Source organism: Streptomyces sp. NPDC044719 (assembly GCF_056433405.1).
This window is the reverse complement of sequence record NZ_JBWKHE010000005.1, coordinates 112,248-167,812: the sequence shown is the minus strand read 5'-3', so window position 1 is coordinate 167,812 and position 55,565 is coordinate 112,248. Positions and strand designations below refer to the sequence as shown.

The following is a 55,565-nucleotide window of genomic DNA, read 5'->3' as shown; positions in this document are numbered from 1 at the left end:
GTCTGTGGTGGTCGGCTTGGTGCTCACCCTGGGTCAGGGCTCCTCTCCACATGTCGGATGCCGGTGTATCGGGGCGCCCACCGGCCGCAGTCGAGCCTACCCCCGTGGGACGTGCGTTTTTTCGAGTCACTCCAGAGTGCCGGGGCTCATCACGATCCGCCTCCTGACTGGGCCGTACCGCATTCGACAGGTGAATACGGAGCCGCTCATCCGGGTGCTCAATCGAGCTTGGACGCGCCCGTCGGAACCCTCCCCTCAACACGACCCGACCCCCGCGAATGTCCGACTCTGGGCAACGTCTAAAGTGGCGTGGTACGCGCGAGCCTTTACCGGGACTTCACACGGCTGAGGCTTGCTGGGATGTCTCTGTAGGGGTGTGCGTGACGGCCGTTGAATCCCGTCCAGCGGGGATGACCGGGACGGACCAGAGCCCGGCCCACCGGCCGCTCGGGGCCCGTGTCATGGCGTTCGTGGCTCTCACCAAGCCGCGGATCATCGAGCTTCTGCTGATCACCACGGTTCCGGTGATGTTCCTGGCGCAGCAGGGTGTGCCCGACCTGACGCTGGTGCTGCTGACCTGTGTCGGCGGTTACCTGTCGGCGGGCGGTGCCAACGCGCTCAACATGTACATCGACCGCGACATCGACGCGCTGATGGACCGCACCTCGCAGCGCCCGCTGGTCACCGGGATGGTCAGCCCGCGCGAGTGCCTGGCCTTCGGCATCACCCTGGCCGTCGTCTCGACGCTGCTGTTCGGCCTCGCGGTCAACTGGCTCTCGGCCTGGCTCTCCCTCGGCGCGCTCCTCTTCTACGTCGTCGTCTACACGATGATCCTCAAGCGCCGTACCTCGCAGAACATCGTGTGGGGCGGCATCGCCGGCTGTCTGCCCGTGCTGATCGGCTGGTCCTCGGTCACGAACTCCATGTCGTGGGCGCCGGTCATCCTGTTCCTCGTCATGTTCTTCTGGACGCCGCCGCACTACTGGCCGCTGTCGATGAAGGTGAAAGAGGACTACGCGCGCGTGGGCGTGCCGATGCTGCCCGTGGTCGCCTCCAACAAGGTGGTCGCCAAGCAGATCGTGATCTACAGCTGGGTCATGGTCGCCGTCTCGCTCCTGCTGACCCCGCTCGGCTACACGGGCTGGTTCTACACGGCGGTCGCCCTGCTGGCCGGAGGTTTCTGGCTGTGGGAGGCACACGGCCTGCAGAACCGCGCCAAGGCAGAGGTGACGGGCGCCAAGCTCAAGGAGATGCGCCTCTTCCACTGGTCGATCACCTATGTGTCGATCCTTTTCGTGGCCGTCGCGGTCGACCCGTTCCTGCGCTGATGTACGTCACAGGGCCCAGCCCTCGCCAGTCGATCTACTCGTGAGTAGCATCCTGACCATGGCAGACACGCAGCAGGTTGACCCGAAGGCCGAGCGCAAGGTCGCCCGGCTCGCCAAGCAGATCACCACCTTCTCCAAGACCCACGGCGGCGCCGAGGGCCAGATCGCCTACCTCGGCGAACGCGGCGCCCGCATCGTCCTGGTCGGCGAGGACGGCGGCTGGGGCGACCTGGTGGCGCCCTCGTTCGAGATCGCCGAGCAGGCGGTGGAGAAGTCGGGCATCACCCGCCACGAGTCCTTCGACGGCGAATTCGCGGCGAAGGTGACGACGGGCCGCTACGAGTGGTCCCGCATGGCCGGTATCCAGGTGGGCGGTCCAAAGAACGGCTGAGCAGCCGACCTTCTTGTTTGGGGGCGCGGGGAACTGCGCGAGCAACCACAACGGACCCGCACCCGCCGACACACATCACCTCCCGCCCCGGGACCGCGACCTCAAACCCGGTTCACCCGTTAGGACCCTTGAGAGCAACAGGGTCCACCCCGGGAGCCCGGATGATCGAAACGCCGTCCCTAGTGGACCAGTACTGCCACGGAGTACTCCGCACAGAGCTGGGCCTCGGCACCTTCGAGGCCCACCTCTCCCGCACCGAGGGCCCACCCGCCCCCGGCACCACCCTCTTCGACACCCAGACCGGCTTCGCCGTACGGCGCTGGTGCCCGCCCCTGCTCGGCCTGGAACCCCACTGCGCCCCCGCCCGCTATCTGGCCCGCCGCCGCGAACTCGGCGTCCTGGAGTCCGGCCGCCGGCTCCTGCGCGGCAGCGGCATCACGACGTACCTCGTCGACACCGGCCTCCCCGGCGACCTCACCGAACCCGGCGAGCTGGCCTCCGCGGGCGCCGCCGAGGCCCATGAGATCGTGCGCCTGGAACTGCTCGCCGAACAGGTCGCCGACACCTCCGGAACCGTCGAGTCCTTCCTCGCCAACCTCGCCGAGTCCGTGCACGCCGCCGCCGCGAACGCCGTCGCCTTCACCTCGGTCGCGGGTGTCCGGCACGGCCTCGCGCTCGCGCCCGAGCCGCCCGGGCCGGGAGAGGTGCGGGGAGCCGTCGGCCGCTGGCTCGCGGGGCGCGGGGTCGGCGGGGAGCTGAGCGACCCCGTGCTGTTGCGGCATCTGCTGTGGAGCGCCGTCGCCTCGGGGCTGCCGCTCCAGCTGCACGCGGGGCTCGGGGCGCCGGGCCTGCGCGTCGACCGTACGGACCCGGTGCTGCTGACGGACTTCGTGCGGGCCACGGCCGGGCTCGGCACCGACCTCGTCCTGCTGCACGGCTACCCGTACCACCGGCACGCCGCCCATCTGGCCGGCGTCTTCCCGCACGTCCACGTCGACTGCGGTGCCGCCCTGGTCCGCACCGGCGCCCGGGCCGCTACCGTGCTCGCGGAGATCCTGGAGCTGGCCCCGTTCGGAAAGGTCCTCTTCTCCAGCGGCGCCCAGGGGCTGCCCGAGCTGCACGTGGTGGCCGCCCGGTTGTTCCGGGAGGCGCTCGGCCGGGTGCTCGGCACCTGGGTCGCCGAGGGCGCGTGGTCACTCACCGACGCGCAGCGGGTGGCGGGGATGCTGGCGTCGGGGAACGCGCACCGGGTGTACGCGCTCGACTAGGCCTTGGTCAGCGTGGCCTCGGCGGCGGGACCCGGCAGGTCCACCGCCTCCTCGGGGCGTTCACGCAGTGACAGCGCCACCCGCAGCACCCAGATCCACATCACGGCCGAGCCGAACATGTGCAGGCCGACCAGGACCTCGGGCAGGTCCGTGAAGTACTGGACGTATCCGATGACGCCCTGCGCGAGCAGGATCAGGAACAGTTCGCGGGTGCGGTTCAGGGGGTCCTTCGGCGCGTCGACCGCCTTGAGAACGAACCACAGGGCGAACGTCAGCGTCACCACGATCCACGCCAGCACGGCGTGCAGCTTGCTCACCGTCTCCCAGTCGACCGGCATCCGCTCGACCTCGCTGGAGTCGCCCGCGTGCGGGCCCGCGCCGGTGACAACCGTGCCCACCAGGATGAGCAGGACAGCCGCCGCCGTCAGGAACCACACCAGCTGCCGCACGGCCTTGCCGACCAGCGGCCGCGGTGCGGTGTCGCCCTCTCGGGTGCGCTGCCACATCACCGTGGCCACCGCGATGAGCGCGGACGTCGCCACGAAGTGGGCCGCGACCGTGTACGGGTTGAGACCGACCAGCACCACGATGCCGCCGAGCACCGCGTTGCTCATCACGATCCAGAACTGCGCCCAGCCCAGCCGGACCAGGCCCCGCCGGTACGGCTTCTGCGAGCGCGCGGCGATGATCGCCCAGCCGACGGCCGCGCACAGCACGTACGTCAGCATGCGGTTGCCGAACTCGATGACGCCGTGGACGCCCATCTCGCTGGTGGCGGTGAGCGAGGTGTCGGTGCACTTGGGCCAGGTCGGGCAGCCCAGGCCCGAGCCGGTCAGCCGCACGGCACCGCCGGTGACCACGATGAGCACCGACATCACGATGGCGGACATGGCGGCGCGCTGGACGGTCCGGGGTTCCGGGGTCCAGCGTGCGGCGATGAAGGCGAGCGGGTTGCGCAGGGCGGCCATGGCGTCGGCGCGGGTCACTTTTGGCACGCGACCCATCGTAGGGCGCCGCTTGTGCACGCTTTCACGAGGGTCCCTCATGGCCTACTCCCAGCGGAAGAACCGTCCGGCCGCTGCCAGCCCCGCCACGGCCCAGACCGCCAGGATCCCCAGGTCGGCCCAGGGCATCCCGGCCCCGTGCTGGAGCACGTCCCGCAGCCCGTCGGACAGCGCCGAGATGGGCAGCAGACCGAGCACGTCCTGCGCGGCGGAGGGGAACTTGTCCAGCGGGACGACGACCCCCCCGCCGACGAGCAGCAGCAGGAACACCAGGTTGGCGGCGGCCAGGGTCGCCTCGGCCTTCAGCGTCCCGGCCATCAGCAGGCCGAGGCCCGAGAAGGCCGCCGTACCGAGGACCAGAAGCAGCAGGACGGCGAACGGGTTGCCGTGCGGCGACCAGCCGAGCGCGAAGGCGATCACCGTCAGCAGGATCACCTGGAGCACCTCGGTGACCAGCACCGACACCGTCTTCGCCGTCATCAGCCCCCAGCGCGGCAGGGGCGAGGAGGCGAGCCGCTTCAGCACGCCGTAGCGGCGCTCGAAGCCGGTCGCGATCGCCTGGCCGGTGAACGCCGTGGACATCACCGCGAGCGCGAGAATGCCGGGAGCGAGGAAGTCGACCGCCTCACCGGCTCCCGTGTCGACGATGTCCACGGTGCTGAAGAGGACGAGCAGCAGGGTCGGGATCACGACCGTCAGCAGCAGCTGCTCGCCGTTGCGCAGCAGCATCTTCGTCTCGAGCGCGGCCTGGGCCGCGATCATGCGGGGGAGCGGAGCCGCGCCGGGCTTCGGCGTGTACATCCCGGTGCCGGTGGCGGTCACGATCGCAGCTCCTTGCCGGTGAGCTCCAAGAACACGTCTTCCAGGGAGTGCCGCTCCACCGAGATCTTCTCCGGCATCACGCCGTGCTGGGCGCACCAGGAGGTGACCGTCGCGAGCAGCTGCGGGTCGATCTTGCCGACGACCCGGTAGGAACCCGGCGTCAGCTCGGCGGCCGAGGAGTCGGCGGGCAGGGCCTTGAGCAGCGAGCCCACGTCCAGGCCAGGACGGCCGGTGAAGCGGAGGGTGTTCTCCGCGCCGCCCTTGCACAGCTCCTCCGGGGAGCCCTGCGCGATGACCCGGCCCGCGTCGATGATCGCCACGTCGTCGGCGAGCTGCTCGGCCTCGTCCATGTAGTGGGTGGTGAGGATCACCGAGACGCCGTCGGCGCGCAGGTCCCGGACCAGGTCCCAGGTCGCGCGCCGGGCCTGCGGGTCGAGTCCGGCGGTCGGCTCGTCCAGGAACACCAGCTCGGGGCGCCCGACCACGGCCATCGCCAGCGCGAGCCGCTGCTGCTGCCCGCCCGAAAGCCGCCGGTACGTCGTACGTCCGCAGGAGCCGAGCCCGAGGCGCTCGACGAGCGCGTCCACGTCCAGCGGATGAGCGTGCAGCCTGGCGACATGGCGGAGCATCTCGTCGGCCCTGGAGCCCGAGTGCACGCCGCCGGACTGGAGCATCACGCCGATGCGGGGCCGCAGCCGCCCGGACTGTCTCACCGGGTCGAGGCCCAGGACGCGCACCGTGCCGGCATCCGGCTTCCGGTACCCCTCGCAGGTCTCGACCGTCGTCGTCTTGCCCGCCCCGTTGGGGCCGAGCACGGCGGTCACACCCTCCCGGGCCACCAGGTCGAGCCCGTCCACCGCGGTCTTCGGGCCGTACCGCTTCACCAGGGCCTGGACCTGGAGCACGGGCTCACATCGCATGGGTCCAGAGTCTAGGTACGTGGGGCCGGGCTCAGACCGGGGGGTGCGGGAACTCCTCCTCGCGTGGCCGGTGCACCGCCAGCCACCGTTCGGCGTAGGCCACCGCGTCCGCCACCGGGAACAGCCGGGCCTCGGCCGCACCCACCTTCCCGCGTACGACGGGACGGTCCCGTTCGAAGTCGTAGCCCAGCTCGTCGAAGCGGTCCGAGCTGATCGACACCTCGGTCACGGTCTCCCAGCCTTCCGGACCCGGTCTGCCCACGGCGACGCGCGGGGACGGTATCCGGTACTCGGCGAGGTGGAAGCTGGTGCAGGAGGCGTAGCCGGCGCCGAGCAGCAGGACCCGGGCGCCTGTCGCCTCCAGCTTCGCGAGCGGGCTCCGCTCGCCGAGCCTGCAGTCGGTCGCGTGCCCCTCGGTCACCTCTGCCGCGCGCGGCCCGACCGCCGCGAACGAGGTCTGCGGGTGGGCGCTGCGCAGGGCACCGGGCCAGGTCCGTACGGTCTCCGGGACGACGCCGACCCCGCGGCTGGGCGTGATCCGGGGATCGTAGGCGGGCATCGTGGCCCGGATGGCCGCCCACCATTCCGGGGGAACGGGCGGAGCGCGCCACAGGACCGGGTCGGAGAGCTCGCCCGTCTGCGTGGGAACCACCAGGGTGCCCTCCGGGCCCAGCGCGTCGAGCAGTCCCTGCACCACCGCTACGGCGCCGCCGTTGACCCAGCCGAGGGAGCTGAGCGAGGAGTGCACGAGGAGGGTCTCACCGGGCCGCACGCCCAGTTCGCCCAACTGCGTCCGCAGTGTGTCCCGGGTGACAAGAGGGCCGGTCGGAGGGGGTGTGGACATGGTTCGCGAGTGTCCCCGAAGGGGCTGCGGGATGCCAGCGGTTTGATCGATCAAAGATCGTTTCCGCAGGTCAGGTTAGCTTTACCTAAGTGACGCAAGGCACCGTCGGGTGAGCCGGACGCGGCTTGCCCGGTCCTGACGAATTACGCAACAATGGCGTTGTGAAAAACGTCGGCGAGGCTCGGGAGGCCCCCATGGCTGCCCCGCAGGAGGAGCTCGCGACCGGTGAGCGGTCCACCCGCAACCGCGTCGCGCGATCCATCCTGGACCACGGCCCGTCGACCGTCGCCGAGCTCGCCGAGCGGCTCCGCCTCACCCAGGCGGCCGTGCGCCGGCACCTCGACGCCCTCGCGGGCGACGGTGTCGTGGAAGCGCGCGAGCAGCGGGTCTACGGCGCGCGCACCCGCGGTCGCCCCGCCAAGGCGTTCGCCCTGACGGACTGCGGCCGGGACGCCTTCGACCAGTCGTACGACAAGCTCGCGGCGGACGCGCTGCGCTGGATCGCCGACCGCGAGGGCGGCAACGAGGCGATCGTCGCCTTCGCCCGCGCCAGGATCGCCGCGCAGGCGGGCGTCTACCGCGAAGCGGTGGAGGCCGCGCCGTCCGAGAAGCGGACCGAAGCGCTGGCCAAGGCCCTGAGCGCGGACGGGTACGCTGCTACGGCGCGCAGCGCGCCCCACCCGCAGAAGGGTGAGCAGCTCTGCCAGCACCACTGCCCGGTCGCCCACGTCGCCGAGCAGTTCCCCCAGTTGTGCGAGGCGGAGACGGAATTTTTCGCCGAGCTGCTCGGTACGCATGTACAGCGGCTCGCCACCATCGCGCACGGCGACGGCGTCTGCACGACGTTCATCCCCAAGATTTCCCACACCACTGATAACGCATCTGCAAGCACGGCCGGGAGGAACCCCGCATGACTCTCCCCACGGAGACTGCCCACCCTGAGCTCGAGGGCCTGGGCAAGTACGAATACGGCTGGGCCGACTCCGACACGGCCGGCGCCTCTGCCAAGCGCGGCATCAACGAGGACGTCGTCCGCGACATCTCCGACAAGAAGAACGAGCCGGAGTGGATGACCAAGCTCCGTCTCAAGGGCCTGCGCCTGTTCGAGAAGAAGCCCATGCCGAACTGGGGCTCGGACCTGTCGGGCATCGACTTCGACAACATCAAGTACTTCGTGCGCTCCACGGAGAAGCAGGCGGAGTCCTGGGAGGACCTGCCCGAGGACATCAAGAACACGTACGACAAGCTCGGCATCCCCGAGGCGGAGAAGCAGCGCCTCGTCGCCGGTGTCGCCGCGCAGTACGAGTCCGAGGTCGTCTACCACCAGATCCGCGAGGACCTGGAGGAGCAGGGCGTCATCTTCCTGGACACCGACACGGCCCTGAAGGAGCACCCGGAGCTCTTCAAGGAGTACTTCGGGACCGTCATCCCCGTCGGTGACAACAAGTTCGCGTCGCTGAACTCCGCCGTGTGGTCGGGCGGCTCCTTCATCTACGTGCCGCCGGGCGTCCACGTGGAGATCCCGCTCCAGGCCTACTTCCGTATCAACACGGAGAACATGGGCCAGTTCGAGCGGACCCTGATCATCGTCGACGAGGGTGCCTACGTGCACTACGTCGAGGGCTGCACCGCCCCGATCTACAAGTCGGACTCGCTGCACTCCGCGGTCGTCGAGATCATCGTCAAGAAGAACGCCCGCTGCCGCTACACGACCATCCAGAACTGGTCGAACAACGTCTACAACCTGGTCACCAAGCGTGCCGTGGCCTACGAGGGCGCGACCATGGAGTGGGTCGACGGCAACATCGGCTCCAAGGTGACGATGAAGTACCCGGCCGTCTACCTGATGGGCGAGCACGCCAAGGGCGAGACCCTGTCCATCGCCTTCGCCGGCGAGGGGCAGCACCAGGACGCGGGCGCCAAGATGGTCCACATGGCACCGAACACGTCCTCCAACATCGTCTCGAAGTCCGTCGCGCGCGGCGGTGGCCGCACCTCCTACCGCGGTCTCATCGAGATCGGCGAGGGCGCCCCGGGCTCGAAGTCGAACGTGCTCTGTGACGCGCTGCTGGTCGACACGATCTCCCGCTCGGACACCTATCCCTACGTGGACGTCCGCGAGGACGACGTGTCCATGGGCCACGAGGCGACCGTCTCCAAGGTCTCCGAGGACCAGCTCTTCTACCTGATGAGCCGCGGCCTGTCGGAGGACGAGGCCATGGCCATGATCGTGCGCGGCTTCGTCGAGCCCATCGCCAAGGAGCTCCCCATGGAGTACGCGCTGGAGCTCAACCGGCTGATCGAGCTGCAGATGGAAGGCGCGGTCGGCTAAACCCACCGCAGTCCATCAAGCCCTTACGTAACGGAAAGCGAGCACTACGACAGCCATGGCTGAGGCCCAGAACATCCCGGTGGGTTCTACCACCACCGGCTCGATCGCCGTCGCGGCCGAGTCGACCGTCGCCACGCGCATGAGCGCGCCGCCGTCCTTCGACGTCGCGGACTTCCCCGTTCCGCACGGCCGGGAGGAGGAGTGGCGGTTCACCCCGCTGGAGCGCCTGCGCGGTCTGCACGACGGCACGGCCGTGGCGAACGGCAACGGCGTGAAGGTCGATGTCCAGGCCCCCGAGGGCGTCACCGTCGAGGCCGTCGGCCGCGACGACGCGCGGCTCGGCAAGGCGGGCATCCCGGTGGACCGCGTCGCCGCCCAGGCCTACTCCGTCTTCGAGAAGGCCTCGGTCGTGAGCGTGCCGAAGGAGACCGTCCTCACCGAGCCGATCCGCATCGCGGTGCACGGCGAGGGCGGGACCGCCTTCGGGCACCAGGTGATCGAGCTGGGCGCCTTCGCCGAGGCCGTCGTGGTCATCGACCACACCGGTGACGCGGTGCTCGCCGCCAACGTCGACTACCTCCTGGGCGACGGCGCCAAGCTGACCGTCGTCTCCGTCCAGGACTGGGACGAGAAGGCCGTCCACGTCGCCCAGCACAACGCGCTCGTCGGCCGCGACGCCTCCTTCAAGTCGGTCGTCGTCACCTTCGGCGGCGACGTCGTCCGGCTGCACCCGCGCGTGCAGTACGCCGGCCCCGGCGGCGAGGCCGAGCTCTTCGGCCTCTACTTCACCGACCAGGGCCAGCACCAGGAGCACCGCCTCCTGGTCGACCACAACGTCCCGCACTGCAAGTCGAACGTCGTCTACAAGGGCGCGCTCCAGGGCGAGGACGCGCACGCGGTGTGGATCGGCGATGTGCTCATCGAGGCCAAGGCCGAGGGCACCGACACGTACGAGATGAACCGCAACCTGGTCCTCACGGACGGGGCGCGCGTGGACTCCGTACCCAACCTCGAGATCGAGACCGGCGAGATCGTCGGCGCCGGCCACGCCTCGGCGACCGGCCGCTTCGACGACGAGCAGCTCTTCTACCTCATGGCCCGCGGCATCCCGGAGCACGAGGCCCGTCGTCTCGTGGTCCGCGGCTTCTTCGCCGAGCTGGTCCAGCAGATCGGCCTCCCGGACATCGAGGAGCGCCTGATCGCCAAGATCGAGGAAGAGCTGGAGGCGTCGGTGGCATGAGCCTCGCATTCGTACGCGTCTGTGGCCTGAGCGAGCTGGAGGACGACACCCCGAAGCGGGTGGAACTCGACGGCACGCCCATGTCCATCGTGCAGACCGAGGGGGAGGTGTTCGCGGTGTACGACATCTGCTCGCACGCGAACGTCTCCCTGTCGGAGGGCGAGGTCGACGACTGCCACATCGAGTGCTGGCTGCACGGCTCGCGCTTCGACCTCCGTTCCGGCAAGCCCGACGCCCTTCCGGCGACGCGCCCCGTCCCCGTATACCCCGTAAAGATCGAAGGGGACGACGTGCTCGTCTCCCTCACCCAGGAGTCCTGAGGCACCCATGGCAACGCTTGAAATCCGAGACCTGCACGTCACCGTCGAGGCCGACAACGCCACGAAGGAGATCCTCAAGGGCGTCGACCTCACCGTGAAGCAGGGCGAGACGCACGCCATCATGGGCCCGAACGGCTCCGGCAAGTCGACCCTCGCCTACTCCCTCGCGGGTCACCCGAAGTACACGATCACCGGCGGCACCGTCACCCTCGACGGCGAGGACGTCCTGGAGATGTCCGTCGACGAGCGGGCCCGCGCCGGCCTGTTCCTCGCCATGCAGTACCCGGTCGAGGTCCCGGGTGTCTCCGTGTCGAACTTCCTGCGCACCTCCGCCACCGCCATCCGCGGCGAGGCCCCCAAGCTGCGCACCTGGGTGAAGGAGGTCAAGGAGGCCATGCAGCGCCTCAACATCGACCCGTCCTTCGCCGAGCGCAACGTCAACGAGGGCTTCTCCGGCGGTGAGAAGAAGCGCCACGAGATCCTCCAGCTGGAGCTGCTCAAGCCGAAGGTCGCGGTCCTCGACGAGACCGACTCCGGCCTGGACGTCGACGCCCTGCGCGTCGTGTCCGAGGGCGTGAACCGGGTCCGCGAGACGGGCGAGGTCGGCACCCTGCTGATCACCCACTACACCCGCATCCTGCGCTACATCAAGCCCGACCACGTGCACGTCTTCTCCGGCGGCCGGATCGTCGAGTCCGGCGGTGCCGAGCTCGCCGACAAGCTGGAGGACGAGGGCTACGAGGCATACACGAAGGGTGGCGCATCCGCGTGACACAGCTGCCGGGCCTCCTCGACACTGAGGCGCTCCGCAAGGACTTCCCGATCCTGGACCGCCAGGTCCATGACGGAAAGAAGCTCGTCTACCTCGACAACGCGGCGACCTCGCAGACTCCGCGCCAGGTCATCGACGTTCTCGACGAGTACTACGAGCAGCACAACGCCAACGTCCACCGTGGCGTGCATGTCCTCGCCGAGGAGGCCACGGCGCTGTACGAGGGCGCGCGCGACAAGGTCGCGGAGTTCATCAACGCGCCCTCGCGCAACGAGGTGATCTTCACCAAGAACGCCTCGGAGTCGCTCAACCTCGTCGCGAACATGCTGGGCTGGGCCGACGAGCCCTACCGCGTGGACTCCGAGACCGAGATCGTCATCACGGAGATGGAGCACCACTCCAACATCGTGCCGTGGCAGCTGCTCGCGCAGCGCACGGGCGCGAAGCTGAAGTGGTTCGGCCTCACCGACGACGGCCGCCTGGACCTGTCGAACATCGACCAGGTCATCACGGAGAAGACGAAGATCGTCTCCTTCGTGCTGGTCTCCAACATCCTGGGCACCCAGAACCCGGTCGAGGCCATAGTGCGCCGCGCCCAGGAGGTCGGTGCGCTGGTGTGCGTCGACGCCTCGCAGGCCGCGCCGCACATGCCGCTGGACGTACAGGCCCTGCAGGCCGACTTCGTGGCCTTCACCGGCCACAAGATGTGCGGTCCGACCGGCATCGGCGTCCTGTGGGGACGGCAGGAACTCCTGGAGGACCTGCCTCCGTTCCTCGGCGGCGGCGAGATGATCGAGACGGTGTCGATGCACTCCTCGACCTACGCCCCGGCGCCTCACAAGTTCGAGGCGGGCACGCCCCCGATCGCCCAGGCGGTCGGGCTCGGCGCGGCGATCGACTACCTCAACTCGATCGGCATGGACAAGATCTTCGCCCACGAGCACGCGCTCACCGAGTACGCGGTGAAGCGGCTCCTGGAGGTCCCCGACCTCCGGATCATCGGCCCCACCACGGCCGAGGAGCGGGGCGCGGCGATCTCCTTCGCCCTCGGGGACATCCACCCGCACGACGTGGGCCAGGTCCTCGACGAGCAGGGCATCGCGGTCCGGGTCGGCCACCACTGCGCGCGGCCGGTCTGCCTGCGATACGGAATTCCCGCGACCACGCGAGCGTCGTTCTATCTGTACTCCACGCCGGCCGAGATCGACGCACTGATCGACGGCCTGGAGCACGTACGGAACTTCTTCGGCTGAGAGGCGTGCGGAAACCGTGAAGCTGGATTCGATGTACCAGGAAGTCATCCTGGACCACTACAAGAACCCGCACGGGCGGGGCTTGCGGGACGGCGACGCCGAGGTGCACCACGTCAACCCGACGTGCGGTGACGAGATCACACTGCGCGTGAAGTACGACGGCACGACGATCGAGGACGTCTCGTACGAGGGCCAGGGCTGTTCCATCAGCCAGGCGAGCGCGTCCGTACTGAACGAACTCCTCGTCGGCAAGGACCTCTCCGACGCGCGGAAGATCCAGGAGACCTTCCTGGAGCTGATGCAGTCCAAGGGGAAGCTCGAGCCCGACGACGCCATGGAGGACGTCCTGGAGGACGCGGTCGCGTTCGCCGGGGTGTCCAAGTACCCGGCCCGGGTCAAGTGCGCCCTGTTGAGCTGGATGGCCTGGAAGGACGCGACGGCCCAGGCCCTGGGCGAGGCCGACGCCGAAAGGAAGACGACGGCATGAGCGAGACCATCGAGATGAAGCCGGCCTCGGAGGACGAGGTCCGCGAGGCCCTGTACGACGTCGTCGACCCCGAACTGGGCATCGACGTCGTCAACCTCGGGCTGATCTACGGCATTCACATCGACGACGCGAACATCGCGACGATCGACATGACCCTGACGTCGGCGGCCTGCCCGCTCACCGACGTCATCGAGGACCAGGCGAAGTCCGCCACGGACGGCATCGTGAACGAACTGCGCATCAACTGGGTCTGGATGCCCCCGTGGGGCCCCGACAAGATCACGGACGACGGCCGGGAGCAGCTTCGGGCTCTCGGGTTCAACGTCTGAGACGTCTGAGACGCCTGAGACGCACTGAGATCCACGCATGACGAAGGGGCGGCACCCTCCCGGGTGCCGCCCCTTCGTCATGCTCAGTCCAGCCCGGCGACCAGCCGGAACGACGCGTCCGCGCGGTACTGCCCGTGGTGCTGGTACGGGTCGAGGCGGAGCTGGAAGTTGCGGTGGCGCAGGAAGCGGCCCGGGTAGTTCACCGACTCCAGCATGACCGTGCCCGAGGGGTACGCGGGCCGGGGGCAGAAGGTGGCGTCCTTGCGGAAGAGGGCCGAGCCGTCGTCGGCGTCCTTGACGAGGACGAAGCTGCGGTGGCGCAGGTAGCGGCCGTCCGCGGTGGTGAAGGAGTAGCAGGAGGAGTCGGCGAGTCCGGCGACGCGCCGGAAGGTGGCGTCCTCACGCTGTTCGGGGCCGGAGCCGATCGAGTCCAGGCGCACATAGCCGTCGCGCACACGCCAGTAGCGGTCCGGGTAGTTGACCGAGCGTATGGATATCCCGTTGGACTTGGGGGGCTTCGGTGCCGGTGAAGTCCCTTGGGACGCCGGGGGCTTCGGTGCCTTCGAGTGCGGCTTCTCGGATGCGGCCGGGCTGGTGGGTGCGCTCGTCGTGGGGGTGGGGGACGGGCGTCCGCGTTCCTTGCCGGGCGTCTGCGTGGCGCTCCCGGAGGGCGTCGCGAAGGAGATCAGGCCGCCCGGGGCCGAGCTGCTGAGCGTCGTCGGCTCCGCCGACTCGGGTGCCTGTTCGCCGGCCTGACTGTCCATCACGGCGATCGCCGTCACGCACGCGGTGACCGTGGCCAGGGCGAGGGCGCCCGCCAGCCAGAGTCGTCGCGTTCCTGGTGCCCGGGTGGTGTCCGGGGCCCAGCCGCTCTCCCACGGACGGTCCTGTGGCGGCCGGGACTTGTCTTCTGTCATGCGCTGGTTCCTCCATCGGGCACCCTTGACGGCGGCGCAGTTGTGGTGGCCCGGTGTGTGATCGGTGACACCGTAGTGGACGTGTGGGATCACTGGGGGCGTTTGGTGAGAGCGGTTTCCGTCCTGTGATGTGTACGGGTGTACAGATGGTGTGTACGCTTGTACATATGGGATATCTGCTGCTGGCTACGGCCATAGCCGCCGAAGTGGGCGCGACGACTGCCATGAAGTACAGCGACGGCTTCAGCAGGCTCGGGCCCTCGCTGCTCACGCTCGTCGGCTATCTCGTCTCCTTCGCGCTGCTCGCGCAGACGCTGAAGACCGTCTCCGTCGGCACGGCCTATGCCATCTGGGCCGGTGTCGGCACCGCCGCCATCGCCACCATCGGTGTCCTGTTCCTCGGGGAGGGCGTGACCGCCGCGAAGGCCGCCGGTATCGCGCTGATCATCGTCGGGGTCGTGGTGCTGAACCTGGGAGGCGGTCACTGATGCCCCGGCGCTACGACCCCGAGCGGCGGCAGCGGATCATCGACGCGGCGATCCGTGTCGTGGGGGAGAAGGGCATCGCCGGACTGAGCCACCGCAGTGCCGCCGCCGAGGCCGATGTGCCGCTCGGTTCCACGACGTATCACTTCAGAACCCTCGACGAGCTGCTCGTCGCCGCGCTGCGGCAGGCCAACGAGGGGTTCGCCAAGGTGATCGCCGGGCGCGGCGGACTGACGGACCCCCGGACCGATCTGGCGGCGGAGCTGGCGGCATGGGTGGGGGAGTGGCTCGCGGGCGACCGTACCGGCGTCGAGCTGGAGTACGAGCTGTATCTGGCCGCCCTGCGCCGGCCCGCCCTGCGGCCCGTCGCCGCGGAGTGGGCCGAGGGGGTCGCCGAGTTGCTGTCCCGGCGCACGGATCCCGTCACGGCGCGGGCGCTGGTGGCGGTGGTCGACGGGATCTGTCTTCAGGTGCTGCTGACGGGGGTGGCGTATGACGAGGAGTATGCGCGGGGGGTGCTGGGGCGGGTTGTGGCGGGGGCCGGTGGTTGTGGGACAGGGGTGTGAGGTCGGTGGTTGTGGGGTGGGGGTGTGAGGCCGGTGGTCGTGGGGTGAGTTGTGAGGTGGGTGGCTGGTCGTCTTGGGCTCGGGCTCGGGGCTGGGGCGAGCTCGGGGTGAGGGTGGTGGCGGCAACGCCGCAGCGTGTAGCCGACCAGCACGGGAGACGTACCGCCCGGCACGTGAGACGGCCCCGTACCGGTTCGCATCGACCGCCGTCCGCCGGTTAGGTTGCCCTCATGACCGACACGACTGCTCCTCGCACCACCGGCGCCGTGGCCGCCGGCCTCGCCACGATCGCCGCCGACGGCACTGTCCTCGACACCTGGTTCCCCGCGCCCGAGCTGTCCGACGAGCCCGGCCCGTCCGGCACCGAGCGGCTGTCCGCCGAGCGTGCCGCGGAGCTGCTCGGCGGCGGCGCGACCGCTGCGGTCGGCCCTGACGCCCGCCGGGGTGTCGAGGTGGTCGCGGTCCGCACGGTCATCGCCTCGCTCGACGAGAAGCCGGTCGACGCGCACGACGTCTACCTGCGTCTGCACCTTCTCTCGCATCGTCTGGTGAAGCCGCACGGCCAGAGCCTCGACGGCATCTTCGGCCACCTCGCGAACGTCGCCTGGACCTCGCTGGGCCCGGTCGCCGTCGACGACCTGGAGAAGGTCCGTCTGAACGCGCGCGCCGAGGGCCTGCATCTCCAGGTGACGAGCGTCGACAAGTTCCCGCGCATGACGGACTACGTGGCCCCCAAGGGCGTCCGCATCGCCGACGCCGACCGGGTCCGCCTCGGTGCGCACCTCTCCGAGGGCACCACCGTCATGCACGAGGGCTTCGTCAACTTCAACGCCGGCACGCTCGGCACGTCGATGGTCGAGGGCCGTATCTCCGCGGGCGTCCTGATCGGCGACGGCTCGGACATCGGCGGCGGCGCCTCCACCATGGGCACGCTCTCCGGCGGCGGCAACGTCATCATCTCCATCGGTGAGCGCTGCCTGATCGGCGCCGAGGCGGGCGTGGGCATCGCCCTCGGCGACGAGTGCGTCGTCGAGGCCGGCCTCTACGTCACCGCCGGCACCCGCGTCACCATGCCCGACGGCCAGATCGTCAAGGCCCGCGAGCTGTCCGGCGCCTCCAACATCCTGTTCCGCCGCAACTCGGTCACCGGCACGGTCGAGGCCCGGCCGAACAACGCGGTGTGGGGCGGGCTGAACGAGATCCTGCACAGCCACAACTGATCGCGTCGGTCATCGCCGAGCGCCCTCCCGGGTCCGAGGACGACCGGGAGGGCGCTCGTGCGTGCGGGCGCTTGGGTGTGCGCTGTCGTTTCGCCGCGGTGGGCCGTGTGCGTACGGATTATCGGGCGTGACCTCGTGACGGGCCAGGCAGATGAACCGGTGGACGCAGGGTCCGATCTGACGCCGAACCGATGAAACGAGGACCGGGCATGAGGAACGACCGGGGCATGAGGAACGAGCGGGAGCGGGTTGTGGCGCGTTGTGTGGCCGGGGCGGCGGCGGTACTGGCGGTGTGCTGGCTTCCGGCCGGGGCCGCTCACGCCGACGAGACCAACACGAATTCGCACAACGGCCACCGGTTCGGTCTGGTGAACGTCAGCACCGGCCAGGTCGACGATCCGGCGGAGGACGTGCTGGAGCACACGCTGTTGTTCGGTGACGGGTACGGCTGGAACTGAGCCGGGCCGGCGGGACAGCTGCGGGCCCGGGCCCGCAGCTGGGGCTGGTCAGGTGGTGGCCAGGGCCCTGTGGAGCGACAGCAAGCCGTCGGTCGTGGCGCGGTCGGCGGGGCGCAGGGGGGCGCGGACCGGGCCTGCGGGGAGGCTCAGGGCGGTGAGGAGCGCCTTTGACGTGACGGTGCCCGGCAGGCCTGCCGACATGATCGCCTCGATGAGGGGGGTGGCCCGCTGCTGGAGGTGGGCCGCCTGTGTGGTGTCGCCCGCGTCGAACGCGTCCAGGACCGCGCGGAGGTGGCTCGGGATCACGTTCGCGACCGTGCTGACGTAGCCCGTGCCGCCTACGGCGTACAGCGCGAGATTGTGCTCGTCGCAGCCCGCGTAGTACGCCAGGTCCGTGCGGGCCAGGACCTTCTGGGCGCCCAGGAAGTCGTACGAGCAGTCCTTGACCGCGACGATCCGGGGGTGTTCGGCGAGGCGGAGGATCGTCTCGGGTTCGACGCGGGTGCCGGTGCGGATCGGGATGTCGTAGAGCATGAGAGGCAGTTCCGTGGTGTCCGCGATCTCGCGGAAGTGGGCCTCGATCGCGTCCTGCGGGGGTCTGCTGTAGTACGGGGGGATCACCAACAGGCCGTCCGCGCCCGCCTTTTCGGCCTCCCGGGCCAGGTCGGCGGTGTGCCTCGTGTCGGCGGTGCCGATGCCCGCGACGATCGACGCCGTGTCGGTCACGGCCTCGCGGACGGCGGCGATCAGGGCCGACTTCTCGGCGTCCGTGGTGGTCGGGGATTCGCCTGTCGTGCCGGAGAGTACGAGGCCGTCGCAGCCGTTTGCGATCAGGTGGGTGGCGAGGTGCTGGGCGCCGTCGAGGTCCAGGGTTCCGGTCTCGGTGAGCGGGGTGATCATGGCGCAGAGGGTGCGGCCGAAGGGTGTCGCCGACGAGGTCGGCATCGGCTTCGTCATCGTCGTCATAGGCAGTAGTGTCGGCGGCACGATTGTGTAGCTCCACTTAAATTTGCTACCAAGTGTTGGTTAGATTTACTTCGAGGTTGTGTGAGGGTGGTGCGGGTACTCGGGGGTTCCTACTTCGAGAGGAGGCGGAACACTGTGACCGGGACCATGGAACATCGGGTCGTGCGCGACGAGCACCACTCCGTGGGCGAGCTCGTCGGACAGGCCGCGGAGCAGCTCTCTCTGCTCGTGCGGCAGGAAGTGGCTCTCGCCAAGGAGGAGCTGGCCGAGAAGGGGCGGCGTGCGGGGCGTGGCGGTGGGCTGCTCGGTGCGGCGGGTGCGGTCGCCTATGCCGGGTTTCTCGCGCTGGCGGGTACGGGGGTCGCCGCTCTCTCGCTGGTGCTGTCGGTGTGGGCCGCGGCGCTCATCGTGACCGGGGTGCTGTTCGTCATCGCGGCGGTGCTGGGTGTGGTCGGGCGGGGGCAGCTGCGTCGGGCCACGCCTCCGACGCCTGAGGAGGCCCTTGGCAGCGTGAAGGCGGACGTGGAGGAGATCAGGGAAAGGGCGCATCGATGACGGACGCGACGGGTGGGGCCAAGGGGCCCGATGAGCTGCGGCGGCAGATCGAGCGGACTCGGACTGAACTCGGCAATACGGTGGAGGAGTTGGCGGGGAAGGCGGATGTGAAGGGGCGTGCGCGGGCGCGGGCGGCTGATCTCCGGGACAAGGCCGGGGCGATGACGGTGCAGTTGCGCAGCAGTGCGGTGGAGGCTGGGCATACGGTGCAGGACAGGGCGACGCATGCGGGGCCTCGGCCGGTGCGGAGTGCTGTTCAGGCCGGGTTGCGGCATCCGCGGCCGGTGTTGGTCGTGGGGGCGGCTGCGGGGGCGGTGGTGGCTGTCGGAGTGTTGCGGCGGAGGCATCATCACGGGCATCGGTGAGGGGCGGGTGCCTGCGGCGGCCTGCGGGGGTGGGTGGGGGTGCGCGTAGCGCCTACTCGCCGGGTGGTGGGTCGGGGCCGCGCCGGGGGGTGTCCGTCCTCGGAACGTCGCGATGGGGTCTCACGCCGACTGGCTGTTCGTTGACGCGACAACCGCTGCGGGCGGACACCCCCCCGACACGTCCCCTTCCGTGAGCCGGCGGCTGCGGGAGCGTTCGGCTCCCGCTACACCACCCGGCTCCAGCACCGACGCCGCGCACCTGGAAACCCCCGCTTGACCTCAAGCTTGGTTGAGATTGAAAGGTGGTGTGCACGCAAACGGCGAACCGTGACTGGAGTGTTCAATGAGCCGACGGAGCGAGCAGCACCCCGATCTCACCGACCCGCGGATCGGTGCTCCCCTCTTCAGTACCTGGCGCGTGGGGACGCCCGAGCGGCAGGAGCGGACTGTGGAGGCGATCGGGAGTACGTGGGAGCGGCGGCCCTGGCCCGCTGATGGTCTGCTGGGATATCACGTGTACGTGGGGCATGACGGGTCCACGTTGATGCACCACTCGCAGTGGAGCGGTGAGCAGGCCTTCGAGGCGTTTGTGAAGACCCATCGGCAGGAGCGGGTCGACGAGATCGACACCGCCGTGCCGGGGATCGAGCGCGTGGGGCTCGGGAGGTACCGGCGGTATCGCAGCCTGGAGAGGGCCGTCGGGGACGTGCGGGTGCCGGGGGTGATCGTCACCGTGCGGATCGACTTCGAGGAGGGGGCCGAGGGGCGGCGGGAGGATTGGGTCGATCTGGTGGTGAAGGCAGTGGGGGACGATCCGGAGGGGCACGCCGGGCTGATCTCCGCTCACTTCCATCTGAGTGCCGATGGCGGGCATGTGCTGAACTACGCTGAGTGGGAGAGTGGCCAGGCCTACGACGATGCCTTGGCTGCGCCAGGGAGTGATGGTGCGTGGGAGCGGGTGCGGACGTATCCGGGAGTGCAGGGCGTGAGTGGGAGCCGGTATCGGCATGCTCTGGGGCTTGTGCCCGGGTGAGTGGTGTGAGGTGGGCCGGCTGAAGCGGTTGCTCAGCCGGCCCTTGTGGGTTACGGGCGGAAGCGCAGGACCTGGGGGTCGTGGTCGCTGATCTGGTCGTTGAACTCCGCGTTGATGTGCACGCTGTCGTACTCGAAGTCGCAGTCGCGGCGGACCGACGGGCTGATCAGGATCTGGTCGAGGACCTGGCTGTTGCCCTGGTAGACGTACGAGTAACGCTCGTTGCGGGGGAGGGACTTGATCGCCGACCAGAGTTCGCCGCGGCCCTCCAGGAGCTGCGCGGTCTTGGAGAACTCGAAGTCGTTGATGTCGCCCAGCGTGATGACGTCCGCGTTCTTCTGGGTGTCGAGGATGTCCTTGACGAAGCCGTTCACCAGGGTGGCCTGCTGGTGGCGCTGCGTCTCGGAGCTGCGGGACGGCGGCTGGTACTGGGAGGTCAGGCCCTGGTCGCCGCCCTTGGAGTTGAAGTGGTTGGCGATCACGAAGACCGTGCGGCCGCGGAAGGCGAACTCGCCGGCCAGCGGCTTGCGGCTGTTCTTCCAGGCCTCGTCGGCAGGCGCGATGCGGCCGGGGCTGAGCGTGAGGTGGGCCTTGCCGCGGATCTTCGTCACGTCGGTGGCCGTGGTGGCGTCGCCGCCCGCGCGGTCGGCGAAGGAGACCCGCTCCGGGTTGAACAGGAAGGCCTGACGGATGTTGCCGCCGGGCTCGCCGCCGTCGGTGTTGTTCGCCGGGTCGATCGAGCGCCAGTCGTACTTCGGGCCGCCTGCCGCGACGATCGCGTCGATCAGCTTGGTCATCGTCCGGTCGGCGGCGACCGTGCCGTCGTTCGTGGCGCCGTTGTTGTCCTGGATCTCCTCCAGGGACAGGATGTCCGGCGACTTCAGGTTGTTCACGATCGCGGAGGCGTGGGCGGCGAACGTGTCGTCGGACGGGTCGAGGTTCTCGACGTTGTATGTCGCTACCGCGAGTTCGCCGCTCTGCTGTTTGCCGGTTGTCTCGCGCTTCAGGTTTCCGGTCTTGAGCGTGCCGAGTTCGCTCGCCACCAGGGTGTAGCCGCCGAACTGGTTGTAGTCGAGCGGGCCCGCCGTCGTGCCGGTGAGGGTGTCGCCCACGTTCGCCTTAGGGAAGTCGGCCGTCGACCCGAGGGACTGGACCTGGAGGCGGCCGGTGTTCTGGGCGTCGTAGGAGCCGTAGACCGTGCCGCCGTGGCGGTTGCGGTTCTCGTGCGGCTTCACCGTCACCCAGAGTTCGGTGTACGGGTCGGTGGCGCCGACGACACGGGTGTCGGAGACGCTGACGGTCATGCCCTCCAGCGCCTCGTAGTAATCCAGGGCGTACTTCGAGGGCTTGAGGGGCAGGGCGTTGATCGAGCCGTTCGCCGTGCTGTCGCCGGTCGGCGCGTAGGTGGCGGGCACCGACCGCGAGGTGATGGTGGCGGCGGCGGGGAGCTTGTTGCCGCTGGAGAGGACCGTGAACGTCGGCTTGGTGATCTCCGTCAGCGACTGGTTGCCGGAGGTGGCGCCGCCAGGGACGTACTCCGCGACCGTGCCGCTGACCGTGACGGAGTCACCGACGGCGACCCCCTTCGGCGTCGAGCTGGTGAAGACGAAGACACCCTCGCTGGTCGCCGGGTCGGCGTCCGGGTTCGGGTCCTGGATCCAGAAGCCGCGGGAGGAACCGTACGTCCGGATGCCGGTGACGATTCCGGTCACGTCCGTGACCTGCTTCCCGGTGTACGGGGAGGTCCGGGTGCTGCCCTGGACGTCGTGGACGCGGACCGAGTCCGCGTGCGCGGGGGTGGTGAGGACGATCGTGGATGCCGCGGAGCACACGGCGGCGACGGTGAGCGCGGCGAGACGCGCGGACGACTTGCTCGGCAACGGGATTCCCTCCGGGGACATGACAGGTGCCGGGACGAGGGTGGTGCGTGGACTGTCTGCCGCTACCTGTGGGGCGGGCGGTGTGACGCGCGTAGCGGACGGTGGACGGGCGGGCAGGGTGGGGCTGACCCGGTGAACAACTGTCCGCCGACTTCTACGCGCGTCAATCTCCAGCCTGGTCATGTCACTTGTCAAGGTTTCGGCCATGTACGGCGGCTGACGGGGAGATGAAGTGGGCGGCATGGGTGGAAATCCGTCTAGGCTGAGCGGTTGAGTCACCTGAGGCGCCTTAGGAGAAACAGCCGATGTCAGACAGCTCCCCCCTGCCGCCGGTGCGGCTGACTTCCGAAGCGGAGCTGGCACGTGCCGCACTGTCCACGCCGCTGCTGTCCCGGGCCGCCCGGCTCGCCCGCTGGGCCGGGCCGGACACCCGCGTCGACGCCGGGGGAGGGCTCGTCGACGAGCAGTTGCCCGCGGCGGCCGAGACGCTCGGGCTGAGCGGGGACGATGCCGCCGCCGACGCCAGTGAGGCGTGGCGGGTGGCCGTGGACGCCGGGCTCGTCGAGGTCGTCGACGAGGAGGAGGGCACCGTCCGGGCGGGCGAGGACCTGGCCCTGCTCACCGGTGGCTCGCCGCAGGACGTGCTCGCCCTGTGGCTCGCGGCCCTGGAGACGGTGCTCGCCGACGCGAGCGTGCCCGATCTGGAGGGGATCGCGGATCTCGTGGACAAGGACGGCGAGATCGATCTCTCCGCCCTCGACTGGGACCCGGAGGCCGAGGCCGAGTTCCTCGACGGTGTGCTCGGCAACCTCTATCTGCTGACCGTCGGCGAGGACACTCCCGGCGAGGCGCCGGTGCCGCTGCCCGCGCTGGCCGCGTCGGTGATCGTGCCCAGCGACATGGGCGAGCCCACCAACGACGTCCTGGAGCAGGTGTCCGACGCGATGATGCGGCTGGACGACCAGTTCCGGACGCTGGAGCCGGTCGGGTTCGTGGAGTACCAGCCGGTGGACGAGGCGCTCATGGCCGATGCCGAGGAGGAGCCCGCGGCGCCCGTCGACGACACCGACGTCTCCCGGTACGGCATGGTCCGGCTCACCCCGCTCGGGCTGTACGGGATGCGTGCCCGGCTGCTGGAGGCCGGGTTCGAGGCACCGGCGGTCGGGGACCTCGCGGACAAGGGGGCCGACGCGCTGCTCGACGGCACGGCGGAATACCCGCCCGGGGCGGCGCAGGCCGAGACCCAGCAGTGGCTGGAGCGGCGGGAATCCCTGGCCGCGGCGCGGGAGTTGCTGGCGGCGGCGCGGGGTTCGGACGCCGGGGCGCCGCTGCGGCGGTTGCGCTGCCAGCAGGCCTTGTCGCTCGTCGGTGCCTCGGCTGAGCCCGCCTTGCGGGAAGTGCTCGACGATGCCGAGCTCGGCGGGCTCGCGCGGGTGTGGTTGACCGAGCACGGGGCGGCGGACGTGCCCGCGCCGTCCGAGGCGATGGTCTACTGGCTGACCATCGACACGGTGGCCGCGCAGCTCGCCGCCGAAGGGAACTCCGAGGAGTTGCGGGCGCTGGTTCAGGGGCTGGCTCAGCAGCACAGTGGGTTCTTCGCGGCCGTGTGGCGTGTGGATCATCCTGCTGTGGCTGATGTGCTGGAGGCGATGGGGCGGTTGCATCCGGACAAGAAGGTTGCCAAGGAGGCTCGGAAGGCTGCCTTCAAGGCTCGGTCGCAACAGGGTTGACCTTGCTTTTGCGGGTGCGGCGCCGTCTTGGCTTATCGCGCAGTTCCCCGCACCCCTGGGGTGTTGTTCAACCGGCGTTCATGGATGAGCGGGACGGTTTCGCCGAACGAGGTCCGCCACCCTCCACGGCATACTCACCGTCACAGGAGACACCATGTCGCTCACCCGCAGGGACTTCGCCAGAACCTCCGCGATCACCGGTGCCGGTGTCGCGCTGGCGGGCAGTGTCGGCGCCCTCGCCACCGCACCGAACGCCCTCGCGTCCTACGACACCGACACCGACAGCGCGGGGGACGCGACCGCGGACTCCCAGCAGGGCGTCGGCTACGGGCCGCTGGTGCCGGACCCCAAGGGGATCCTCGCCCTGCCCGCCGGTTTCAAGTACCGGATCATCACCTACAGCGGCAAGACGAAGCTGGAGTCCGGTGAGTTCACGCCGTCCAACCACGACGGCACCGCCACCTTCGACGGTCCCCGCGGCACCACCCTGCTCGTCAACAACCACGAGCTGAAGGGCCCGCGCGCCAACTGGGAGCACCCGGTGCCGCTCACCGAGGGCCTGGTCTACGACCCGGCCGCCGCCGGTGGCTGCACCGTCGTCGAGGTGCGCCCCGACGGGCGGGTCGCCGAGTGGGTCGGCATCGCCGGCACCTCCACCAACTGCGCCGGCGGCAGCACCCCCTGGGGTACCTGGCTCACCTGCGAGGAGAACTCCGACAAGGCCGGCGTCAACGGAATGACCAAGGACCACGGCTATGTGTTCGAGGTCGATCCGAGCGACCGGCGCGCCAACCGCGGCCCCAAGCCGCTGAAGTTCTTCGGCCGCTACGACCACGAGGCCGTCGTCATCGACCCCAAGCGCGGCCACGCCTATCTCACCGAGGACGCCTCCGGCCCCAACGGCCTCTTCTTCCGCTGGACCCCGCCCAAGGGCTTCGAGTACGGCCCCGGGAAGTTCCGCAAGCTCGCAGACGACGCCGGTGTCCTCCAGGCGCCCAGGTGCTTCGACTCCGGCGGCAAGTTCGTCGACGACCTGTCCCGCGCCACGAAGATCGGCACCGTGTACGGCGTCGACTGGCTGGACGTGCCGGACCGTGACGCCCGCACCACCCCCGTGCGCAAGCAGTTCAAGGACGACCAGGTCACCCGCGCCCGCAAGCTGGAGGGCATGTGGTGGGGCGACGGCGGTGCCTACATCGTCTCCTCGTACGCCCGTGAGGAGAGCCCCGTCCAGCACGACGGCCAGGTCTGGTTCTACGACCCCAAGCGCCGGACGCTGACGCTGAAGGTCCTGCTCGGCGTGAACCCCGACCCCTCCAAGGACGGCGCCTTCGACGGTCCGGACAACATCACCGTCTCCCCGTACGGCGGTATCGTCCTCGCCGAGGACGGCGAGGGTGTCTCGCACCTCTTCGGCGCCACCGAGAGCGGCCGTACGTACCCGATCGCCCGCAACGACCTGAACGTCGGCACCGAAGAGGAGCCGGAGTACAGCGAGTTCGCCGGTGTCACCTTCTCGCCCGACGGCAAGACCCTTTACGCCAACATCCAGGACCCGGGCATTCTGCTCGCCATCACCGGCCCCTGGAAGCGCCAGAAGCGGTAATAAATTCGGTCGCAGTTCCCGCGCTGCGCCTCCTACAGTGAGATCACAACGTCACGCACCTCCCGGTGCGATGGCAGCGGCTACTTCTCTTCCAAAGAATCCGACGCCGCCGCCGACTTGATCTCGGGAGGCGCAGCATGTGGTGGGTGCCCGGTGCGCAGGCAACGGTTACTTCCTGGGATCAGAGGGTTGCGGGTTCGAGTCCCGTCGGCGACTTCGGGTCGCCGTAGCTCAATGGGTAGAGCATCTGAATTAGTCCGTCGCCGACTTCTGTTCTCGGGCACCCACCTCTTTTCCTGCATGCAGCGTCTCCCCCGGAAACACGAACGAATTCGGGGGAATTCACCATGGCGCGATTCAATTCCAAGGCAGCCCGCGCGCGTCCCGTCTCGCGCGTGACGTCCACCGGGCGTGTGCTGCGCACCTACGAGGGCGGCCGTGGCCGGGAGCGGGATGCCCGCTCCGAGCTCTTTCTGCTCGCCGTCTCGAACTTCGTGTCGCAGCAGACCTTCTACGAGACCGGCGCCGACCGTGACGACCGCTTCGCCGAGCTCGTGCGCGAACTCGCCGTCACCGACCCGGCCTGGACGGCCGGCCTGCTCGGCTGGCTGCGCGGCGAGGGCAATCTGCGCACGGCCTCGGTCGTCGGCGCCGCCGAGTACGTCAAGGCCCGCCTGGACGCGGGCGCGACCGACGGCCCGTCCAACCGGCAGGTCGTCGCCTCGGTGCTCCAGCGGCCCGACGAGCCGGGCGAACTGCTCGCGTACTGGACCGCGAGGTACGGGCGGAACGTGCCGAAGCCGGTCAAGCGTGGTGTCGCCGACGCCGTGCGCCGCCTCTATCACGGCAAGGCCCTGCTGAAGTACGACACCGCCTCCAAGGGCTACCGCTTCGGCGACATCCTCAACCTCGTGCACGCGGCCCCGGACCCGGACAAGCCGTGGCAGGGCGAGCTGTTCCGCTACGCCCTCGACCGGCGGCACAACCCCGACACCGCGGTACCGCCGGCGGCGGACCGTGTCCTCGGCGCGCACCGCGAGCTGATGGCGCTGCCGGTCGGGGAGCGGCGGGCGGTCGTGACCGCCGAGGGCGGTGCCGAGCGGCTGGCCGTGGCCGGAATGACGTGGGAGACGCTGGCGGGCTGGCTGCAGGGGCCGATGGACAAGGCGGCCTGGGAGGCCGTGATTCCGTCCATGGGCACCATGGCGCTCGTGCGCAACCTGCGGAACTTCGACGAGGCCGGGGTGTCCGACGAGGTCGCCGAGCGGGTCGCCGCGCGGATCAGCGACCCGGCGGAGGTCGCGCGCTCGCGGCAGTTCCCCTTCCGGTACCTCGCCGCGTATCAGCACGCCCCGTCGCTGCGCTGGTCGTACGCGCTGGAGCGGGCCCTCGGTCACTCGCTCGCCAACGTGCCCGCGCTGCCCGGCCGGACGCTGGTGCTCGTGGACCGCTCGGGCTCGATGTTCTGGTCCCGGCTGTCCGACCGCTCGGAGCTCACCCGCGCCGACGCGGCGGCGGTCTTCGGTACGGCGCTCGCGCTGCGGGCGCAGCGCGCGGACCTGGTCGAGTTCGGCTCGACGAGCGACCGTGTGCGGTTCCGCGAGGGCGAGTCGGTGCTGAAGATCCTGGACCGCTTCGGCGACCTGGGCGGCACCGACACGACGGAGGCGGTGCGCCGGCACTACCGGAAGCACGACCGGGTGCTGATCGTCACCGACGAGCAGTACACGCATCACCGCATGGGTGACCCGACCGAGCAGATCCCGGCCGATGTGCCGGTCTACACCTGGAACCTCGCCGGGTACCGGGCGGGCCACGGCCCGTCGGGCACCGCGAACCGGCACACCTTCGGCGGCCTGTCGGACGCGGCTTTCCGGATGGTGTCCTTGCTGGAGCGTGGCAGTGAAGGGCTCTGGCCATGGCTTGAGTAAGAGGGCACAAGTTCGCCAACCTGTCTGAATGGCAACCAGGTTGTGTGAAATTGATGAGTGTTCGAGGCCGCACAAGGGGCGGGGGTACTGCAATCTGCACTACCAACGTTGGCTCGCCTCAGGTGCGTGCTCGTCCAGGAGAGCTGGGTGGACTGGCCCGACGCCGTGTACGACAAGGTCGGCAACATCCTGATCAGCCGGCTCGCCGGGGCCGATGTGCGGCTGGTGAAGGCCGGGTTCGGGATCGGGTTCAAGGAGAGCTGGGAGCAGGCGCTCAGGGAGGTCGAGGAGGGCGGCGGGAAGCCGTACGCCATCCCGGCCGGTGCCTCCGATCATCCGCTGGGCGGCCTCGGCTTCGCCGCCTGGGCGCATGAAGTGGTGCGGCAGGAGCGGGAGCTGGGCGTCTTCTTCGACACGGTGGTCGTGTGCTCGGTGACCGGGTCGACGCAGGCCGGCATGGTCGCGGGGTTCGCCGCGCTGGAGGAGGCGGGCGGGCGGCCCCGGCGCGTGCTCGGCATCGACGCCTCGGCCAAGCCGGCCGCCACCCGTACGCAGATCGCCCGGATCGCTCACAACACCGGGCAGCTCATCGGTCTCAAGCGCGAGGTGACCGAGTCCGACGTCGAGCTCGACGAGCGGTACCACGCGGGCACGCACGGCGTCCCCGACGAGACCACCCTGGCGGCGATGCGGCTCGCCGCCCGGACGGAGGGCATGGTCACCGACCCCGTCTACGAGGGGAAGTCCATGGCCGGGATGATCGACCTGGTCTCCAACGGCGAGATCGGCCGGGACTCCACCGTCCTCTACGCCCACCTCGGCGGGCAGCCGGCGCTGAACGCGTACAGCGCGCTGTTCTGAGGGGCCTCATCGACGAGGTCGAGGTGAGGCGGCGGGTGGCCGGTCAGGTCCGGGGCGCCTTCCAGGTGGACGACTCCGTCGCCGTCACGGCGAAGCCCGCCGCTGCCGGAGCCGAGGTCGTCGCCGAGCCGACGCACCCCCCCGGAACTCCCTGAACTGCCGGCTGGAGGCCCCTGGCGCATGCGGCTGACGCTGTTCACCGGGCTCGGCGACCGAGCGGCCCGCCCGCTGCCCCTGCCGGGCGGTGTCCGGCGCCGGATACAGTGCCCATCGTGTGGACCGACAGACAACGGGTGGAGCCGGGTGACGAGCGGCCCGACGGTGCCCGGCGCCGGGCCACGATCCATGACGTCGCACGCCTGGCCGGGGTGTCACGCCAGACGGTCTCCCGGGCGGTCAACGACAAGGGCGAGATCGACCCGGGCACCAAGGAACGGGTGCTGGAGGCGGCGCGGCTCCTGGACTACCGGCCCAGCCGGTTCGCGCGCGGGCTCGTCCAGAAGGGCGCGGTGACGGCGGGCCTGGTCATCCCGGACCTGCGCAACCCCTTCTTCCCCGAGGTGGCCGCCGGAGTGCTGGAGGCGGCCGAGCAGCGCGGCTGGCAGGTCGTCGTGTGGGACTCGCGTATCGACGACGCCAGGGAGCGGCAGGCACTCGACGTGCTCTCCCACCAGGCGGACGCGGTCGTGGGCTACTTCAAGGACTCGGACGACGTGCTCACCCGGCACCTCGGGGGCGTGCCGCTGGTGCTGCTGGAGCGCGGCCCGCAGCAGACCCGGTTCGCGGCCGTCGGTATCGACGCCTCCGCCGGTGTCGAGCAGGGCATCGCCCACCTGGTCGGGGCCGGGCACCGCCGGATCGGCATGCTGGACGGCGAGCGGACATCCGGTGCCCGCAAGCAGGCCTTCCTCGAGCAGGTCCGGCGGCACGGGCTGCCCGTCGACGACAGCTGGATCGTGCTCTGCCCCGAGCACAGCGTGACCGGGGGCGAGGCCGGCATGGAGCGGCTGCTGGACGCGCGGCCGGAGATCACCGCGGTCTTCGGCTTCAACGACCTGATCGCGGTCGGGGCGATGCGCACCGCCCGGCGCCGTGGCCGCGGGGTTCCGGACGATCTGGCCGTGCTGGGCTTCGACGGTCTCTCCCTGGGCGAGCTGGTGGACCCCGCCCTGACCACTCTGCACATCGACAAGCGGCGGCTGGGACGGCTGGCCGTGGAGCAGATGGCCCGGCTGTGCGCCGGTCAGGAGCCGCTGCGAGGCGCCGACGCGTGGGTGACGCCCGAACTGGTTGTACGCGAGTCCGCCTGACTCCCGGGCCGTCGTGCCCGTCGGCAGATCTGCCGTGCAGTTCCCTTGACACCGGTTTTCGGGCGCCCCGATACTCAACGGCAACGCTCACGTGAACGTTCACGACCCCCAGAAACCCCCATCGCGACACCGTCGGCCCGACTACCACGCGCCCGCCGACATCGTTGTCTTCGCTTCCTCATCCCAGAAGCGTTCCCCCCATCCCCGTGAGAACGGGCCCGCGGCAGCGCTGTCTCCCCGGCCGCGGTACGCCCGGAAAGCGAGTGCGCGCCCATGGAACACCGAACGATGTCCCGCAGACGCTTTCTGGGGGCCTCCCTGGGCGGCGCGGGAGCGGGCCTGCTCGGACTGACCGGATGCGGGGCGGAGACGGGATCGGCCTCCACCGGCACGGACCATCTCAGTCTCTGGTACTGGAAGGGCTCGCTCAGCGACAAGCTGCTCGCCACCGCCAGGCGCGGCGTCCCCGGCGTGCCCGGGCTGCGGGTGAAGGGCTCCCAGATCCCGGACGGCGAGATCGACTCCAAGGTGCGCACCAGCCTCGCCGCCCGCGCCTACGTTCCGGACCTGACGGTCGTCAACAGCGACAACCTCGCCACGTTCTTCCCCGACGAGAACGAGTTCCTCGACCTGCGCACGCTCGGCGCGGAGTCCGTCCGCGACCAGTACCTCGACTGGAAGTGGAAGGCCTGCTTCACCCCGACGGGAAGGATGATCGGCTTCCCCCTGGACGCGGGCCCCACCGCGCTCTACTACCGCAGGGACCTCTTCGAGAAGGCCGGACTGCCCCATGAACCGGCGGATGTCGCCGAAGGGGTGCCCACCTGGGAAAAGTTCATCGCCGCCGGACGGACACTGCGGGCGAAGGCACCCGGCAAGCCCTACCTGGTGAGCAACATCGGCAACGTCTTCCAGCAGGTCCTGCTCCAGAGCCCCAAGCAGTTCGTGGACGCCGGCAACCGCTTCATCGGCGACCAGGAGCACGTCCGGCGCGCCTGGGACCTGTCCGTGGAGATCCTCCGCCGGGGGCTCAGCGCCAGGATCACGGACGGTACGCCCGACTTCAACGCGGCCATGAGCGGCGGCCGGGTCGCCACCATGACCACGGCGGTGTGGGCCATCTACGGCCTGAAGGACACCGCCCCCAAGACCTCAGGAGCCTGGCGGCTGACCACCTTGCCCGACGGCCCCTGCAACTACGGCGGCTCCTACGTCACCCTGACCCGCTACTGCCGGGAACCGGAAGCGGCCTTCGCCTTCCTGAAGTGGCTGCTCAGCCCCGCGAACCAGCTCGAGAGCTACCAGGAGATGGCCCTGTTCCCCACCACTCCGGCCTCCTACGCCGACCCGGCGATGCACAAGCCCGACCCCTTCTTCGGCGGTCAGCAGCCCATCGACGTCTTCGGCCCGGCCGCCCAGAAGGCCCCGGTCGTCTACTTCAGCCCCTACGAGGAGACCGCCAACACCCCGTTCTTCCAGGAGCTGACCAATGTGGAGATGCTCGGCAAGAACCCCGACCGGGCGTGGCGGGACGCCGTGAACACGGCCGAGACCACCCTGGCCCGGGTGGGGGTGAGCTGACGTGGCCACGGTTCTCGATCCGGCCGGCGCGCCGGCGGCCGACGAGCGGCGGCCTGCCCCCCGTACCAAGTCCACCACCCCGGGCGGACGCAGGCGACACGTCCCGCCCCTGCTCGCCATCTCCCCGTTCTACGTGCTGTTCGCCGTCTTCGGCGCCTTCCCGATCGTCTTCTCCGTCTACCTGTCCTTCCAGGACTGGGACGGCATCGGAGACATGCGCTTCGTCGGGTTCCAGCAGTACGGCTGGCTGCTCCAGGACTCGGTGTTCTGGCACTCGGTGCTCAACACCTTCGAGATCTGGCTCCTGTCGACGGTGCCGATGCTGTTCCTGGCGCTCGTGCTGGCGTTCCTGCTGCACTCCCAGGTCCGCTTCTCCGGCGCCTACCGGGTGGCGTACTTCATCCCCAACGTGACCTCGATGGTCGCCATGACCGTCGTCTTCGGCTCGGTCTTCGCCCAGGCGGGCCTCGCCAACGCGGTGCTGCGGGCGATCGGCGTGGACGGGATCGGCTGGCTGTCCTCGGAGTGGGGCATCAAGTCGTCCGTCTCCCTCATGATCATCTGGCGGTGGGTCGGCTACAACGCGCTGATCTTCCTGGCGGGCCTCCAGGCCATCCCCACCGAGCACTTCGAGGCCGCCCGGGTCGACGGCGCGAACAGTTGGCAGACCCTCTTCCGGGTCGTACTGCCGCAACTGCGGCCCGTGGTGCTCTTCGCCGCCGTCACCTCCACCATCAACGGCCTGCAGATCTTCACCGAGTCCCAGGTGCTCTTCCAGTCGTCCGACGTCGGAACCACGGGCGGTCCGGGACAGGAAGGGATGACCATCGTGCTCTATCTGTGGCAGAAGGCCTTCATGGAGCACCAGTTCGGCTACGGCGCCGCGATGGGCTGGGTCCTCTTCGCGATCATCGCCGTCTTCACCATCATCAACTGGCGGCTGGTCGCCGGCTCGGACGACGACCGCCGTCCCGGCATCGCCGGTCTGCTGCGCCGCAAGGGGGCTCGCAATGGCCGCTGACGACAGGACGACCGGCAGCGCGGGTCTGGCCATCGGCTCCGGCAGCAGGCTCAGCCGTATCGGCGTGCGGGCGACGCTGCTCTTCGGTGTGCTGGTCTCGCTGTTCCCCTTCTACTGGCTGGTGGTGCTCGCCTCCGGCACCACGCAGGACATCTACCGCTACCCGCCCAAGCTGCTGCCGGGGCCCCATCTGCTGGACAACATGGGGCGGGTGCTCGACACCGTCGACTTCTTCGGCTCGCTGTTCAACACCGTCGTCGTCGCCGTGCTGGGCACCGTGCTGGTGCTGTTCTTCGACTCGCTGGCCGCGTTCGCCTTCGCCAAGTACGAGTTCCCGGCGAAGAAGTTCCTCTTCGGCATGCTGCTGGTGACCTACATGATCCCGGCGCAGCTCTCCCTGGTGCCGCAGTTCGTCACCATGGCCGAGTTCGGCTGGGCGGGCTCGCTGAAGGCGCTGATCATCCCCAGCGCGGCGAACGCGTTCGGCATCTTCTGGATGCGCCAGTACGCCCAGAACTCACTGCCGGACGAGCTGCTGGACGCGGGGCGGATCGACGGGGCCGGCTTCTTCCGCCTCTACTGGACGGTCGCCCTGCCGCTGTTCCGCCCGGCCCTGGCCTTCCTCGGCATCTTCACCTTCATCGGCCTGTGGAACGACTACATCTGGCCCCTGGTCGTGATGATCGATCCGGACAAGGTCACCCTCCAGGTCGCCCTGGCGAATCTCAACGTCCTCTACAACACCGACTACTCCCTGGTGATGGCGGGCGCCCTGATGAGCGTCATCCCGCTGATCGTCGTGTTCCTGATCGGGGCGCGGCACTTCCTGCGGGACCTGGCGGCGGGGGCGATGAAGTCGTGAGGCGCGGTGGGCCGGATCTCGCCTCGATAGGATGCGGGGAATGTCCCCGTTCTGCAGGGAGTGACTGTGGCGCAGGTCCGGCCCATGCGCGCGGACGCCCGGCGTAACTACGAGCGGTTGCTGGAGGCGGCCGGGGAGGCCTTCGCCGCGCATGGGGAGAGCGCGTCGCTCGACGACATCGCGAAGCGGGCCGGGGTGGGCTCCGGCACGCTGTACCGGCACTTCCCGACCCGGCACGCGCTGCTGGAGGCCGTGTACCTCGACCGTATCGAGGCGATCGCGGCCCGGGCGGATGCGCTGGCGGCCGAGCTGCCGCCGGGTGAGGCGCTGGTGGAGTGGCTGTACGAACTGGGCGCCGGGCTGATCGAGGTGCGCGGCCTCAAGGCGCTGCTGGGCCCGGCCGTCACGGACACCGGCTCTCCTGTGGGGACGGCCTGCGGCGACTCGGTGAAGGGCGCGGCGGAGCGGCTGGTCGGGGCGGCGCGGGAGGCAGGTGCGCTGCGGGGGGATGTCGAGCCGATCGATGTCCTGCGGCTGGTCCATGGGGTCGCCGCGGCGGCGGAGCTGGCGGATGCGGAGTGTGGGTATGTGCGGCGGTATCTGATGCTGTTGGTGGAGGGGTTGCGGTCGCCTTCCCGGGCGCCGTAGGGGTGCGGGAGTTTTTGCGGGGTGCGGGAGGTGTGGGGCTTGTCGCGCAGTTCCCCGCGCCCCTGAAGGGGCGCGGGGAACTGGTTGTCTACAAGGCCTGGGCTGCCGGCTTGACCATGCCCCTGACCGTGCGGGACTTCACGAAGTCGCCCATCGCCGTCATGTCCCACTCGCCGGAGAACTGGCGGATCAGCTTGGCCATCATCACGCCGGTCTGCGGCTCGGCGCTGGTGAGGTCGAAGCGGACCAGTTCCTCGCCCGTCGTGCCGTCCAGGAGGCGGCAGTAGGCCTTGGCGACCTCCGTGAACTTCTGGCCGGAGAAGGAGTTGACCGTGAAGACCAGGCCGGTGACCTCCTGTGGCAGCCGGCCGAGGTCGACCATGATCACCTCGTCGTCCCCGCCGCCCTCACCCGTGAGGTTGTCGCCGGAGTGCCGGATCGCGCCGCCCACGATCTGGAGCTTGCCGAAGTAGCAGCTGTCGATGTGGTTGCGCTGCGGCCCGTAGGCGATGACCGAGGCGTCGAGGTCGATGTCCTTGCCGCGGTACGCCGGCTCCCAGCCGAGGCCCATCTTGACCGAGGAGAGCAGGGGGCGGCCGCCCTTGACGAGGGAGACGGTCTGGTTCTTCTGGAGGCTGACGCGGCCCTTGTCGAGGTTGATCTTCCCGGTGCCGGGCGCGGGCGGGGGAGGCGTGGCAGGGGCCGGGGGTGCCGCGGGGGTGGAGACGGGTGGGGCCACGGGCGGCTGCGTCGGGGCCGGCGGCGGCGTGACCGGCTGGGCCGGGGCGGCGGCCGGTTCCTCCACCGTCACACCGAAGTCCGTGGCGATGCCGGCGAGACCGTTGGCGTATCCCTGGCCGACCGCGCGGGCCTTCCACTGGCCGCCCCGCAGATAGATCTCCACGATCACCAGGGCCGTCTCGCTGCCGAGCTGCGGAGGCGTGAACGACGCCAGGACGGAGCTGTCGTCCGCGTTGCGGATCGTGGCGGTCGGTTCGACGCCCTGGAAGGTCTGGCCCGCGGCATCCGGGCTGGCGGTGACGATGATCTTCTCGATGCCGGGGGGCACGGCCGCTGTGTCGACCGTGATCGCGTCGGGCGCGGTGCCGCCGCCGGAGCGGTACGTCACGCCCGGGCCCGACGGCTGGTTGTAGAAGATGAAGTCGTCGTCGGAGCGCACCTTGCCGTCGGCGGTGAGCAGCAGGCCCGATACGTCGAGCCGCACCGGGGCGGCGACGTCCACCGTCACGCGGGCGGCGGACAGGGGAATGTTCGAGCCGGGGGTCATAGCTGTCATGCCGGGTGAACGAGCGAGGCGGTTTTGCCGTTCCCTTACCTTGAGCCCAATCGGGTCAGCGGCGATTGCGGGGATGGCCGCGCGCGGTGCGTTCGTTGCCCCGCTTGTAGTTGCCGGTCCAGCGGGCCATGACGAGCTGGGGGTCGGAGGCCTCGACCTCGGTGAGGAACCGCGCGGCCCGGGGACCGTTCAGGGTGGTGGCGGGGCGGCCGTGGTGGGTGATGCGGACGGTTGTGCCGCTGTGCTGCTCGTAGCTGAATCCGTGGGGTTGTGGCATGCCGCGAGGTTATGGGGCGGGAGGCGGGCACTCCCAGCGAATTTCGCAGGCAGCCATTGATAGGCGCTCCGCTATCAATCCGTCGAAAATCGGAATCAGGGGGATGTTCCCCCGGGTGGTCCGGCTGCACAAGACTGGCGCGGAAGGATCTTGCATCGCGGGCCGTGTTCGGGGGACGCGTGGGGTGCGGCCGGAGGGGGCCGCACCCCACGCGCGGTTCGGTCCGTGAGTCCTGGCTACGGCACCACGACGATCTTCCGGCCCACACCGGACGCGAACTGCTCCAGCGCCTGCGGGTACCGCTCCAGCGGGATGCGGTCGCTGATGAAGACCTCCGGGTCCAGCACCCCGTTCGCGAACAGCTCCGCCGCCCGCTCGAAGCTGTGCAGCACCGCCATCGAGCCCGTGATGGTGATCTCCTGGTTGTAGATGCGGTACGGGTCGATCGTCACGCGGGTCGCGTAGTCGGCCACGCCGAACTGCAGGAACGTGCCCGCCTTCGCCACCCGGTCCAGGCCGTCCTGGATCGCCGCCGCGTTGCCCGTGGCGTCGACGACCAGGTCCCAGCCCTGCGGCCGATCCAGCTCGTCGGGGTTCGCCGCCGACGCCGAGACGCCGAGGCGGCGGGCCGTCTCCAGGCGGTCCGGGTTCACGTCGACGACGTCCACGCTCGCCGCGCCCGTGCGCTTGGCCAGTTCCAGCATCATCAGGCCCATCGTTCCGGAGCCGTAGATCAGGACGTGCGCGCCGAGGCGGGACTGGAGGACGTCGTAGCCGCGTACCGCGCAGGACAGCGGCTCCACGAGGGCCGCGTCCTGGGTGCGGACGTGCTCCGGGAGCTTCACGCAGTTCGCCACCGGGGCCACCGCGAACTGCGCGGCGCCGCCCGCCGTGGTCACGCCGATCGCCGCCCAGCGCTCGCAGAGGTTGTTGTGGCCCGTACGGCAGTAGCGGCACTCGTAGCAGTAGAGCGAAGGGTCGACCGCCACCCGGTCGCCCACCGAGACCTCGGTGACCTGGGTGCCGACCCCGACCACCTGCCCCGCGAACTCGTGCCCGGGCACGATCGGCAGTTCCGGGGCGAACTCGCCCTGGAGGATGTGCAGGTCGGTGCCGCACAGCCCGCAGGCCGCGACCTCGACGACGACCTCGCGCGGCCCTGGCGTCGGGTCCGGGACCTCGGCGACGACGGCCTTGCCCACGGACTCGATGACGGCGGCCTTCATTTCACGGCTCCCAACGACAGGCCCTGGACCAGCTTGTCCTGGGCGGCGAACCCCGCGGCGAGCACCGGCAGGGAGATGACGAGCGACGCGGCGCACACCTTCGCCAGGAACAGGCCCTGGCTGGTGATGAAGCCGGTCAGGAAGACGGGGGCGGTCTCGGCGACGACGCCGGTCAGCACCCGTGCGAAGAGCAGCTCGTTCCAGCTGAAGATGAAGCAGATGAGGGAGGTCGCGGCGATGCCGGGCAGGGCGATCGGGGCGACCACGCGGGCGAGGACGGTCGGCAGTCTGGCCCCGTCCACCTTCGCCGCCTCGATCACCGCGACCGGGATCTCGGCGAGGAAGGACTGCATCATCCACACCGCGATCGGCAGGTTCATGGACGTGTAGAGGATGACCAGCAGCCAGATGTTGTCGAGCATCCCGGCGTTCTTCGCGAACAGGTAGATCGGCAGCAGGCCCGCCACCACCGGCAGCATCTTCGTGGAGAGGAAGAAGAACAGGACGTCCGTCCACTTGCGGACGCGGTTGATCGACAGCGCGTACGCGGCCGGGAAGGCCAGCAGCAGCACCAGCAGGGTCGAGGCCAGCGACGCGACCGCCGAGTTGATCAGCGCCGGCCAGGGGCTCGCGCCGCCGCCCGCGCCGAAGAACTCGCGGTAGCCGTCCAGCGTCAGGGAGGCGGCGAAGGAGGGCGGGTTGGTGGCCGCGTCGGCTTCCGAGTGGAGGGACGTCAGGGCCATCCAGGCGATGGGCAGGAAGAACACGATCCCGGCCAGCCAGGCCATGAGGCCCATGCTGTTGCGGCGAACGACGTTCATGCGCGGGACACCTCCTCGCGGAACAGGGACGACACCACGCGCAGGGCGAAGGTCGCGATGATGATCGAGCCGATGACGACCAGGACGCCCGCGGCCGAGGCGAGGCCGTTCTCGTGGGCCTGGTAGAAGCTCTGGTAGACGGTGTAGGGGAGGTTGGCGGTGCCGAGGCCGCCGGACGTGATCGTGAAGACCGCGTCGAAGTTCTGGACGATGTAGATCGAGCCCAGCAGGGCGCCCAGTTCGAGGTAGCGGCGCAGATGCGGGAGCGTCAGATGGACGAAGATCTGCCAGTCGCTCGCGCCGTCGACCCGGGCCGCCTCGATCTGCTCCTGGTCGCGGCTCTGCAGGCCGGCGAGCAGGATCAGCATCATGAACGGCGTCCACTGCCAGACGAGGGAGGCCTCGACCGCCAGCAGCGGGGTGTTGGAGATCCAGTCGGGCTGTGGACCGCCCACATAGTGCAACAACCCATTGAGCAGGCCGTATTCAGGGTTGTAGAGCACATGCTTCCAGAGCAGGGCCGCCGCCACCGGGACCACCAGGAACGGTGCGATCAGCAGGGTGCGGACGATGCCCCGGCCCCGGAACCTCCGGTCCAGCAGCAGGGCGAGGACGAGTCCCAGCACCAGGCTGGCCAGGACCACCGCCACCGTCAGCAGCACGGTCGTCCACACCGAGTGGCGCAGGTCCGCGTCGGTGAGGACCTCCTGGTAGTTGTCGAGGCCGGTGAAGTGCCGGGCGTCGGGATAGAGGGCGTTCCAGTCGAAGAAGGAGATCACCAGCGTGGCCACGAAGGGCAGCTGGGTGACGACGACCATGAAGATCAGGGCGGGGAGCAGCGGGGCCCGGGTGGCCCACGCGCGCAGCCGGGCGGAGGGCCGGCGGACGGGGTTGCGTATCTCGGGGGAGGCCACGGGGGCCGTTGTCGTGGCGGTCATCGTCCCTCGTACTCCTCGGAGATCTTCTCGGCGAGCGCCTGAGACTTCTTCAGGGCCGACTCGACGGACTGGCGTCCGGCGATGGCCGCGCTGATCTCCTGGGAGACCTTGGTGCCGAGGTCGGTGAACTCGGGGATGCCGACGAACTGGATACCGGGCGCGGGGCGCGGCTGCACGCCGGGATCGTCGGGCCGGGCCCCCTCGATGGCCTCCCTGGTCATCTCCTGGAAGGCGGCGGCCTCGTTGCGGTAGTCGGCGTTGGCGTAGGTCGACGCCCGCTTGCCGGCCGGGACGTCGGCCCATCCGACCTGGTCGCCGACGAGTTCCTCGTAGCCCTTGCCGGACGCCCAGGAGACGAACTTCCAGGCGTGGTCCGGGTTGCGGGAGGACTTCTGGATGCCCCAGGCCCAGGTGTAGAGCCAGCCGGACGACTTCGTCTTCTCGACCGGGGCGGGGGCGTAGCCGACCTTGCCCTTGACCGGGGAGTTCGCCGCCTCCAGGGATCCGGCCGCGGAGGTGGCGTCGTACCACATGGCGACCTTGCCCTGCGTCATGTTGTTCAGGCACTCGGCGAAGCCGGACTGGGCGGCGCCGGACTCGCCGTGCTCGCGCACCAGGTCGACATAGAACTTCGTCGCCTTCTCGAAGGCCGGTGAGTCGAGCCGCGCCTTCCAGTTCTTGTCGAACCAGGTGCCGCCGAAGGTGTTCACGACCGTCGTCAGGGGCGCCATCACCTCGCCCCAGCCGGGCAGGCCGCGCAGGCAGATGCCCTTCATGCCGGGCTCGGCGCCGTCGGCCTTCGCCGCGAGGTCCGCCACCTGCTGCCAGGTGGGGTGCGCGGGCATCGTCAGGCCCTGCTTCTCGAACACGTCCTTGCGGTACATCAGGAAGGACGACTCGCCGTAGAAGGGCTGGCCGTAGAGCTTGCCGTCCTCCGCGGTGAGGGACTGGCGCATCGGCTTCAGGACGTCCTGCTCGTCGTAGGCGGGGTCCTTCGCGACGTAGCCGTTCATCTCGTGCAGCCAGCCGTTGCGGGCGTAGATCGGTATCTCGTAGTTGGACAGGGTGGCGACGTCGTACTGGCCGGCCTGGTTGGCGAAGTCCTGGCTGATCTTGTCGCGGACGTCGTTCTCGGGCAGGACCGTGAAGTTGACCTTGATGCCCGTCTCTTTGGTGAAGTGGGCGCGGGTCAGCTTCTGCAGCTCGACCATCTGGGGATTGTTGACCATGAGGACGTTGATGGCGTCGCCGCCGGATCCGGCCCCGCCCGCGCCGACCCAGCAGCCGGAGAGCAGCGGGGCGAGCAGCGTCCCTGCGGCGGCCGCGGCGAGCGTGGCTCGCGGTGGCCGTCGTCGGCTCTGGGTTCGCATGGATCGCTCCTGGATATATGGGGAGATAAGGGGCAGCACAAGGCGTGACCGCGCCCGCTGGGGGACGAGGGTCGGTGTGGTGTCAGACCCGGATGACCTGGGGTCCGAGCAGTGAGTAGCGGTGGGCTTCGGCCGTCGGCAGCAGCGTGCTCGTCACGATCGTCTCCAGCGCGCCGACCTCGGCGAACCGGCAGAAGCTGACCGCTCCGAACTTGGTGTGCACGCCCGCGAAGACCGTGCGGCGGGCGGCCCGGATCGCCTGCGTCTTGACCTCGCTGACGGCCGGGTCGGGGGTGGTGAGGCCGTGTTCGCGGGAGATGCCGTTGGCGCCGATGAACGCCAGGTCGACGACGAAGCCGGCCAGCATCTTCGTCGTCCAGTGGTCGACGGTGGCGAGGGTGCCGGAGCGGACCCGGCCGCCGAGCAGCAGGACGGAGACGGTGTCGGTCCCGGCGAGCGCGCCCGCGACCGGCAGGGACGCGGTGACCACGGTCAGCGGACGGTCCCTGGGGAGTGCCTCGGCGATGAGCTGCGGGGTGAAGCCCTCGTCGACGAAGACGGTCTCGGCATCCCCGAGCAGCTCGGCCGCGGCGGCCGCGATCCGGCGCTTCTCGGGGACGTGGCTGGTGGCCCGGAAGGCGAGGGTCGTCTCGAAGCCGGCGCTCTCCACGGGGTAGGCACCGCCATGGGTGCGGCGGAGCAGGCCGTGGTCCTCCAGGACGCGCAGATCCCGCCGCACGGTCTCCTTGGCCACGCCCAGCTCGGAGGCGAGGGCGGTGACGTCGACAGCGCCGTCACGCCGTGCGACGAGCACGATCTCGCGCTGACGTTCTTCCGCGGTTCTGTTCATGGCCGTCACCCGCCTCCTGCTGTGCTGCCCGTTCGGGCCCTCGGTCGGGCCATGGGGGAAGTTCTACAGCGGGTGTTCCGTGGTGGCCAGGTCTGTTGCGGGAGCGATCCTGCCCGTCTGTGCCCGTTCGGTCTTCTGTTCGCGCGGTGAGAGGTGGGGAGGTCGTGGCTGTGTGTGGGCGCGTCGTGGCTGGTCGCGCGGTTCCCCGCGCCCCTGGCGGCGTTGCCCGAATGCCCGAGCGGGCGGGTCCGTTCTCTGCCCGCCCGCCTCCGGAGGTGGTGCCTTCCGGTCAGTACGGCCAGATCGGCGGGTCCGTCACGAACGGGCCGCCGAGGTAGGCGTGGGCCTCGTTGCCGTCCCGCAGCTCGCCCTGCTCGGCGATCAGCTTCTCGGCGAAGGGCTCGGAGTCGTCCTGGGGGTCGTAGCCGAGCGCCCGTGCCGTGGTGAGGTCCCACCAGAGCCGGGTGTTGGCGGAGGAGCCGTAGACGACGGTGTGGCCGACGTTCTCGGCGGTCAGGGTCGCGTGGAAGAGGCGGGCGCCGTCGGCAGGGCTCATCCACACCGACAGCATGCGGACGCTGGTCGGCTCGGCGAAGCAGGAGCCGATGCGCACCGAGACCGTCTCGATCCCGTGCTTGTCCCAGTAGAACTGCGCGAGGTCCTCGCCGAAGGACTTGGACAGGCCGTAGAAGGTGTCCGGGCGGTGCGGGGTGTCGATGGGGATGAGCGGGTCGGAGCCCTGGGGGCGCGGGGTGTAGCCGACCGCGTGGTTGGAGGAGGCGAAGACGATCCGGCCGACGCCCTCCTCGCGGGCGGCCTCGTACAGGTGGTAGGTGCCCTCGATGTTCGCCTTGAGGATCTTCTCGAAGGGGGCTTCCAGGGAGATGCCCGCGAGGTGGATGATCGCGTCGACGCCCCGGACGGCCTCGCGCAGGGCGTCCTTGTCGCCGAGGTCGGCGACGATCGCGTCCGGCGCGTCCTCGATCGGGCGCAGGTCGAGCAGGCGCAGCTCGTAGCCGTAGTCCGGGAGCAGGTCCCGCATCAGCGTGCCGAGGCCGCCGGCGGCGCCGGTGAGCAGAACGGTGCGGGGAGCGGGCATCCTCGGTTCTCCTTGAACGGTCCACCGTGTACATGGGCGCACGGCATTCATATTCGTGGACACGCTATGGAGCCGGGGTGGAGCCCGTCAAGTAGGTCGCGGGAGCGGCGAATCCGCTGGTGCGTCGCGGGTTCGCACGCTTGACCGGCGCCAAGGGGGCGCCTTAGCGTGGAGCTGTTCAGAAATATAGACGCCAATCATGAATATGGAACCGGGAGAGCTCGTGACGTCAGCCCCTCTCGCCGCTCGACTCAGCCTTCCCAGCGGGCCGCTGTTCTTCCCGGTCACCGCGTACGGCCCCGACGGCTCCGTGGACCTCGACGCCTACCGCACGCATGTGCGCCGCGGGGTCGAGGCCGGGGCCGCCGCCGTGTTCGCCTGCTGCGGCACCGGCGAGTTCCACGCGCTCACACCCGAGGAGTTCGAACGGTGCGTCCGGGCGGCCGTCGAGGCGGCCGAAGGACGGGTGCCGGTCGTCGCGGGCGCCGGGTACGGCACCGCGCTCGCCGTGCGCTACGCCCGCCTCGCCGAGGCCGCCGGGGCGGACGGGCTGCTCGCCATGCCGCCCTACCTCGTCGTCGCCGGGCAGGAGGGGCTGCTGCGGCACTACCGGGAGGTGGCCGCCGCGACCTCCCTGCCCGTCGTCGTCTACCAGCGCGACAACGCTGTCTTCACCCCGGAGACCGTCGTCGAACTGGCCCGCACGGAGGGGATCATCGGCCTCAAGGACGGGCTCGGCGACCTCGACCTGATGCAGCGCGTCATCAGCGCCGTGCGCTCGGAGGTCCCGGGCGACTTCCTGTACTTCAACGGCCTGCCGACCGCCGAGCAGACCCAGCTCGCCTACCGCGCCCTCGGCGTCACGCTCTACTCCTCCGCCGTGTTCTGCTTCGCCCCCGAGCTCGCCCTCGCCTTCCACCAGGCCCTCGCCGACGGCGACGAACGGACCGTGGAGAAGCTGCTCGACGGCTTCTTCCGCCCGTTCGTCGAACTGCGCGCCCAGGGCCGCGGCTACGCCGTCGCGCTCGTCAAGGCCGGTGTACGGCTGCGCGGCCTCGAGGTGGGCGAGGTACGGCCCCCGCTGCACGAGCCGACCGAGGATCATGTCAAGCAGCTCGCCGAACTGATCGAACGCGGCTACGCGCTGCTGGAGGAGGCCAAGTGAAGGCGTCGGCATTCGTCTACCCCTGGGACGTCAACGGGGATCCGGAGGCGCCCGCGCGGATCGCCGCGCTCGGCGTGGAGCAGGTGACGCTCGCCGCGGCCTACCACTCCACCCGCGCCCTCACGCCCCGCCACCCGCGCCACCGCATCGTCACCGCCGAGCACGCCGCCGTGCTCTACCCGGCGGACGACCGCTGGGCGGGGCGGGAGCTGCGCCCCTACGCGGCCGGTGCCTGGGCCCCCGGGGACGCCTTCGGCGAGGCCGCGGTCGCTCTCGCGGACGCCGGCCTGGAGGTGCACACCTGGGTCGTCCTCGCGCACAACTCCCGCCTCGGCGCCGAGCATCCGGACACCTCGGTCGTCAACGCCTACGGCGACCGCTACCCCTGGGCGCCGTGCATCACCCAGCCCGCCACGCGCGCGTACCTGACCGATCTGGCGGCGGAGGCGGCCGTACGGCCCGGGGCGCGGGGCACCGAGCTGGAGTCCCTCGGCTGGTACGGCCTGCAGCATCTGCACGCCCACGACAAGACCGGCGGCGTCGGCCTCGGGGACGCCGGGCAGTACCTGATGGCGCTGTGCTTCTGCCCGTCCTGCCGGGAGGGCTACGGCCGGCACGGCCTGGACGCCGACGAGCTGGCCGCCGCCGTACGCACCGCGCTGGAGCCGGTCTGGCAGGGGGTGGCGCCCTCCGACGGGGGCTGGCCGGGCATCGAGAAGCTCCTCGGCGAGACCCTCGCGAGCACCACGCGCGCGTACCGGGACGAAACCGCCCGCACACTTCAGGAACAGGCGGTCGCGGCGGTCCGGGCGGCCGCCCCCGACGGCTTCCAGGTGCTGCTGCACGCGGACCCGGTGTCCTACCACGTCGGCGCCAACCCCGGCGTCGACCCGGCGCACATCCTGTCCGTCGCGGACGGCGTGGTCGTGCCCTGCGCGGGCGGCACCGGCACCCTGACGCCGTTCGCGAGCCAGGGCACGGAGGGCGCCGTCATCGCCGCCAACTTCCCCGTCGTCTCGGGCATGGGCGGCAGTCCTGACACCCTCGCCGACGACGTGGCCGAGGCCCGTCGGCTCGGTGCCACGGAACTGCGGCTGTATCACGCGGGGTTGGCGTCGGACGGTGACCTCGAGGCGGTCAGTGCCGTGCTCGCGGATCGCTAGCAGCCGGGGTGCCCGGGTGGCTCGGTTCCAGTGGTCAGGCCGGGTCGGTGTCCGACTGTGACCGCGAGGCGGTCGGCTCGGTCCGCGCCGGGCGCTGAAGCAGCGGGGTCGCCGTCGCCAGCAGGGCGGCACCCAGGGCTACCAGCACCAGCCGGTGGCCGGTCAGCTCGACCAGGGCCGCTCCGGTGGCCAGTCCGATCACGTTCGGGGCGTACACCAGCGTGTTGGCCGTGGCGGTGACCCGGCCGAGCAGCGGGCCGGGGGTCTCGCGCTGCACCGAGGTCAGGGCGGCGATCAGTACGGCGGGCAGGCCCGCGCCGATCCCCGCGCCGCACATCAGCGCCAGCGGGTCGGACGGCACCGCCCGCAGGGCCACCGCTACGGCCAGCAGGGCGATGCCGTACGCCGCGAAGCGCCGCTCGCCCAGGCGGCGCAGGGCCGCGCCGGACAGCAGGCCCACCGCGACCGACCCGGCGCCCTGCACGGCGTACAGCACACCGGCGTACGCGGGGGAGTGCCCGAGGTCGTCGACGACGGCGTAGATCATCGCCCCGTTCACTCCGGCACACAGCATGGTCGCGCCGCCCGCCAGGACCAGGGGGCGCAGTACGGGGTGCGCCCACAGGTGGCGGGCGCCCTCGGCGGTCCGCTTCCGCCGGCTTCCGGTGGGCGGCCCGGGTCGCTCCTCCCGCACCCGCAGCAGCGCGTACAGCCCCGTGGCCAGCACGAACGTCGCCGCGTCCAGGAGGGCGACGCCCGCACCGCCGTACGCCGCGTACAGGCCCGCGCCCGCCAGCGGGGCCAGGAGTTTCATGCCCTCGTTGGCCGTCATGCGCAGGCCGTTGAAGTCGCCGAGCAGGGCCGGGTCGACGGCGGTCGCCACGAGCGCCGACTCGGCCGCGTCATGGACGACGCCCGCCGCGCCGTAGAGGAACAGCACCGCGTACAGCAGCCACAGGTCGCCCGGGGCGTCGACGCTCACGAGGGTGAGCAGGACGGCGCCCAGGAGCACGTTCACGCCGATCAGCAGCGGCTTGCGGCGGCCCCTGTCGGCAAGTCCGCCCAGCAGCGGGCCGGCCAGGGTCGGCAGCCACATGGCGAGCATGCACAGCGCGGCCAGGCCGTCCGAGCCGGTGAGGTCCTTGACCCATACGCCGGACGCCAGCCACAGGGCCGAGGTGCCGAAGCCGGAGACCACCACCGAGGAGAGGCAGAGCCCCGCGTCGCGGTCGCGCAGCACGCGTACGAGAGGCCAGGTCGTCTTGGTCGTCATGCCTGGCCATCGTGGGACTAAGGACCGGGCGGAGGGATCGGGAGGGTGCCCTAATTCCCGTGTGGGAAGTGATCAGTCCCAGCGGGAGGCGAGCATGTCCCCGAGCTTGCCGAGGCCCTCGGTCCAGCCTTCCTCGTGGAGGGCCCGCCGCCGCTCCGTGGCGAAGTCGCCCTGGTCGAGGATGAGCCGGGACTGTCCGACGCCGGTGTCGTGCAGCGACAGGGTCACCACCGTCTCCCGGTCCTCGGGATCGGGATCCTCCCAGCGGAAGGTGTACGCCAGGCCTACCGGGGGATCGACGTCGATGTATTCACCCACCAGGTAGAACAGCTCGCCTTCCGGGGGCTGCATCGCGATCCGGTAGGCACCGCCCGGGCGGAGGTCGATCTCCACACTCGGGATGCTGAACCCGTCCGGGCCCCACCAGCGAGCCACTTCCAGGGGGTCGGTCAGCTCCCGGAACACGCGCGTGGGCTCATCCGCCAGCTCGCGCTCCAGATGCACTCTCAGCTCGCCCTCCTGCGCCATCACGCACCACCTGTCACTGAAGGCGCCTGGAATAACCCCTATGCGCATTTTAGGTCGGCCGGCCATGGGCCACGATTCCGAAGCGATGAGTTCCGTGGCCGGTGCCGGTCTACCTCTCAGGACCGGAACCAGAGGAGCAGCCGATGACCGACACGACCCCGACCCCGACCCCCGACCTCGGACCGCAGGCGACGGTCGTGGCACGCCTGGCCGAGGGCGTCACCGACGAGCAGTTGAAGGACCCGACGCCCTGCCCGGAGTACGCGGTGCGCCATGTACTGGCCCACCTGGCCGGGCTCGCCGTCGCCTTCCGTGACGCCGGCCGCAAGGACCTGGGCGTCACGACCGACACCAGCCCGGGCTCCACCCTGCCCGAGCTGGGGGCCGGCTGGCGCGAGGAGCTGCCCAAGGTGCTCGGCGAGATGGCCGAGGCCTGGCGGGACCCGGCCGCGTGGTCCGGTATGACCCGCGCCGGAAGCGTGGACATGCCCGGCGAGATCGCGGGCCTGGTCGCGACCGACGAGCTGGTCATCCACGGCTGGGACCTGGCCCGGGCGACCGGTCAGCCCTACGCCCCCGACCCGGCCGCGCTCCAGGCGTGCCACGGCTTCCTCGAGGCGGCCGCCGACGACCCCGGCCGGGGCGAGATCTTCGGACCCGTCGTCCGCGTGGAGGCCGACGCCCCGCTGCTGGCCAGGGCGGTGGGACTGAGCGGGCGGGACCCGGGGTGGGCCCCCAGGGCGTAGAAAGCGATTGCTACTTCCTCTGTCAGAAGCATTGACGAAACAAACGCGCCCCTCCTACCGTCATCGCGTCGTACTTCGTACGTCATATATGAGACGCGATACGTGAGATCCGATACGTGAGATCCGAGAGGCGCGCATGACCTCTGTGCCCACCCCGATCCCCTCCCGCACGCAGTTCGTGCTGGAGGGGATCAAGCACCGCATCCTCACCGGGCAGTTGACGCCGGGACAGGCGCTGGTCGAGACCGAGCTCGCCGCACAGTTCGGGGTATCGAAGACCCCGGTGCGCGAGGCCCTCAAGACCCTCGCCGGAACCGGTCTGGTCGTGATGAGCCAGTACAAGGGCGTCACGGTGCGCCTGGTGGACGCGGACATGGCGCGCGAGGTCTACGACGTACGGCTGCTGCTGGAACCCGAGGCGCTGAAGCGCGCCGTACAGCGCGGGGCCTCCCTGGACGCCGCCCGTGAGGCGCTGACCAGGGCCGACGCCGCCATCGACACCGCCGAACGCTCCCTCGCCAACCGGGAGTTCCACCGCGCCCTGTACCTGCCGTGCGGCAACCCGCTGCTCGGCCGGATGCTCGACGAGGTCCGCGACCAGGCCGCCCTGGTCTCCGCCGTCGCCTGGGCCGCCTCGCCTTCCTGGGAGCGCGAGGCCGGCGAGCACCGCGAGATCCTGCGGCTCGCCCTCGACGGCGACGCCGACGGCGCGGCCCGTGCCCTCCACTCCCACATCGCGTCCTTCGTGCGGCGTGCTTTCCCCGAGGCAGGACTGGAACAGGAAGGTCAGGAATGAGCAGCGTGGCGTTCGAGACCCAGCGGGCGGCCCTGGCCGACGTGGTGGCGATCCCGGTGACCCCGTTCGCCGAGGACGGCACCGTCGCCCGGGACACCTACCGGGCCCTGCTGCGCCGTCTGCTCGACGGCGGCATCACGACCCTCACCCCGAACGGCAACACCGGCGAGTTCTACGCCCTGACCCCCGAAGAGCGCCGTCTGGTCACCGAGTTGACCATGGACGAGGCCGGGGACCGGGCCGTCGTCCTGGTCGGGGTCGGCCATGACGTGCCCACCGCGGTTGACTCCGCCCGGCACGCCCGTGAGCTCGGCGCCCAGATGGTGATGGTCCACCAGCCCGTCCACCCGTACGTCTCCCAGGCCGGCTGGGTCGACTACCACCGTGCCGTCGCCGAGGCCGTGCCCGAGCTGGGCGTCGTCCCGTACGTCCGCAACCCGCAGCTCACCGGCGCCCGGCTCGCCGAACTCGCCGACGCCTGCCCGAACGTCATCGGCGTGAAGTACGCCGTCCCGGACGCCGCCAGGTTCGCGGCCTTCGCCCGGGACGCCGGTCTTGAGCGGTTCGTCTGGGTGGCGGGGCTCGCCGAGCCGTACGCCCCCTCCTACTTCTCCGCCGGCGCCACCGGCTTCACCTCGGGGCTCGTCAACGTCGCCCCCGCCGTCTCCCTGAACATGATCGAGGCGCTGCGCTCCGGCGACTACCCGGCCGCCATGAAGGTCTGGGAGCAGATCCGCCGCTTCGAGGAGCTGCGTGCCGACAGCGGCTCCGCCAACAACGTCACCGTCGTCAAGGAGGCCCTCGCCTCTCTCGGACTGTGCCGCCGCGAGGTCCGCCCGCCGAGCAAGCCGCTGCCGGAGAGCGAGCGGGCCGAGGTCGCCGCCATCGCCGCGGGGTGGTCGATATGACCGGCAGACTGCGTCCCGAGGAGCTCAGGAGCCATCAGTGGTACGGCGCCGAGGGCCAGCTTCGTACCTGGTCGCACAACGCCCGTATGCGCCAGCTCGGTTACGAGGCGGAGGAGTACCGGGGCCGCCCGGTGATCGCCGTCCTGAACACCTGGTCCGACATCAATCCCTGCCACGTCCATCTGCGCGAGCGCGCCGAGGCGGTCAAACGGGGCGTGTGGCAGGCCGGCGGCTTCCCGCTGGAGTTCCCGGTCGCCACGCTCTCCGAGACGTACCAGAAGCCGACCCCGATGCTCTACCGCAACCTGCTCGCGATGGAGACGGAGGAGCTGCTGCGGTCGTACCCGATCGACGCGGCGGTGCTGCTCGGCGGCTGCGACAAGTCGACACCCGCGCTGCTCATGGGTGCGGCCTCGGCCGACGTACCGGCGATCTTCGCGCCGGCGGGGCCGATGCTGCCGGGCCACTGGCGCGGTGAGACCCTCGGGTCCGGCACCGACATGTGGAAGTACTGGGACGAGCACCGCGCGGGCAACCTGACCGACTGCGAACTGAGGGAGCTGCAGGGCGGGCTGGCGCGTTCACCAGGTCACTGCATGACCATGGGGACCGCGTCGACGATGACCGCGGCGGCGGAAGCCCTCGGTATGACGCTGCCGGGCGCCTCCTCGATCCCGGCCGTCGACTCCGGGCACGAGCGGATGGCCGCCGCCTCCGGGCGCCGTGCCGTGGAGCTCGCCTGGACCGCGCTCAAGCCGTCCCGGATCCTCACCCGCGAGGCTTTCGAGGACGCCGTCACCACGGTGCTCGGGCTCGGCGGCTCCACCAACGCCGTCATCCACCTGATCGCGATGGCGGGGCGCTGCCGGGTCGAGCTCACCCTCGACGACTTCGACCACATCGCCCGCACCGTGCCGGTGCTGGCCAACGTCCGGCCCGGCGGACAGACGTACCTCATGGAGGACTTCTACTTCGCCGGTGGTCTGCCCGCCTTCCTCTCGCGGATCACCGACCTGCTGCACCTGGACCGGCCCACCGTCAACGGAACCCTGGGAGAGCAGATCGGGGACGCCGTCGTGCACGACGACGACGTCATCCGCAGCCGCGAGAACCCGGTCGCCGCCGAGGGCGGGGTCGCCGTGCTGCGCGGCAACCTCTGCCCCGACGGCGCCGTCATCAAGCACATCTCCGCCGAGCGCCACCTGCTCAAGCACACCGGCCCCGCCGTCGTCTTCGACGACTACAAGACGATGCAGCGCACCATCAACGACCCGTCGCTCGCCATCACCCCCGAGCACGTGCTCGTGCTGCGCAACGCCGGCCCCAAGGGCGGCCCGGGCATGCCCGAGTACGGGATGCTGCCGCTGCCCGACTACCTGCTCAAGCAGGGCGTCCGGGACATGGTCCGGATCTCCGACGCCCGGATGAGCGGCACGAGTTACGGCGCGTGCGTGCTGCACGTGGCACCCGAGTCGTACGTCGGCGGCCCGCTCGCCCTCGTCCGCACCGGCGACTCCATCACCCTCGACGTCGAGGCGCGCACCCTCCATCTCCACGTGGACGACGAGGAGCTGGAGCAGCGCCGGGCGGACTGGACACCGCCGCCCACCCGGTACGAGCGCGGCTACGGCGCGCTCTACAACGAGCAGATCACGCAGGCCGACACCGGCTGCGACTTCGAGTTCCTGGCAAGGCCGGGCAAGGCCCCGGATCCCTACGCGGGTTGACCGGTCCCACTTAGGGGCGCGGGGAACTGCGCGACAGAGCACAACGAGTCCGCACTCGCCACACCACCGCAAGAGGAACCCCGTACCGCGCTTCCGGGCGGACCCCCGCATATCGAGAAAGCGCTTCCCGTACGACCGTACCGAGATCGGAGACCCTGTCATGGCCCAAGCCGCAGCCGTGGCGAAACCGCCCGCGCCACCCCGGCGGCGCCGGGCCTCCGCCACGCCGCGCAGGCTCCCGTACCTGCTGATCGCCCCGGCCGCCCTGCTCATGCTGGGCTTCATCGCCTACCCGGTCATCAGCGTCTTCTACTACAGCCTGCAGAACTACAACCCCACCAAGCCGTGGCGGAACGGCTACGCGGGCTTCGACAACTTCGTCCACGCCTTCACCAAGGACCCCATCTTCTGGGACACCCTGGTCTTCAGCGCCAAGTGGGTCTTCGTCGAGGTCGGACTCCAGCTGCTGTTCGGCCTCGCGCTGGCCCTCATCGTCAACCAGACCTTCGTGGGGCGGGGCCTGGGACGCGCCCTGGTCTTCTCCCCGTGGGCCGTCTCCGGCGTGCTCACCTCCGCGATCTGGGTGCTGCTCTACAACTCCCAGACAGGTATCACCCGTTACCTCGCGGACATCGGCATCGGCTCCTACGGCACGAGCTGGCTCTCGGACACCTCCACGGTGTTCCCGGCGGCGGTCGTGGCCGACCTGTGGCGCGGTGTGCCGTTCTTCGCGATCCTCATCCTCGCCGACCTCCAGTCCGTCTCGAAGGACCTCTACGAGGCCGCCGAGGTCGACGGGGCCAGCCGCATCAAGCAGTTCTGGCACATCACGCTGCCGCACCTGAAGGACGCCATCATCCTGTCCACGCTGCTGCGCGCGGTGTGGGAGTTCAACAACGTCGACCTGCTCTACACGCTGACCGGCGGCGGCCCGGCGGGGGAGACCACGACCCTCCCGCTGTACATCGCCAACACCTCGGTCGACGCCCACAACTTCGGCTACGCGTCCGCCCTGACCACGGTCGCGTTCGTGATCCTGCTCTTCTGCTCGATGGTCTATCTGCGGCTGAGCAAGTTCGGAGGCGACAACAAGTGAGCGTCAAGGAAGCCACCAAGGCGGCACCCGCTCCCGTGCGCGCCACCCCCGAACCGCCGCGGCCCACGAAGAGGAACCGCGCCTGGGACGAGGCACCCCGCTGGCAGGTCTACCTGCCCCTGGGGATCTACCTGGTCTTCACCCTCATCCCCTTCTACTGGATCCTGCTCTTCTCGCTGCGCCCGGCCGGCTCGACCTCGCTCGTGCCCTGGCCGATGACCTTCGACCACTTCGAGAAGGTGTGGACGGAGCGCAGCTTCGGTACCTACTTCGCCAACAGCGTGCTCGTCGGTGTCGCCACGCTGCTCATGACGACGCTCGTCGCCCTGGCCGGCGGCTACGCGCTCGCCCGGTTCGACTTCAAGATCAAGCGGGCGTTCATGCTCGGCCTGCTGTGCTCCCAGTTCGTGCCCGGAGCCCTGCTGCTGGTCCCGCTCTTCGAGATCTTCGCCGAACTCCAGATGATCAACTCGCTGGGCAGTGTCATCCTCGCCGAGACGGTCTTCCAGCTGCCGCTGTCGATGATCCTGATCAGCAACTTCATCAAGAACGTGCCGTACTCCCTGGAGGAGGCGGCCTGGGTGGACGGCTGCAACCGCATGACGGCCTTCCGGATCGTGGTGCTGCCGCTGCTGCGGCCCGGTCTGATCGCCGTCGGCTCGTTCGCCTTCGTCCACTCCTGGAACCACTTCCTGTTCGCCCTGATGTTCCTGAACAACCAGGACAAGCAGACGATCCCCGTCGGCCTCAACTCCCTGATGAGCGCGGACAGCGTCGACCTGGGCGCCCTCGCCGCGGGCGGCATCATCGCGGCCGTCCCGGTCGTGATCGTGTTCGCCTTCATCCAGAAGTGGCTGATCACCGGGTTCAGCGCGGGGGCGGTGAAGGGATGAGAATCGGGCAACTGGCCGTCGCGGCCGGGCTGTTGGGGCTGCTGTGCGTCCCCGCGCACGCCGAGGACCGGGACATCAGCCGCGACACCCTGCCGGCGAACGACGGCTGGGCCTCCGCGGGGCAAGGCACCACCGGAGGCGCCGCCGCCGATCCGGAGCACGTCCACACCGTCACCGACCGCGCCGGACTGGTCCGCGCCCTCGACGGCGGCAGCGACACCCCAAAGATCATCAAGATCGCCGGGACCGTCGACGCCAACACCGACGACGACGGCGACCGGCTGGACTGCTCCGACTACACCACCGGCGGCTACGCCCTGAAGAAGTACCTCGCCGCCTTCGACCCCCGCACCTGGGGCTCCGCCAAGCCCAGCGGCCCGCAGGAGGAGGCCCGCCAGGCCTCCGCCGCCCGGCAGGCCGAGCGGATCGTGCTGCCCGTCGGCTCCAACACCACCATCGTCGGACTCGGCGACTCTGCCGTTCTGAAGGGCGCCGGCCTTCAGGTGAAGAACGCCGACAACGTGATCATCCGCAACCTCGAGGTGCGCGACGCCTACGACTGCTTCCCCGTCTGGCAGCCCAACACCGGCGGCCTCGGCGACTGGAAGGCGGCCTACGACACGATCTGGCTGACCGGCGCCACCCATGTGTGGGTCGACCACGTCACCGCGTCCGACCGTGGGCACCCGGACGCCAAGGAACCCACCTATTTCGCCCGCAACTACCTGCGCCACGACGGACTGCTGGACATCACAGGCGGCTCCGACCTCGTGACCGTCTCCTGGAGCCGGTTCGCCGACCACGACAAGGCGATGCTCATCGGCAACGGCGACACCGCCACCGGCGACCGGGGCAGGCTCCGGGTCACGCTGCACCACAACGCGTTCGAGTCGGTCGTCCAGCGCGCCCCGCGCGTCCGCTTCGGGCAGGTGCACGTCTACAACAACCGGTACGAGGTCACCGACGACCACCGCTACTCCCTCGGCGTCTCCACCGAGTCGCGGATCCACGCCGAGAACAACGCCTTCCACGCCCCCGGCCACGTGGAGGTCGCCGACCTGGTCAAGAGCTGGAACGGCAGCGCCCTGCACCAGAGCGGCACCCTCTTCAACGGCTACCCGGTCGACCTGCTCGCCGTCTACAACGCCTACAACTCCGGCAGCGAGCGCGATCTGACCTCCGACGTCGGCTGGACCCCCACCCTGCACGGGCCGATCGACAGCGCCGCGGCGGCCGACCGGGCCGTGGCCCGCGGCGCGGGAGCGGGGAGGATCCCGTGACCGGTCGCATGATCGACGCCATGAACACACCTCTGCCTGTCGTCCTCGCCGGCGCCCGGGGCCACGGCCGCTGGCACGTCGAGAACATCCGCCGCCTCCAGAAGCAGGGCATCGTGCGGCTCGTCGGCGTCTGCGAGCTGACGCCGCTGACCGAGGAGGAACTCGGCGACCTGGGCACGCCCGAGCAGTCCGCCGACTTCGGCGCCTTGCTGGACTCCACCGGCGCCCGGATCGCCGTGATCTGCACACCGATCCCGACCCACACCGACCTCGCGCTCACGGCGGCCGGGCGGGGCGTGCACATCCTGCTGGAGAAGCCGCCCGCCCCCTCCTACGCGGAGTTCCGCCGCATGGCCGACGGGGTCGCGGCGGCCGGGGTCGTCTGCCAGATCGGCTTCCAGTCGCTGGGCTCGCACGCCCTGCCCGCCATCCGCGAGCTGGTCGCCGAGGGCGCGATCGGCCGGCTGGTCGGGCTCGGCGGGGCCGGTGCCTGGGTACGCGACGAGGACTACTTCCGGCGGGCGCCCTGGGCGGGCAAGCGGCGGCTGAACGGCGTCGACGTCATCGACGGGGCGCTGACCAACCCCCTCGCCCACGCCGTCGCCACCGCCCTCGCCCTGGGCGGCAGCACCCGCGCCGAGCACGTCAGCGGCATCGAGACCGAGCTGCTGCGCGCCAACGCCATCGAATCCGACGACACCTCCTGCGTCCGCATCACCACCACGCAGGGCCACCCGGTGACCGTCGCCGCGACCCTGTGCGCCGAGGAGTCGGACGAGCCGTACGTCCTGGTGCACGGCAGCAGCGGCCGGATCACCTTCTGGTACAAGCAGGACCGGGTGCTGCTCCAGCGCGCGGGGCACGGCCCGGAGGAGTCCGACCACGGCCGCACCGACCTGCTGGAGAACCTCGTCGCGCACCTCACCACCGGCGCGGCCCTGCTGGTCCCGCCGGCGGAGACCGGTGCCTTCATGAAGGTCGTGGAGGCCATCCGCACCTCTCCCGACCCGGCACCGCTGCCGGACACCGCCTGGCACCGGATCCCCGACGAGAACCGCCGTGTCGTCCCCGGCATCGACGGACTCGTCGCGGCCGCCGCCGACACCCTCTCCCTCTACTCCGAACTCGGCGCCCCCTGGGCGCACCTGTCGAACGAGGTGAGCACCAGATGACCAGCAACGACACCCCGGTCCTGCGCGTCGCGGGCCGGCCGGTCGGCCGGTACGTCACCCGGCCCGAACTGCCGGCCCGGCTCTCCCCGCGCCCGTATCTGCATCCCGTCACCACCCTGTCCGGTACGGCGGTCACCGAGCTGAGCCCCGCCGACCACGCACACCACCTCGGCGTCGGTGTCGCCGTTCCCGACGTCGAGGGGTTCAACTTCTGGGGCGGGCGCACCTACGTCCGCGACCAGGGCCCGACCGAGCTGGACAACCACGGCTCCCAGCGGCACGTCGCGTTCCAGCTGCGCGACCCGGACGGCTTCGTCGAGGAGCTGCGCTGGGTGGCGGCGGGCGGCGAACTGCTGCGCGAGCGCCGTACGGTCGCGGCCACCGAACTCACCGACCAGGCCTGGGCCCTGGACCTCACCTTCTCCCTCACCAACGTCACCAAGGAGCCGCTGTCGATCGGCAGCCCGGCGACCAACGGGCGTCCGGGCGCGGCCTACGGCGGCTTCTTCTGGCGGGCCCGCAAGGAGGCCGCGCCCCCGGACGTCTTCACCGCCCGCACCGAGGGCGAGAGCGAGGCGCACGGCAGGCCCTCCGACTGGCTCGCCCTGGCCGGCTCCGGCTGGACGCTGGTCTTCGCCGGGGCCACCGAACAGACCCGCCGCGACCCGTGGTTCGTGCGCACCGGGGAGTACCCCGGGGTGGGTTCCTCGCTGGCCCACGACGAGCGGCTGCCCATCCCGCCGGGCGAGACCGTCGTCCGCCGGATCGTCACCGTCGTCGCCGACGGCCGACTCGGCCGGGACGCCGCGGCCGCCCTGGTCCGCAAGGCGGTGAGCCCGTGACCACCCCGACCTACCGCAACCCGATCCTCGACGCCGACTGGTCCGACCCGGACGTCGTCCGCGTCGGCGACGACTTCTACCTGACCGCCTCCAGCTTCGGCCGCGTCCCCGGCCTGCCGTTACTCCACTCCCGCGACCTGGTGAACTGGACCCTGGTCGGCCACGCGCTGGACCGTCTCGAACCGGCGGAGGAGTTCGAGCGGCCCCGGCACGACTGCGGCGTCTGGGCCCCGTCCCTCCGGCATCACGACGAACGCTTCTGGATCTTCTGGGGCGACCCCGACCGGGGCATCTTCCAGGTCAACGCCCCCGAGATCAGAGGCCCCTGGACCCGGCCGCACCTGCTGAAGGCCGGCAAGGGCCTGATCGACCCCTGCCCCCTGTGGGACGACGAGACCGGCGAGGCCTATCTGGTCCACGCCTGGGCCAAGTCCCGCTCCGGCATCAAGAACCGCCTCACCGGGCACCGGATGCACCCCCACGGCACCGAACTCCTCGACGAGGGCAAGGTGATCGTCGACGCCGACCGCATACCCGGCTGGTTCACCCTCGAAGGACCCAAGCTCTACCGGCACGACGGCTGGTACTGGATTTTCGCCCCCGCCGGGAGCGTCGAGACAGGCTGGCAGGGCGCCTTCCGCTCGCGCGGCTTCTTCGGGCCGTACGAGGAGAAGATCGTCCTGGAGCAGAAGGACACCGACGTCAACGGCCCCCACCAGGGCGGCTGGGTGCGCACCCCGACCGGCGAGGACTGGTTCCTGCACTTCCAGCAGCGCGGCGCCTACGGCCGGGT

At 70.2% G+C, this 55,565-nt stretch carries 56 protein-coding genes and 2 pseudogenes (2 of these 58 cut by a window edge); 40 read left to right on the top strand and 18 right to left on the bottom strand.

Translation table 11 applies throughout. The annotated features are described in order from the left end of the window. Positions 1–27 carry the 5' end (the start) of a transketolase gene (gene tkt / locus AC07DF_RS20960; RefSeq protein ID WP_478973214.1) on the bottom strand. 2,061 nt of this gene lie to the left of the window's left edge, so 27 of the gene's 2,088 nt are visible here — the first part of the coding sequence; its start codon is at positions 25–27; the stop codon falls past the left edge of the window. A gap of 383 nt (positions 28–410) precedes the next feature. Between tkt and AC07DF_RS20955 the strand changes: the two genes are divergently transcribed. From AC07DF_RS20955 to AC07DF_RS20945, 3 genes are all read left to right on the top strand, one after another. Next, positions 411–1,328 carry a heme o synthase gene (locus tag AC07DF_RS20955; RefSeq protein ID WP_432959270.1) on the top strand — a complete coding sequence of 306 codons (918 nt, stop codon included), beginning with the start codon at positions 411–413 and terminating at the stop codon, positions 1,326–1,328. Positions 1,329–1,386: 58 nt separating this feature from the next. Then, on the top strand, positions 1,387–1,719 hold the full coding sequence (locus tag AC07DF_RS20950) for a hypothetical protein (protein WP_478973209.1): 333 nt from the start codon (positions 1,387–1,389) through the stop codon (positions 1,717–1,719). 161 nt (positions 1,720–1,880) lie between these two features. Continuing rightward, positions 1,881–2,987, top strand: coding sequence for an amidohydrolase family protein (locus AC07DF_RS20945; RefSeq protein ID WP_478973206.1), 1,107 nt, complete (start codon positions 1,881–1,883; stop codon positions 2,985–2,987). Here the strand turns inward: AC07DF_RS20945 and AC07DF_RS20940 are convergent. From AC07DF_RS20940 to AC07DF_RS20925, 4 genes are read right to left on the bottom strand one after another with little or no spacing between them, the layout of a single operon-like run. Next, the gene (locus AC07DF_RS20940) at positions 2,984–4,033 is read right to left on the bottom strand and encodes a COX15/CtaA family protein (RefSeq protein ID WP_478973203.1); all 1,050 of its coding nucleotides are present in this window, start codon (positions 4,031–4,033) and stop codon (positions 2,984–2,986) included. The genes AC07DF_RS20945 and AC07DF_RS20940 overlap by 4 nt on opposite strands. Before the next feature lie 3 nt (positions 4,034–4,036). Beyond that, positions 4,037–4,792: an ABC transporter permease gene (locus tag AC07DF_RS20935; protein WP_478974611.1), complete on the bottom strand. Its 756-nt coding sequence runs from the start codon at positions 4,790–4,792 to the stop codon at positions 4,037–4,039. Between the two features lie 17 nt (positions 4,793–4,809). Beyond that, positions 4,810–5,733: an ABC transporter ATP-binding protein gene (locus AC07DF_RS20930; RefSeq protein WP_478973200.1), complete on the bottom strand. Its 924-nt coding sequence runs from the start codon at positions 5,731–5,733 to the stop codon at positions 4,810–4,812. A gap of 31 nt (positions 5,734–5,764) precedes the next feature. Further along, positions 5,765–6,577, bottom strand: a complete 813-nt coding sequence (locus AC07DF_RS20925; protein WP_478973197.1) for an AAC(3) family N-acetyltransferase — start codon at positions 6,575–6,577, stop codon at positions 5,765–5,767. A gap of 161 nt (positions 6,578–6,738) precedes the next feature. Here AC07DF_RS20925 and AC07DF_RS20920 point away from each other — a divergent pair, with 161 nt between their 5' ends. The 8 genes from AC07DF_RS20920 to AC07DF_RS20885 are packed head-to-tail and all read left to right on the top strand — an operon-like array spanning position 6,739 to position 13,310. Continuing rightward, entirely contained in the window at positions 6,739–7,491 is a 753-nt protein-coding gene (locus tag AC07DF_RS20920; RefSeq protein ID WP_478973194.1) for a helix-turn-helix transcriptional regulator, read from the top strand. After that, the gene (gene sufB, locus AC07DF_RS20915) at positions 7,488–8,909 is read left to right on the top strand and encodes a Fe-S cluster assembly protein SufB (RefSeq protein WP_399020296.1); all 1,422 of its coding nucleotides are present in this window, start codon (positions 7,488–7,490) and stop codon (positions 8,907–8,909) included. The genes AC07DF_RS20920 and sufB overlap by 4 nt, the downstream gene beginning before the upstream one ends. Positions 8,910–8,964: 55 nt before the next feature. Continuing rightward, positions 8,965–10,149, top strand: coding sequence for a Fe-S cluster assembly protein SufD (gene sufD / locus AC07DF_RS20910; RefSeq protein ID WP_478973190.1), 1,185 nt, complete (start codon positions 8,965–8,967; stop codon positions 10,147–10,149). Further along, positions 10,146–10,469 carry a non-heme iron oxygenase ferredoxin subunit gene (locus AC07DF_RS20905; protein WP_189731059.1) on the top strand — a complete coding sequence of 108 codons (324 nt, stop codon included), beginning with the start codon at positions 10,146–10,148 and terminating at the stop codon, positions 10,467–10,469. Before sufD ends, AC07DF_RS20905 begins: the two co-directional genes overlap by 4 nt. Before the next feature lie 7 nt (positions 10,470–10,476). Further along, positions 10,477–11,241, top strand: a complete 765-nt coding sequence (gene sufC / locus AC07DF_RS20900) for a Fe-S cluster assembly ATPase SufC (RefSeq protein ID WP_454364948.1) — start codon at positions 10,477–10,479, stop codon at positions 11,239–11,241. Continuing rightward, entirely contained in the window at positions 11,238–12,494 is a 1,257-nt protein-coding gene (locus AC07DF_RS20895; protein WP_478973185.1) for a cysteine desulfurase, read from the top strand. Before sufC ends, AC07DF_RS20895 begins: the two co-directional genes overlap by 4 nt. A gap of 16 nt (positions 12,495–12,510) precedes the next feature. Further along, a complete protein-coding gene (gene sufU, locus AC07DF_RS20890) occupies positions 12,511–12,981 on the top strand; it encodes a Fe-S cluster assembly sulfur transfer protein SufU (protein ID WP_478973182.1) in 471 nt (156 codons plus the stop codon). Next, complete coding sequence (locus AC07DF_RS20885; RefSeq protein WP_184596910.1) at positions 12,978–13,310, top strand: metal-sulfur cluster assembly factor; 333 nt, start codon at positions 12,978–12,980, stop codon at positions 13,308–13,310. Before sufU ends, AC07DF_RS20885 begins: the two co-directional genes overlap by 4 nt. A gap of 83 nt (positions 13,311–13,393) precedes the next feature. Here AC07DF_RS20885 and AC07DF_RS20880 read toward each other — a convergent pair whose 3' ends face one another. Further along, positions 13,394–14,227, bottom strand: a complete 834-nt coding sequence (locus AC07DF_RS20880) for an AbfB domain-containing protein (RefSeq protein WP_478973178.1) — start codon at positions 14,225–14,227, stop codon at positions 13,394–13,396. A gap of 167 nt (positions 14,228–14,394) precedes the next feature. On the opposite strand from AC07DF_RS20880, the gene AC07DF_RS20875 reads away from it, so the two are divergent. The 4 genes from AC07DF_RS20875 (at position 14,395) to AC07DF_RS20860 (ending at position 16,956) form a co-directional block, all read left to right on the top strand. Then, entirely contained in the window at positions 14,395–14,715 is a 321-nt protein-coding gene (locus AC07DF_RS20875; protein ID WP_382498715.1) for a DMT family transporter, read from the top strand. After that, positions 14,715–15,278, top strand: a complete 564-nt coding sequence (locus AC07DF_RS20870) for a TetR/AcrR family transcriptional regulator (protein ID WP_478973174.1) — start codon at positions 14,715–14,717, stop codon at positions 15,276–15,278. Before AC07DF_RS20875 ends, AC07DF_RS20870 begins: the two co-directional genes overlap by 1 nt. Before the next feature lie 230 nt (positions 15,279–15,508). After that, positions 15,509–16,498, top strand: coding sequence for a 2,3,4,5-tetrahydropyridine-2,6-dicarboxylate N-succinyltransferase (gene dapD, locus AC07DF_RS20865; protein WP_382498711.1), 990 nt, complete (start codon positions 15,509–15,511; stop codon positions 16,496–16,498). 227 nt (positions 16,499–16,725) lie between these two features. Further along, the gene (locus AC07DF_RS20860; RefSeq protein WP_478974608.1) at positions 16,726–16,956 is read left to right on the top strand and encodes a hypothetical protein; all 231 of its coding nucleotides are present in this window, start codon (positions 16,726–16,728) and stop codon (positions 16,954–16,956) included. 48 nt (positions 16,957–17,004) lie between these two features. On the opposite strand, the gene dapA is transcribed toward AC07DF_RS20860, so the two are convergent. Then, the gene (dapA, locus tag AC07DF_RS20855) at positions 17,005–17,922 is read right to left on the bottom strand and encodes a 4-hydroxy-tetrahydrodipicolinate synthase (protein ID WP_478973170.1); all 918 of its coding nucleotides are present in this window, start codon (positions 17,920–17,922) and stop codon (positions 17,005–17,007) included. 135 nt (positions 17,923–18,057) lie between these two features. Here dapA and AC07DF_RS20850 point away from each other — a divergent pair, with 135 nt between their 5' ends. The 3 genes from AC07DF_RS20850 (at position 18,058) to AC07DF_RS20840 (ending at position 19,875) form a co-directional block, all read left to right on the top strand. Then, the gene (locus AC07DF_RS20850) at positions 18,058–18,477 is read left to right on the top strand and encodes a phage holin family protein (RefSeq protein WP_478973167.1); all 420 of its coding nucleotides are present in this window, start codon (positions 18,058–18,060) and stop codon (positions 18,475–18,477) included. Further along, positions 18,474–18,842, top strand: a complete 369-nt coding sequence (locus AC07DF_RS20845) for a DUF3618 domain-containing protein (protein WP_478973165.1) — start codon at positions 18,474–18,476, stop codon at positions 18,840–18,842. Before AC07DF_RS20850 ends, AC07DF_RS20845 begins: the two co-directional genes overlap by 4 nt. A gap of 343 nt (positions 18,843–19,185) precedes the next feature. Then, positions 19,186–19,875: an antibiotic biosynthesis monooxygenase gene (locus tag AC07DF_RS20840; RefSeq protein WP_478973162.1), complete on the top strand. Its 690-nt coding sequence runs from the start codon at positions 19,186–19,188 to the stop codon at positions 19,873–19,875. 50 nt (positions 19,876–19,925) lie between these two features. On the opposite strand, the gene AC07DF_RS20835 is transcribed toward AC07DF_RS20840, so the two are convergent. Next, the gene (locus AC07DF_RS20835) at positions 19,926–21,755 is read right to left on the bottom strand and encodes an endonuclease/exonuclease/phosphatase family protein (protein ID WP_478973159.1); all 1,830 of its coding nucleotides are present in this window, start codon (positions 21,753–21,755) and stop codon (positions 19,926–19,928) included. Positions 21,756–22,060: 305 nt separating this feature from the next. On the opposite strand from AC07DF_RS20835, the gene AC07DF_RS20830 reads away from it, so the two are divergent. From AC07DF_RS20830 to AC07DF_RS20785, 10 genes and pseudogenes are all read left to right on the top strand, one after another. Continuing rightward, complete coding sequence (locus AC07DF_RS20830) at positions 22,061–23,485, top strand: hypothetical protein (RefSeq protein WP_478973156.1); 1,425 nt, start codon at positions 22,061–22,063, stop codon at positions 23,483–23,485. Positions 23,486–23,639: 154 nt separating this feature from the next. Then, complete coding sequence (locus tag AC07DF_RS20825) at positions 23,640–25,091, top strand: alkaline phosphatase PhoX (protein WP_478973153.1); 1,452 nt, start codon at positions 23,640–23,642, stop codon at positions 25,089–25,091. 347 nt (positions 25,092–25,438) lie between these two features. Further along, complete coding sequence (locus AC07DF_RS20820) at positions 25,439–27,022, top strand: TROVE domain-containing protein (protein WP_478973150.1); 1,584 nt, start codon at positions 25,439–25,441, stop codon at positions 27,020–27,022. A 111-nt stretch (positions 27,023–27,133) separates the two neighbouring features. Then, positions 27,134–27,883: pseudogene (locus tag AC07DF_RS20815) on the top strand (pyridoxal-phosphate dependent enzyme); the annotation flags it as partial. Between the two features lie 8 nt (positions 27,884–27,891). Next, positions 27,892–28,096: pseudogene (locus AC07DF_RS20810) on the top strand (VOC family protein); the annotation flags it as partial. 59 nt (positions 28,097–28,155) lie between these two features. Then, positions 28,156–29,193, top strand: a complete 1,038-nt coding sequence (locus AC07DF_RS20805) for a LacI family DNA-binding transcriptional regulator (RefSeq protein ID WP_478973147.1) — start codon at positions 28,156–28,158, stop codon at positions 29,191–29,193. Positions 29,194–29,481: 288 nt separating this feature from the next. After that, the gene (locus AC07DF_RS20800; protein WP_478973144.1) at positions 29,482–30,774 is read left to right on the top strand and encodes an ABC transporter substrate-binding protein; all 1,293 of its coding nucleotides are present in this window, start codon (positions 29,482–29,484) and stop codon (positions 30,772–30,774) included. Position 30,775: 1 nt separating this feature from the next. Then, the gene (locus AC07DF_RS20795; protein ID WP_478973141.1) at positions 30,776–31,795 is read left to right on the top strand and encodes a carbohydrate ABC transporter permease; all 1,020 of its coding nucleotides are present in this window, start codon (positions 30,776–30,778) and stop codon (positions 31,793–31,795) included. Next, complete coding sequence (locus AC07DF_RS20790) at positions 31,785–32,657, top strand: carbohydrate ABC transporter permease (RefSeq protein ID WP_478973138.1); 873 nt, start codon at positions 31,785–31,787, stop codon at positions 32,655–32,657. The genes AC07DF_RS20795 and AC07DF_RS20790 overlap by 11 nt, the downstream gene beginning before the upstream one ends. A gap of 66 nt (positions 32,658–32,723) precedes the next feature. Then, positions 32,724–33,305 carry a TetR/AcrR family transcriptional regulator gene (locus AC07DF_RS20785; protein WP_478973135.1) on the top strand — a complete coding sequence of 194 codons (582 nt, stop codon included), beginning with the start codon at positions 32,724–32,726 and terminating at the stop codon, positions 33,303–33,305. Between the two features lie 88 nt (positions 33,306–33,393). Here the strand turns inward: AC07DF_RS20785 and AC07DF_RS20780 are convergent, their stop codons facing one another. The 8 genes from AC07DF_RS20780 to AC07DF_RS20745 form a co-directional block, all read right to left on the bottom strand. Beyond that, the gene (locus tag AC07DF_RS20780) at positions 33,394–34,593 is read right to left on the bottom strand and encodes a TerD family protein (protein WP_478974605.1); all 1,200 of its coding nucleotides are present in this window, start codon (positions 34,591–34,593) and stop codon (positions 33,394–33,396) included. Positions 34,594–34,657: 64 nt separating this feature from the next. After that, positions 34,658–34,879 (bottom strand): hypothetical protein, encoded by a 222-nt coding sequence (locus tag AC07DF_RS20775; protein WP_478973132.1) that lies wholly within the window; start codon positions 34,877–34,879, stop codon positions 34,658–34,660. 236 nt (positions 34,880–35,115) lie between these two features. Continuing rightward, complete coding sequence (locus tag AC07DF_RS20770) at positions 35,116–36,105, bottom strand: zinc-dependent alcohol dehydrogenase family protein (protein WP_478973129.1); 990 nt, start codon at positions 36,103–36,105, stop codon at positions 35,116–35,118. Further along, complete coding sequence (locus AC07DF_RS20765; protein WP_382499678.1) at positions 36,102–36,926, bottom strand: carbohydrate ABC transporter permease; 825 nt, start codon at positions 36,924–36,926, stop codon at positions 36,102–36,104. The genes AC07DF_RS20770 and AC07DF_RS20765 overlap by 4 nt, the downstream gene beginning before the upstream one ends. Continuing rightward, the gene (locus tag AC07DF_RS20760) at positions 36,923–37,864 is read right to left on the bottom strand and encodes a carbohydrate ABC transporter permease (protein ID WP_382499680.1); all 942 of its coding nucleotides are present in this window, start codon (positions 37,862–37,864) and stop codon (positions 36,923–36,925) included. The genes AC07DF_RS20765 and AC07DF_RS20760 overlap by 4 nt, the downstream gene beginning before the upstream one ends. Continuing rightward, on the bottom strand, positions 37,861–39,234 hold the full coding sequence (locus AC07DF_RS20755; RefSeq protein WP_478973124.1) for an ABC transporter substrate-binding protein: 1,374 nt from the start codon (positions 39,232–39,234) through the stop codon (positions 37,861–37,863). Before AC07DF_RS20755 ends, AC07DF_RS20760 begins: the two co-directional genes overlap by 4 nt. Before the next feature lie 82 nt (positions 39,235–39,316). After that, positions 39,317–40,084, bottom strand: a complete 768-nt coding sequence (locus AC07DF_RS20750) for a DeoR/GlpR family DNA-binding transcription regulator (RefSeq protein ID WP_478973121.1) — start codon at positions 40,082–40,084, stop codon at positions 39,317–39,319. Between the two features lie 289 nt (positions 40,085–40,373). Continuing rightward, positions 40,374–41,183 carry an NAD-dependent epimerase/dehydratase family protein gene (locus AC07DF_RS20745; protein WP_478973118.1) on the bottom strand — a complete coding sequence of 270 codons (810 nt, stop codon included), beginning with the start codon at positions 41,181–41,183 and terminating at the stop codon, positions 40,374–40,376. 223 nt (positions 41,184–41,406) lie between these two features. Between AC07DF_RS20745 and AC07DF_RS20740 the strand changes: the two genes are divergently transcribed. After that, on the top strand, positions 41,407–42,348 hold the full coding sequence (locus AC07DF_RS20740) for a 5-dehydro-4-deoxyglucarate dehydratase (protein WP_478973115.1): 942 nt from the start codon (positions 41,407–41,409) through the stop codon (positions 42,346–42,348). Next, positions 42,345–43,511: a hypothetical protein gene (locus AC07DF_RS20735; protein ID WP_478973112.1), complete on the top strand. Its 1,167-nt coding sequence runs from the start codon at positions 42,345–42,347 to the stop codon at positions 43,509–43,511. The genes AC07DF_RS20740 and AC07DF_RS20735 overlap by 4 nt, the downstream gene beginning before the upstream one ends. Positions 43,512–43,545: 34 nt before the next feature. Here the strand turns inward: AC07DF_RS20735 and AC07DF_RS20730 are convergent, their stop codons facing one another. Both AC07DF_RS20730 and AC07DF_RS20725 read right to left on the bottom strand, forming a co-directional pair. Then, a complete protein-coding gene (locus AC07DF_RS20730) occupies positions 43,546–44,784 on the bottom strand; it encodes an MFS transporter (protein WP_478973109.1) in 1,239 nt (412 codons plus the stop codon). Positions 44,785–44,856: 72 nt separating this feature from the next. Then, positions 44,857–45,312: an SRPBCC family protein gene (locus AC07DF_RS20725; protein WP_478973107.1), complete on the bottom strand. Its 456-nt coding sequence runs from the start codon at positions 45,310–45,312 to the stop codon at positions 44,857–44,859. A 143-nt stretch (positions 45,313–45,455) separates the two neighbouring features. Here AC07DF_RS20725 and AC07DF_RS20720 point away from each other — a divergent pair, with 143 nt between their 5' ends. The 10 genes from AC07DF_RS20720 to AC07DF_RS20675 form a co-directional block, all read left to right on the top strand. After that, positions 45,456–46,058 (top strand): TIGR03086 family metal-binding protein, encoded by a 603-nt coding sequence (locus tag AC07DF_RS20720; RefSeq protein ID WP_478973104.1) that lies wholly within the window; start codon positions 45,456–45,458, stop codon positions 46,056–46,058. Positions 46,059–46,194: 136 nt separating this feature from the next. Then, positions 46,195–46,854, top strand: a complete 660-nt coding sequence (locus tag AC07DF_RS20715) for a GntR family transcriptional regulator (RefSeq protein ID WP_478973102.1) — start codon at positions 46,195–46,197, stop codon at positions 46,852–46,854. Continuing rightward, positions 46,851–47,762 carry a dihydrodipicolinate synthase family protein gene (locus tag AC07DF_RS20710; protein ID WP_478973099.1) on the top strand — a complete coding sequence of 304 codons (912 nt, stop codon included), beginning with the start codon at positions 46,851–46,853 and terminating at the stop codon, positions 47,760–47,762. Before AC07DF_RS20715 ends, AC07DF_RS20710 begins: the two co-directional genes overlap by 4 nt. After that, the gene (gene araD, locus AC07DF_RS20705; RefSeq protein WP_478973096.1) at positions 47,759–49,489 is read left to right on the top strand and encodes an L-arabinonate dehydratase; all 1,731 of its coding nucleotides are present in this window, start codon (positions 47,759–47,761) and stop codon (positions 49,487–49,489) included. Before AC07DF_RS20710 ends, araD begins: the two co-directional genes overlap by 4 nt. Before the next feature lie 160 nt (positions 49,490–49,649). Then, a complete protein-coding gene (locus AC07DF_RS20700) occupies positions 49,650–50,585 on the top strand; it encodes a carbohydrate ABC transporter permease (protein WP_478973093.1) in 936 nt (311 codons plus the stop codon). After that, positions 50,582–51,478 (top strand): carbohydrate ABC transporter permease, encoded by an 897-nt coding sequence (locus tag AC07DF_RS20695; protein ID WP_478973090.1) that lies wholly within the window; start codon positions 50,582–50,584, stop codon positions 51,476–51,478. The genes AC07DF_RS20700 and AC07DF_RS20695 overlap by 4 nt, the downstream gene beginning before the upstream one ends. Further along, positions 51,475–52,758 (top strand): pectate lyase family protein, encoded by a 1,284-nt coding sequence (locus AC07DF_RS20690; RefSeq protein WP_478973087.1) that lies wholly within the window; start codon positions 51,475–51,477, stop codon positions 52,756–52,758. Before AC07DF_RS20695 ends, AC07DF_RS20690 begins: the two co-directional genes overlap by 4 nt. 20 nt (positions 52,759–52,778) lie before the next feature. After that, entirely contained in the window at positions 52,779–53,930 is a 1,152-nt protein-coding gene (locus AC07DF_RS20685) for a Gfo/Idh/MocA family protein (RefSeq protein WP_478973084.1), read from the top strand. Then, on the top strand, positions 53,927–54,772 hold the full coding sequence (locus tag AC07DF_RS20680) for a DUF6807 domain-containing protein (protein WP_478973081.1): 846 nt from the start codon (positions 53,927–53,929) through the stop codon (positions 54,770–54,772). Before AC07DF_RS20685 ends, AC07DF_RS20680 begins: the two co-directional genes overlap by 4 nt. Beyond that, positions 54,769–55,565, top strand: partial view of a glycoside hydrolase family 43 protein gene (locus AC07DF_RS20675; RefSeq protein WP_478973078.1) — the 5' portion only. The gene runs 712 nt beyond the window's last position; only the first 797 of its 1,509 coding nucleotides appear in the window; it begins with the start codon at positions 54,769–54,771; its stop codon lies off the right edge, out of view. Before AC07DF_RS20680 ends, AC07DF_RS20675 begins: the two co-directional genes overlap by 4 nt.

Coding starts and splice junctions, on each gene's coding strand:
- AC07DF_RS20885 (WP_184596910.1), top strand. CDS start 12,978: ATGAGCGAGACCATCGAGATGAAGCCGGCCTCGGAGGACGAGGTCCGC.
- AC07DF_RS20765 (WP_382499678.1), bottom strand. CDS start 36,926: ATGAACGTCGTTCGCCGCAACAGCATGGGCCTCATGGCCTGGCTGGCC.
- sufC (WP_454364948.1), top strand. CDS start 10,477: ATGGCAACGCTTGAAATCCGAGACCTGCACGTCACCGTCGAGGCCGAC.
- AC07DF_RS20930 (WP_478973200.1), bottom strand. CDS start 5,733: ATGCGATGTGAGCCCGTGCTCCAGGTCCAGGCCCTGGTGAAGCGGTAC.
- AC07DF_RS20700 (WP_478973093.1), top strand. CDS start 49,650: ATGGCCCAAGCCGCAGCCGTGGCGAAACCGCCCGCGCCACCCCGGCGG.
- AC07DF_RS20875 (WP_382498715.1), top strand. CDS start 14,395: ATGGGATATCTGCTGCTGGCTACGGCCATAGCCGCCGAAGTGGGCGCG.
- AC07DF_RS20690 (WP_478973087.1), top strand. CDS start 51,475: ATGAGAATCGGGCAACTGGCCGTCGCGGCCGGGCTGTTGGGGCTGCTG.
- AC07DF_RS20685 (WP_478973084.1), top strand. CDS start 52,779: ATGAACACACCTCTGCCTGTCGTCCTCGCCGGCGCCCGGGGCCACGGC.
- AC07DF_RS20800 (WP_478973144.1), top strand. CDS start 29,482: ATGTCCCGCAGACGCTTTCTGGGGGCCTCCCTGGGCGGCGCGGGAGCG.
- AC07DF_RS20950 (WP_478973209.1), top strand. CDS start 1,387: ATGGCAGACACGCAGCAGGTTGACCCGAAGGCCGAGCGCAAGGTCGCC.
- AC07DF_RS20905 (WP_189731059.1), top strand. CDS start 10,146: ATGAGCCTCGCATTCGTACGCGTCTGTGGCCTGAGCGAGCTGGAGGAC.
- AC07DF_RS20730 (WP_478973109.1), bottom strand. CDS start 44,784: ATGACGACCAAGACGACCTGGCCTCTCGTACGCGTGCTGCGCGACCGC.
- AC07DF_RS20790 (WP_478973138.1), top strand. CDS start 31,785: ATGGCCGCTGACGACAGGACGACCGGCAGCGCGGGTCTGGCCATCGGC.
- AC07DF_RS20780 (WP_478974605.1), bottom strand. CDS start 34,593: ATGACCCCCGGCTCGAACATTCCCCTGTCCGCCGCCCGCGTGACGGTG.
- AC07DF_RS20770 (WP_478973129.1), bottom strand. CDS start 36,105: ATGAAGGCCGCCGTCATCGAGTCCGTGGGCAAGGCCGTCGTCGCCGAG.
- AC07DF_RS20845 (WP_478973165.1), top strand. CDS start 18,474: ATGACGGACGCGACGGGTGGGGCCAAGGGGCCCGATGAGCTGCGGCGG.
- AC07DF_RS20745 (WP_478973118.1), bottom strand. CDS start 41,183: ATGCCCGCTCCCCGCACCGTTCTGCTCACCGGCGCCGCCGGCGGCCTC.
- AC07DF_RS20925 (WP_478973197.1), bottom strand. CDS start 6,577: ATGTCCACACCCCCTCCGACCGGCCCTCTTGTCACCCGGGACACACTG.
- AC07DF_RS20715 (WP_478973102.1), top strand. CDS start 46,195: ATGACCTCTGTGCCCACCCCGATCCCCTCCCGCACGCAGTTCGTGCTG.
- AC07DF_RS20825 (WP_478973153.1), top strand. CDS start 23,640: ATGTCGCTCACCCGCAGGGACTTCGCCAGAACCTCCGCGATCACCGGT.
- AC07DF_RS20680 (WP_478973081.1), top strand. CDS start 53,927: ATGACCAGCAACGACACCCCGGTCCTGCGCGTCGCGGGCCGGCCGGTC.
- AC07DF_RS20830 (WP_478973156.1), top strand. CDS start 22,061: ATGTCAGACAGCTCCCCCCTGCCGCCGGTGCGGCTGACTTCCGAAGCG.
- AC07DF_RS20840 (WP_478973162.1), top strand. CDS start 19,186: ATGAGCCGACGGAGCGAGCAGCACCCCGATCTCACCGACCCGCGGATC.
- dapA (WP_478973170.1), bottom strand. CDS start 17,922: ATGACGACGATGACGAAGCCGATGCCGACCTCGTCGGCGACACCCTTC.
- AC07DF_RS20755 (WP_478973124.1), bottom strand. CDS start 39,234: ATGCGAACCCAGAGCCGACGACGGCCACCGCGAGCCACGCTCGCCGCG.
- AC07DF_RS20880 (WP_478973178.1), bottom strand. CDS start 14,227: ATGACAGAAGACAAGTCCCGGCCGCCACAGGACCGTCCGTGGGAGAGC.
- AC07DF_RS20945 (WP_478973206.1), top strand. CDS start 1,881: ATGATCGAAACGCCGTCCCTAGTGGACCAGTACTGCCACGGAGTACTC.
- AC07DF_RS20955 (WP_432959270.1), top strand. CDS start 411: ATGACCGGGACGGACCAGAGCCCGGCCCACCGGCCGCTCGGGGCCCGT.
- AC07DF_RS20870 (WP_478973174.1), top strand. CDS start 14,715: ATGCCCCGGCGCTACGACCCCGAGCGGCGGCAGCGGATCATCGACGCG.
- AC07DF_RS20935 (WP_478974611.1), bottom strand. CDS start 4,792: ATGTACACGCCGAAGCCCGGCGCGGCTCCGCTCCCCCGCATGATCGCG.
- AC07DF_RS20775 (WP_478973132.1), bottom strand. CDS start 34,879: ATGCCACAACCCCACGGATTCAGCTACGAGCAGCACAGCGGCACAACC.
- AC07DF_RS20710 (WP_478973099.1), top strand. CDS start 46,851: ATGAGCAGCGTGGCGTTCGAGACCCAGCGGGCGGCCCTGGCCGACGTG.
- AC07DF_RS20860 (WP_478974608.1), top strand. CDS start 16,726: ATGAGGAACGAGCGGGAGCGGGTTGTGGCGCGTTGTGTGGCCGGGGCG.
- AC07DF_RS20940 (WP_478973203.1), bottom strand. CDS start 4,033: ATGAGGGACCCTCGTGAAAGCGTGCACAAGCGGCGCCCTACGATGGGT.
- AC07DF_RS20725 (WP_478973107.1), bottom strand. CDS start 45,312: ATGGCGCAGGAGGGCGAGCTGAGAGTGCATCTGGAGCGCGAGCTGGCG.
- sufB (WP_399020296.1), top strand. CDS start 7,488: ATGACTCTCCCCACGGAGACTGCCCACCCTGAGCTCGAGGGCCTGGGC.
- AC07DF_RS20820 (WP_478973150.1), top strand. CDS start 25,439: ATGGCGCGATTCAATTCCAAGGCAGCCCGCGCGCGTCCCGTCTCGCGC.
- AC07DF_RS20750 (WP_478973121.1), bottom strand. CDS start 40,084: ATGAACAGAACCGCGGAAGAACGTCAGCGCGAGATCGTGCTCGTCGCA.
- AC07DF_RS20720 (WP_478973104.1), top strand. CDS start 45,456: ATGACCGACACGACCCCGACCCCGACCCCCGACCTCGGACCGCAGGCG.
- sufD (WP_478973190.1), top strand. CDS start 8,965: ATGGCTGAGGCCCAGAACATCCCGGTGGGTTCTACCACCACCGGCTCG.
- AC07DF_RS20760 (WP_382499680.1), bottom strand. CDS start 37,864: ATGACCGCCACGACAACGGCCCCCGTGGCCTCCCCCGAGATACGCAAC.
- araD (WP_478973096.1), top strand. CDS start 47,759: ATGACCGGCAGACTGCGTCCCGAGGAGCTCAGGAGCCATCAGTGGTAC.
- dapD (WP_382498711.1), top strand. CDS start 15,509: ATGACCGACACGACTGCTCCTCGCACCACCGGCGCCGTGGCCGCCGGC.